The 44,392-nt window shown below is 73.5% G+C and carries 37 protein-coding genes, 1 pseudogene and 3 riboswitches; of the genes and pseudogenes, 17 read left to right on the plus strand and 21 right to left on the minus strand.

Features of this window, described 5'->3' with window-relative positions; all coding sequences use genetic code 11:
- Nucleotides 1–230: pseudogene (locus G6039_RS18230) on the minus strand (hypothetical protein); the annotation flags it as partial.
- Nucleotides 231–310: 80 nt separating this feature from the next.
- Between G6039_RS18230 and G6039_RS18235 the strand changes: the two are divergent.
- From G6039_RS18235 to G6039_RS18245, 3 genes are all read left to right on the plus strand, one after another.
- Nucleotides 311–727, plus strand: coding sequence for a DUF3151 domain-containing protein (locus tag G6039_RS18235; RefSeq protein ID WP_029545418.1), 417 nt, complete (start codon nucleotides 311–313; stop codon nucleotides 725–727).
- Nucleotides 714–1,859, plus strand: a complete 1,146-nt coding sequence (locus tag G6039_RS18240; protein ID WP_043802373.1) for an FUSC family protein — start codon at nucleotides 714–716, stop codon at nucleotides 1,857–1,859. The genes G6039_RS18235 and G6039_RS18240 overlap by 14 nt, the downstream gene beginning before the upstream one ends.
- A 69-nt stretch (nucleotides 1,860–1,928) precedes the next feature.
- The gene (locus tag G6039_RS18245) at nucleotides 1,929–2,861 is read left to right on the plus strand and encodes a cation diffusion facilitator family transporter (RefSeq protein ID WP_029545414.1); all 933 of its coding nucleotides are present in this window, start codon (nucleotides 1,929–1,931) and stop codon (nucleotides 2,859–2,861) included.
- A gap of 6 nt (nucleotides 2,862–2,867) precedes the next feature.
- Here the strand turns inward: G6039_RS18245 and G6039_RS18250 are convergent, their stop codons facing one another.
- Nucleotides 2,868–3,407, minus strand: coding sequence for a histidine phosphatase family protein (locus tag G6039_RS18250; protein ID WP_029545412.1), 540 nt, complete (start codon nucleotides 3,405–3,407; stop codon nucleotides 2,868–2,870).
- Between the two features lie 59 nt (nucleotides 3,408–3,466).
- Nucleotides 3,467–3,580, plus strand: a riboswitch (cobalamin riboswitch).
- 59 nt (nucleotides 3,581–3,639) lie between these two features.
- On the opposite strand from G6039_RS18250, the gene G6039_RS18255 reads away from it, so the two are divergent.
- Genes G6039_RS18255 through G6039_RS18270 form a run of 4 tightly spaced genes read left to right on the plus strand, consistent with a single transcriptional unit; the run spans nucleotide 3,640 to nucleotide 6,912 of the window.
- The gene (locus G6039_RS18255) at nucleotides 3,640–3,804 is read left to right on the plus strand and encodes a CbtB domain-containing protein (RefSeq protein ID WP_373566487.1); all 165 of its coding nucleotides are present in this window, start codon (nucleotides 3,640–3,642) and stop codon (nucleotides 3,802–3,804) included.
- A gap of 38 nt (nucleotides 3,805–3,842) precedes the next feature.
- Nucleotides 3,843–4,682 carry a CbtA family protein gene (locus G6039_RS18260; protein WP_051359206.1) on the plus strand — a complete coding sequence of 280 codons (840 nt, stop codon included), beginning with the start codon at nucleotides 3,843–3,845 and terminating at the stop codon, nucleotides 4,680–4,682.
- Nucleotides 4,683–4,687: 5 nt separating this feature from the next.
- Nucleotides 4,688–6,181: a cobyric acid synthase gene (locus tag G6039_RS18265; protein ID WP_006945396.1), complete on the plus strand. Its 1,494-nt coding sequence runs from the start codon at nucleotides 4,688–4,690 to the stop codon at nucleotides 6,179–6,181.
- Nucleotides 6,178–6,912: a cobalt-precorrin-6A reductase gene (locus G6039_RS18270; RefSeq protein ID WP_029545408.1), complete on the plus strand. Its 735-nt coding sequence runs from the start codon at nucleotides 6,178–6,180 to the stop codon at nucleotides 6,910–6,912. The genes G6039_RS18265 and G6039_RS18270 overlap by 4 nt, the downstream gene beginning before the upstream one ends.
- Before the next feature lie 57 nt (nucleotides 6,913–6,969).
- On the opposite strand, the gene G6039_RS18275 is transcribed toward G6039_RS18270, so the two are convergent.
- From G6039_RS18275 to G6039_RS18295, 5 genes are read right to left on the minus strand one after another with little or no spacing between them, the layout of a single operon-like run.
- Nucleotides 6,970–7,527, minus strand: a complete 558-nt coding sequence (locus G6039_RS18275; RefSeq protein ID WP_006945398.1) for a hypothetical protein — start codon at nucleotides 7,525–7,527, stop codon at nucleotides 6,970–6,972.
- Between the two features lie 53 nt (nucleotides 7,528–7,580).
- A complete protein-coding gene (locus tag G6039_RS18280) occupies nucleotides 7,581–8,531 on the minus strand; it encodes a cobalamin biosynthesis protein (protein ID WP_037201897.1) in 951 nt (316 codons plus the stop codon).
- Nucleotides 8,513–10,882 (minus strand): bifunctional hydrogenobyrinic acid a,c-diamide synthase/histidinol phosphate aminotransferase CobBC, encoded by a 2,370-nt coding sequence (locus tag G6039_RS18285; RefSeq protein WP_029545400.1) that lies wholly within the window; start codon nucleotides 10,880–10,882, stop codon nucleotides 8,513–8,515. The genes G6039_RS18280 and G6039_RS18285 overlap by 19 nt, the downstream gene beginning before the upstream one ends.
- A gap of 28 nt (nucleotides 10,883–10,910) precedes the next feature.
- The gene (gene cobO, locus G6039_RS18290; RefSeq protein WP_006945402.1) at nucleotides 10,911–11,525 is read right to left on the minus strand and encodes a cob(I)yrinic acid a,c-diamide adenosyltransferase; all 615 of its coding nucleotides are present in this window, start codon (nucleotides 11,523–11,525) and stop codon (nucleotides 10,911–10,913) included.
- Nucleotides 11,525–13,465, minus strand: coding sequence for a magnesium chelatase subunit D family protein (locus G6039_RS18295; protein ID WP_174824770.1), 1,941 nt, complete (start codon nucleotides 13,463–13,465; stop codon nucleotides 11,525–11,527). Before G6039_RS18295 ends, cobO begins: the two co-directional genes overlap by 1 nt.
- Before the next feature lie 34 nt (nucleotides 13,466–13,499).
- A riboswitch (cobalamin riboswitch) is annotated at nucleotides 13,500–13,691 on the minus strand.
- 39 nt (nucleotides 13,692–13,730) lie between these two features.
- Between G6039_RS18295 and cbiE the strand changes: the two genes are divergently transcribed.
- Both cbiE and G6039_RS18305 read left to right on the plus strand, forming a co-directional pair.
- On the plus strand, nucleotides 13,731–14,933 hold the full coding sequence (cbiE, locus tag G6039_RS18300) for a precorrin-6y C5,15-methyltransferase (decarboxylating) subunit CbiE (protein WP_006945405.1): 1,203 nt from the start codon (nucleotides 13,731–13,733) through the stop codon (nucleotides 14,931–14,933).
- Complete coding sequence (locus G6039_RS18305; RefSeq protein WP_006945407.1) at nucleotides 14,930–15,694, plus strand: cobalt-precorrin-4/precorrin-4 C(11)-methyltransferase; 765 nt, start codon at nucleotides 14,930–14,932, stop codon at nucleotides 15,692–15,694. Before cbiE ends, G6039_RS18305 begins: the two co-directional genes overlap by 4 nt.
- Before the next feature lie 54 nt (nucleotides 15,695–15,748).
- Here G6039_RS18305 and G6039_RS18310 read toward each other — a convergent pair whose 3' ends face one another.
- From G6039_RS18310 to G6039_RS18320, 3 genes are read right to left on the minus strand one after another with little or no spacing between them, the layout of a single operon-like run.
- Nucleotides 15,749–17,278 (minus strand): precorrin-2 C(20)-methyltransferase, encoded by a 1,530-nt coding sequence (locus tag G6039_RS18310; protein WP_043802366.1) that lies wholly within the window; start codon nucleotides 17,276–17,278, stop codon nucleotides 15,749–15,751.
- Nucleotides 17,275–17,925, minus strand: a complete 651-nt coding sequence (locus G6039_RS18315) for a precorrin-8X methylmutase (protein ID WP_006945411.1) — start codon at nucleotides 17,923–17,925, stop codon at nucleotides 17,275–17,277. The genes G6039_RS18310 and G6039_RS18315 overlap by 4 nt, the downstream gene beginning before the upstream one ends.
- Nucleotides 17,922–18,980 (minus strand): cobalamin biosynthesis protein CobG, encoded by a 1,059-nt coding sequence (locus G6039_RS18320; RefSeq protein ID WP_043802364.1) that lies wholly within the window; start codon nucleotides 18,978–18,980, stop codon nucleotides 17,922–17,924. Before G6039_RS18320 ends, G6039_RS18315 begins: the two co-directional genes overlap by 4 nt.
- Before the next feature lie 37 nt (nucleotides 18,981–19,017).
- Nucleotides 19,018–19,211: riboswitch (cobalamin riboswitch) on the plus strand.
- A 73-nt stretch (nucleotides 19,212–19,284) separates the two neighbouring features.
- Between G6039_RS18320 and cobN the strand changes: the two genes are divergently transcribed.
- Together cobN and cobF are read left to right on the plus strand one after the other, a co-directional pair.
- On the plus strand, nucleotides 19,285–22,893 hold the full coding sequence (cobN, locus tag G6039_RS18325) for a cobaltochelatase subunit CobN (protein WP_043802360.1): 3,609 nt from the start codon (nucleotides 19,285–19,287) through the stop codon (nucleotides 22,891–22,893).
- On the plus strand, nucleotides 22,890–23,663 hold the full coding sequence (cobF, locus tag G6039_RS18330; RefSeq protein WP_006945429.1) for a precorrin-6A synthase (deacetylating): 774 nt from the start codon (nucleotides 22,890–22,892) through the stop codon (nucleotides 23,661–23,663). Before cobN ends, cobF begins: the two co-directional genes overlap by 4 nt.
- Nucleotides 23,664–23,795: 132 nt before the next feature.
- Here cobF and G6039_RS18335 read toward each other — a convergent pair whose 3' ends face one another.
- The 4 genes from G6039_RS18335 to G6039_RS18350 all read right to left on the minus strand — a co-directional run bounded on the left by G6039_RS18335 (nucleotide 23,796) and on the right by G6039_RS18350 (nucleotide 26,850).
- Complete coding sequence (locus G6039_RS18335) at nucleotides 23,796–24,308, minus strand: Rv2732c family membrane protein (RefSeq protein ID WP_006945430.1); 513 nt, start codon at nucleotides 24,306–24,308, stop codon at nucleotides 23,796–23,798.
- A 34-nt stretch (nucleotides 24,309–24,342) separates the two neighbouring features.
- On the minus strand, nucleotides 24,343–25,785 hold the full coding sequence (locus G6039_RS18340) for a PepSY-associated TM helix domain-containing protein (RefSeq protein ID WP_043802357.1): 1,443 nt from the start codon (nucleotides 25,783–25,785) through the stop codon (nucleotides 24,343–24,345).
- 131 nt (nucleotides 25,786–25,916) lie between these two features.
- A complete protein-coding gene (locus G6039_RS18345; RefSeq protein WP_029545392.1) occupies nucleotides 25,917–26,441 on the minus strand; it encodes a hypothetical protein in 525 nt (174 codons plus the stop codon).
- An 88-nt stretch (nucleotides 26,442–26,529) separates the two neighbouring features.
- The gene (locus G6039_RS18350; RefSeq protein ID WP_029545390.1) at nucleotides 26,530–26,850 is read right to left on the minus strand and encodes a hypothetical protein; all 321 of its coding nucleotides are present in this window, start codon (nucleotides 26,848–26,850) and stop codon (nucleotides 26,530–26,532) included.
- A 225-nt stretch (nucleotides 26,851–27,075) separates the two neighbouring features.
- Here G6039_RS18350 and G6039_RS18355 point away from each other — a divergent pair, with 225 nt between their 5' ends.
- The gene (locus G6039_RS18355) at nucleotides 27,076–27,972 is read left to right on the plus strand and encodes a glucose 1-dehydrogenase (RefSeq protein WP_029545388.1); all 897 of its coding nucleotides are present in this window, start codon (nucleotides 27,076–27,078) and stop codon (nucleotides 27,970–27,972) included.
- A gap of 89 nt (nucleotides 27,973–28,061) precedes the next feature.
- Here the strand turns inward: G6039_RS18355 and G6039_RS18360 are convergent, their stop codons facing one another.
- Nucleotides 28,062–30,206 carry a catalase gene (locus tag G6039_RS18360; RefSeq protein ID WP_043802354.1) on the minus strand — a complete coding sequence of 715 codons (2,145 nt, stop codon included), beginning with the start codon at nucleotides 30,204–30,206 and terminating at the stop codon, nucleotides 28,062–28,064.
- Between the two features lie 423 nt (nucleotides 30,207–30,629).
- Nucleotides 30,630–31,097, minus strand: coding sequence for a pyridoxamine 5'-phosphate oxidase family protein (locus G6039_RS18365; protein ID WP_006945450.1), 468 nt, complete (start codon nucleotides 31,095–31,097; stop codon nucleotides 30,630–30,632).
- Nucleotides 31,098–31,160: 63 nt separating this feature from the next.
- Here G6039_RS18365 and G6039_RS18370 point away from each other — a divergent pair, with 63 nt between their 5' ends.
- Nucleotides 31,161–32,111, plus strand: a complete 951-nt coding sequence (locus G6039_RS18370; RefSeq protein ID WP_043802351.1) for a helix-turn-helix transcriptional regulator — start codon at nucleotides 31,161–31,163, stop codon at nucleotides 32,109–32,111.
- A 68-nt stretch (nucleotides 32,112–32,179) separates the two neighbouring features.
- On the opposite strand, the gene G6039_RS18375 is transcribed toward G6039_RS18370, so the two are convergent.
- Nucleotides 32,180–32,830 (minus strand): hypothetical protein, encoded by a 651-nt coding sequence (locus G6039_RS18375; protein ID WP_029545383.1) that lies wholly within the window; start codon nucleotides 32,828–32,830, stop codon nucleotides 32,180–32,182.
- Nucleotides 32,831–33,094: 264 nt separating this feature from the next.
- Between G6039_RS18375 and G6039_RS18380 the strand changes: the two genes are divergently transcribed.
- A complete protein-coding gene (locus G6039_RS18380; protein WP_006945457.1) occupies nucleotides 33,095–34,384 on the plus strand; it encodes an adenylosuccinate synthase in 1,290 nt (429 codons plus the stop codon).
- A gap of 19 nt (nucleotides 34,385–34,403) precedes the next feature.
- Here the strand turns inward: G6039_RS18380 and G6039_RS18385 are convergent, their stop codons facing one another.
- On the minus strand, nucleotides 34,404–34,943 hold the full coding sequence (locus tag G6039_RS18385; RefSeq protein ID WP_006945458.1) for a methylated-DNA--[protein]-cysteine S-methyltransferase: 540 nt from the start codon (nucleotides 34,941–34,943) through the stop codon (nucleotides 34,404–34,406).
- Between the two features lie 66 nt (nucleotides 34,944–35,009).
- Here G6039_RS18385 and yczR point away from each other — a divergent pair, with 66 nt between their 5' ends.
- Both yczR and G6039_RS18395 read left to right on the plus strand, forming a co-directional pair.
- Nucleotides 35,010–36,473: a MocR-like transcription factor YczR gene (gene yczR / locus G6039_RS18390; protein ID WP_006945460.1), complete on the plus strand. Its 1,464-nt coding sequence runs from the start codon at nucleotides 35,010–35,012 to the stop codon at nucleotides 36,471–36,473.
- A gap of 124 nt (nucleotides 36,474–36,597) precedes the next feature.
- Nucleotides 36,598–40,077: a serine/threonine-protein kinase gene (locus G6039_RS18395; RefSeq protein WP_029545381.1), complete on the plus strand. Its 3,480-nt coding sequence runs from the start codon at nucleotides 36,598–36,600 to the stop codon at nucleotides 40,075–40,077.
- A 70-nt stretch (nucleotides 40,078–40,147) separates the two neighbouring features.
- On the opposite strand, the gene G6039_RS18400 is transcribed toward G6039_RS18395, so the two are convergent.
- Together G6039_RS18400 and G6039_RS18405 are read right to left on the minus strand one after the other, a co-directional pair.
- Complete coding sequence (locus tag G6039_RS18400; RefSeq protein ID WP_043802346.1) at nucleotides 40,148–41,245, minus strand: CaiB/BaiF CoA transferase family protein; 1,098 nt, start codon at nucleotides 41,243–41,245, stop codon at nucleotides 40,148–40,150.
- A gap of 92 nt (nucleotides 41,246–41,337) precedes the next feature.
- Complete coding sequence (locus G6039_RS18405; protein ID WP_006945477.1) at nucleotides 41,338–41,718, minus strand: nuclear transport factor 2 family protein; 381 nt, start codon at nucleotides 41,716–41,718, stop codon at nucleotides 41,338–41,340.
- 86 nt (nucleotides 41,719–41,804) lie between these two features.
- On the opposite strand from G6039_RS18405, the gene G6039_RS18410 reads away from it, so the two are divergent.
- Nucleotides 41,805–42,185 carry a VOC family protein gene (locus G6039_RS18410; protein WP_029545379.1) on the plus strand — a complete coding sequence of 127 codons (381 nt, stop codon included), beginning with the start codon at nucleotides 41,805–41,807 and terminating at the stop codon, nucleotides 42,183–42,185.
- Between the two features lie 88 nt (nucleotides 42,186–42,273).
- Here G6039_RS18410 and G6039_RS18415 read toward each other — a convergent pair.
- On the minus strand, nucleotides 42,274–44,392 hold a 2,119-nt coding region (locus G6039_RS18415), incomplete at its 5' end, for a vitamin B12-dependent ribonucleotide reductase (RefSeq protein WP_164528094.1).

The following is a 44,392-nucleotide window of genomic DNA, read 5'->3' on the forward strand; positions in this document are numbered from 1 at the left end:
GTCTCCGCCTCGCTCGCCGCGGCCGGCCCGGGCTGTGCGGCCGGCGTGTCCGGGGCGGCGGCGGGATCCGCGGCACCGGCCGGGGCCGGCGCGTCGTCGCCGGGGGTGTCGCGCTCCGAGCCCGCGCGCGGCGCCGGGTCCTCGGCGTCGTCGTGCTCCGCGGAGGACCCGGGGGTGTCCGTCGCCGGACGGGGAGACGTGGTGGTGTCTTCGTTCTTCGGATCCGGCACGCGATCCCCCTTGCTGGACGGACGGCTGTTCTCCCGGGCAGCCTATCGACCGTCTTCGGGCGGTGGGCACAATGGTGGCCATGACGTCTTTCGGTGACCTTCTCGGACCCCAACCCACCCTGCTGCCCGGCGACGACGAGGCGGAGTCGGCGCTGCTGAACCACGAGGACCCGGCGAAGGTGGCCGCCGATCACCCGACCGCGTCGATCGCCTGGGCATACCTGGCCGAAGCCGCCCTCGGGCGCGGCGAGACGATCGCGGCCTACGCCTACGCCCGCACCGGCTACCACCGCGGTCTCGACCAGTTGCGCCGCAACGGCTGGAAGGGCTTCGGTCCCGTGCCGTTCGACCACGAACCGAACCGGGGCTTCCTGCGGTGCGTCGCGACGCTGGCCCGCGCGGCGAAGGAGATCGGCGAGGCCGACGAGCATGCCCGCTGCCTCGACCTGCTCGAGGACTGCGACCCGCGCGCCGCCGAAGCACTTGGCGTCGATTAGTCCCCGGTTACCCACCAGGGTGGGCACGCGCCGGCGGCTGCGCACGTCGGGGCTCCGCCTGCGTTCCTCGGCGCTGCCGATCCTGCAGTGCGCGCTGGCAGCGGGCATCGCCTGGTGGGTCGCCACGGGGCCGGTCGGGCACGAGCAGCCGTTCTTCGCGCCCATCGCGGCGGTGGTGTCGCTCGGGCTGTCACTGGGTGCGCGGATGCGACGGTCGGTCGAACTCGTCTGCGGTGTCACCGTGGGCATCGGTGTCGGCGACCTGATCATCTCGTTCATCGGCAGCGGCCCGTGGCAGATCGCGCTCGTCGTCGCGATGGCGATGGGCACGGCGGTCGCGCTCAACAGCGGCCCGATCTTCTCCATGCAGGCCGGGAACTCGGCGGTGCTGGTGGCGACCCTGATCCCGCCCGGCGGGTCCGGGGGTATCGACCGAATGGTCGACGCCCTCATCGGCGGGCTGGTCGGCATCGCCGTCGTCGCCGTCATCCCCACCCACCCGGTGCGCCGGGCGCGGCGGGAGGCGGCGAACGTGCTGTCCACCACGGCGGACGTGCTGCGCAAGGTCGAGGCCGGCCTGGTCGAGAACAACCCGAAACCCATCGAGGCGGCCCTCAGGGAGGCCCGGGCCACGCAGTCGGCGATCGACGCGATGCGCGCCAACATCTCCGGCGGCAAGGAGGTGAGCCGCATCTCGCCGCTGTACTGGAACAGCCGGCCCCGGCTCGAGCGCCTCATGGCCGCGGCGGACCCGATCGACAACGCCATGCGCAACACGCGGGTGCTGGCGCGCCGGTCGCTCTCGCTCGTGCGCGACGACGAGATCCTCGACCCGCGGCTGGTGCGGCGCATCGAGGAGCTGGCCGGGGCGGTGGACGTGCTGCGGCTGATGGTCCTCGCCGAGCCGGGGGAGCAGCCCGATCAGGCGGAGGCGGCCCGGGTGCTGCGCAGCGTGGCCCGGGAGATGAAGCCGGACCTCGTGGCGGGGGCGGGCCTGTCCTCGACGGTGGTGTTCGCGCAGATTCGTTCGCTGATCGTGGACCTGCTGCAGGTGGCCGGCCTCGAGCGGGTCTCGGCGATCGCCACGCTGCCCCCGACGGTGGAGCATCCGGCGTATCCCCCCGAGTCCTGAGCGGCTCCCCTCTCCGTTGAACATATGCGTATGTCTGCATATGATTGCCGAAACTTCGGAGGGAGGACCATGGGCGTCGGACACGGCCACTCGCACGGCCATTCCGGGACGAGCACTCCCGGCGGGGCCGGCCCGTCGAAGGGACGCCTGTGGCGGATGGCGATCGCCCTCGTCGTCCTGGTCGCGTTCCTGATCCTCGAGACGGGCGTCGCCCTGTGGATCGACTCGCTGGCCCTGCTCGCCGACGCCGGCCACATGCTCACCGACGTGGTGGGCATGTCCATGGGCATGGTCGCGTTGATCCTGGCCCGGCGGGGCAGCACGGCGGCCGCGCGCACCTTCGGGTGGCACCGCGCCGAGGTACTCGCCGCCATGGCGAACGCCGCGCTGCTGCTCGCGGTGGCGGTGTGGGTGTTCTACGAGGCGATCCGCCGCATCGGTGACGCCCCGGAGATCCCCGGGACGGCGCTGGTGGTCACCGCGGCGGCCGGCCTGGCCGCCAACCTCGTCGTCATGCTGCTCCTGCGGGCCGACGCCAAGGACAGCCTCGCCGTGCGCGGCGCCTACCTCGAGGTGCTCGCCGACGCGGTCGGCAGCGTCGGGGTGCTCGTCGCCGGTGCCCTCGTGCTGCTGTTCGACTGGAGCCTCGCCGACGTCGTCGTCGGCGTCCTCATCTCCCTGTGGGTGGTGCCGCGGGCGGTGCGCCTGGCCGCGGCGTCGCTGCGCATCCTCACCCAGGCTTCGCCGGCCCACCTCGACGTCGACGGGGTGCGCGCCGACCTGTCCGCCCTGCCCGGCGTCACCGGCGTCCACGACCTGCACGTGTGGACCCTGACCACCGGCATGGACGTCGCCACCGTGCACCTGATCAGCGACCACGACGGGCAGTGGGTGCTCGAGTCGGCCCGCGCCGTCCTCACCTCCCACGGGCTCGAGCACGCCACCGTCCAGGTGGAGACGACCGTCAACGGGCGGCGCTGCGAGGAGAACGTCACCTGGTAGGGCGGCTCAACCCAGCCGCAGCGACCACCGGCCCCCGCGTCCGTGCAGCCGGACCTGTGCGAGCGGGCGCACGTCGATCCGCCAGAATCCTGCCGGGGGCGCGCCGAGGGCGTACACCGTCGCGGCGCGGATCACGGCCGGGTGGGCCACCGCGACGATCCGGCCCGGCGCCAGCCCGTCGAGCCACCGCGCCACCCGTTCGGTCAGCTCCGCGATCGACTCGCCGCCGTGCGGCGCCGCGTGCGGGTCGGTGAGCCACTGCTGCAGGCTCTCGGCCGGCACCTCGTCCATCGCCCGCCCCGCCCAGTTGCCGTAGTCCAGGTCCCGCAGCGCCCGATCGACCGCGGCCGTCGTGCCCAGCGCGGCCGCAGTCTCGACGGCCCGTCGCTCCGGCGCCGCGACGACGCGGTCGGCCACCGGCGCGACCGCCCGCTCCAGTTCTCGTCGGCCGCGTTGCGACAGCGGCTCGTCGGCGGGGAACCGGACGGCGCGCTGCGCCTCCGTCGAGGCATGGGCCAGAAGGACGAGGCGAACCACGGCGGTCATCGAATCACAACCGCCGGGGGTGTCGCCTTGACAGGGGCGGGCTCACGGTGCGACTGTTCCTGCGTCACACGTGCCGAGGTGCAGGCAATCCGGTGCAAGTCCGGAGCGGTCGCGCCACTGTGACCGGGCGACCCGCCCGGGAGTCAGAAAACTGTCTCGGCGCATGGATTTTCGACGGGACGCGTTATCCCAGGAGGATGCCATGGCTACTGTCCACACCCCCGAGTCCACGATGGGCTCCGCGGCGCTGGCCGCCGCGATCACCGCCGTCGTGCTGCTCGCCTTCGTCACCCTCTACCTGGTCGGCTTCGATCAGGGCGCGATCTCGCGCACCGGCATGTTCATGCATGAGCTGATGCACGACGGCCGGCACCTGCTCGGCCTGCCGTGCCACTGAGGCCGGGGGCCGGCGTGTCACCGAGGCCGGGGGCCGGCATGTCACCGAGGCCGGGGGCCGGCGTCTCGTCGCACCCGGACGCTGCCGTGTCGGCAGGCGTCCCGCTGACCGGCCCCTACACCCGGATCCTGCTGCGCGGCCTGCTGGCCGGCCTGATTGCCGGCCTGCTCGCCGGCGCCGTCGCCTTCGTGGTCGGCGAGCCGCACATCGAGGCCGCGATCGCGCTGGAGGAGGCCGCCGCGACGCACGCGGCCACCGAGGCGCACTCCCACACGCACGAGGCCGCGTCCGCCGGTCACACCCACGGCGAGGACGCCCTCGTCAGCCGCACCGGGCAGAAGGTGGGCCTGATCCTCGCCACCACCCTCGCCGGTCTGGCGCTCGGCGCGCTGTTCGCGTCGGTGCTGCACTTCGCCCGGCGCCACACCACGCTTTCGGGTCCCGCTCTCGGACTGCTCGGCGCCGGAGCGGGATGGCTCGCGATCGAAGCGGTGCCGTTCCTGAAGTACCCGGCCAACCCGCCGGCGGTGGGGGACCCGGACACCATCGACCAGCGCACCCTCCTGTGGGTCGCGGCGGTCGTGCTCGGCCTCGTCGCGCTCGCGGTGGCGGTGGCCGCCGCGAAGGCGCTCGCCCGTCAGGAGCTGCGTACCGTCCGGCTCGCCGGACCGGTCCTGGCGTTCCTCGTCGTGGTCGGTCTCGGGTATGCGGTGCTGCCGACGATCGACGAGGTCGGCACGGGCTTTCCGGCCACGCTGCTGTGGGACTTCCGCGTTGCGTCGGTGATCGTTCAGACCACCCTGTGGTTCGCCCTGGGCGTGGCGTTCGCGTTCCTCACCGAACGCGCCGATCGTCGCGTGCCCGTCCGCGTGGCGTAGCCGTCGTGGGACAGGGCCTGCTCGTCGCCGGAACCACCTCGGACGCCGGGAAATCCGTGGTGACCACCGGGATCTGCCGGGCCCTGGCCCGCCGTGGGTTGTCGGTCGCGCCGTTCAAGGCGCAGAACATGTCCAACAACTCCATGGTGGCCGTCGACCCGGTCACCGGCGACGGCGTGGAAATCGGCCGCGCGCAGTGGATCCAGGCGGTGGCGGCGCGCGCCGTACCCGAGGCCGCGATGAATCCGGTGCTGCTCAAACCCGGCAGCGACCGCCGCAGTCACGTCGTCGTGCTCGGCCGGCCCGCCGGTCACCTCGAGGCCGGCGAGTTCGCCGGCGGCCGAAAGCACCTCGCCGAGGCCGCCTTCGGTGCGCTCGACGACCTGCGGGACCGGTTCGACGTGGTGGTCTGCGAGGGTGCCGGCAGCGCCGCCGAGATCAACCTGCGGGCCCACGACTACGTGAACATGGGCCTGGCCCGGCACGGCGACCTGCCGACCGTGCTCGTCGGCGACATCGATCGCGGCGGGGTGTTCGCCGCCATGTACGGCACGCTCGCCCTGCTGGATGCGTCCGATCAGGCCCTCGTCCGCGGCTTCGTGATCAACAAGTTCCGTGGAGACCTCGGGCTGTTGCGTCCCGGTCTCGAGTCGCTCGAAAAGCTCACGGGCCGGCCCGTGCTCGGCGTCCTGCCCTGGCAGCGCGGCCTGTGGCTCGACTCGGAGGACTCGCTCGCCCTGTCGTCGCGCCCGGCCCACGACGGCGCCGGGTCGCTCACCGTCGCGGTGGTGATGCTGCCGCGGATCAGCAACTTCACCGACGTCGACGCGCTGTGCCTCGAACCGGACGTGCGGCTGCGGTTCGTCGACGATCCGCGCGCCCTCGCCGGCGCCGACGTGGTGATCCTGCCCGGCACCCGCGCCACCCTCGCGGACCTCGCGTGGCTGCGCGGCCGCGGCCTCGACACCGCCGTCGCCGACCACGCCCGTCGCGGGGGCGTGGTGCTCGGGATCTGCGGCGGCTTCCAGATGCTCGGCCGGCGGATCTCCGATCCGCACGGCGTCGAGGGCACCCCCGGGGCGTGCGTGGACGGGCTCGGACTGCTGGACGTGCACACCCGTTTCGAACCGGAGAAGGTGCTGCGGCTGCCGGCCGGGTCGGCGCTCGGGGTGCCGGCCTCCGGGTACGAGATCCACCACGGCCGCATCTCCCGCGGCGGCGACGAGGAGTTCCTCGGCGGCGCCCGGGCGGGAACGGTGTTCGGCACCATGTGGCACGGCAGCCTCGAGGGCGACGCCCTGCGCACGGCGTGGCTCCGCGAGGCGGCCGCCCTCACCGGGCGCGACCTCGCCACCGGCACCGTCGGCTTCCACGCCGCCCGCGAGGCGCGCCTCGAGGTGCTCGCGGACATGGTCGAGGAGCACCTCGACGTCGGCGCCCTGCTCGGGATGCTCGGGGCTCGGCCGGTGCTGCCCACACTGACGGGCGGCCTGGCGTGACCGTCCTCATCCTCGGCGGCACCGGCGAGGCGCGGGCGCTCGCCGCCGGCCTGGACACCGCGGGGGTGGCGTACGTGTCGTCGCTTGCGGGACGGGTGCGCAACCCGCGCCTGCCGGTCGGCGACGTGCGGATCGGCGGTTTCGGCGGCATCGACGGACTGCGGGAGTATCTGCGCGGCAACGGTATCCGCAGGGTGGTCGACGCCACCCACCCGTTCGCCGCGCGGATCAGCGGTAACGCCGCGGCCGCCTGCGCGGCGGCCGGGATGCCGCTGCTGCGCCTGGCGCGGCCGGGCTGGACCGGCACCGGCGACTGGACGTGGGTCGACGACCACGATGCGGCCGCCGCGGTGGCCGCCCGGGGGGCGAGCGTGTTCCTGAGCACTGGCCGCCAGACCCTCGATCGCTTCCTCGGGCCGCTCGCGCGGCACCGCGTCCTGGTGCGGGTGGTCGAGCCGCTGGACCTCGACGTGCCGGACTCCTGGACGGTGCTGCTGGCCCGCGGCCCCTACACCGTCGACGGCGAGCGTGCGCTGCTCGCCGGCCACGGGGTGGACGTGCTCGTCACCAAGGACTCCGGCGGGGACCTCACGCGCGCCAAGCTCGACGCGGCGGCCGAACTCGGGGTGCGGGTGGTCGTCGTGCGCCGCCCGCCCTCGCCGGCGGGCGTGCCGACGGTGGCGACGGTCGCGGACGCCGTCGCGTGGGCGACGGATTCCTGCGCGGATTAGTCGTCCGTGCACGCAATGTCGTGTGCAGACGACCGGGAACCGCGCGGGTCCGCGATCTCAGACCTGCGGGCCCTCGGTGCGCAGGTCGTCGACCTTGCGCATCGCCTCGCGGAGCTCGGCGAGCCACTGCTCGCTGTGCTGCCCCACGAGCTGGACGCACCAGGCGAGCGCGTCGGAGCGCGAGCGGGCGACGCCGGCGTCGACGAGGGTGTCGAGGACCTTGCGCTCGGGCTGGCGCAACCGGGTCATCACCGGAACGGCCAAGTGGGTGAACAGCACTCGACGCTCGCCGAGCGTGACACCCCACGCGACCTTCCGGCCGTAGCGGGCCTCGGCCTCGTCGGCGATGCGCATGCGGTCCGGCCGGGTGGTCTCCCGGAACCGCGCGATGCGCCCGTCGACGGACGCCGGGCCGGTGTCCTCGGGCGGGGGCAGTTCCCCGACGACCACGATCTCCTCGCGGTCGACCTCGATGTCGGCGGGGCCGGTGAACCAGTCGTCGGGCAGGCGTCCGGCGAACCACTCGGCGGCGTCGCTCGCATCGGGGACGTCGGCCTGTTGCCAGCCGCCCGGGCGTCCGAAGCGGGGTCCGTGCATGTGCGGATGGTGTCGCATGTCGTCCTCCTCGGGACGAAGTGCCAATATCACTGATTACAGTGTTACACCGCTTACGTGATTCGCGCCACAACGGTGCTCGCGGACGCGACGACCGCGGACACCGCGAGCGCGCCCGCGCCGACCCGGGCCGCGAGCCGCACGCCCCGCGCGATGTCCCCGGGTTCCGGGGCCGGGCCGTCGCCGAGGGTGCCGCGGTCCTCCACCACGCCGTGGTAGACGTTCACCCCGCCCAGAGTGACCCCGAGCGCGCCCGCGAAAGCCGCCTCGACCGGCCCGGCGTTCGGGCTCGGATGCCGGTGGGCGTCGCGGCGCCAGGCCGTCAGGGCCGCGCCGGGCCGCTCGCCCAGGCCCGCCGCGAGCAGCGCGGACAGCCGCGCCGGCGCCAGGTTGAGCAGGTCGTCGAACCGGGCGGACGCCCAGCCGAACTGCTCGTGCCGCGGCGTGCGGTGGCCGACGCGGGCGTCGAGGGTGTTCGCGGCCCGGTAGCCGAGCAGGCCCGCCGGCCCCGCCACCGCACCCCACAGCAGTGGGGCGACGACGGCGTCGGAGGTGTTCTCCGCGAGGGACTCGAGGGTGGCGCGGGCGACGCCGGCGGCGTCGAGGCGCGACGGGTCGCGCCCGACGAGGTGGGTGACCTGACGGCGCGCGGCGGGCAGATCCGCGCGGCGCAGCTGGCAGTCGATCGTCGTCGCCTCCCGCGCCAGCGACCGGCCGCCGAGCACGGTCCACGTCGCGGCCGCGGTCACCGCCGTGCGCACCAGCGGACGACGCCGGGTGAGCCGGTCCACGCCGTAGCCGAGGCCGGCCGCGCCGCCGACCAGCACCGCGGTGAACAGCGTCCCGGCCGCCCGGTGGTCCGCGTACAGCGCGCGCTCGGTGGTCCGGGCGATCCGGCCGAAGCCGCTCACCGGGTGGCCGCGACGGGGATCGCCGAACGCCTGATCGGCGAGGTAGCCGAGGACGAGGCCGGCGGCGCGCGGGTTCACGTCAGGTCCCGCCATGCCCCGAGCAAAGCCTCGGTGGTCTGCGCATCGCGCACCGCGATGCGCACCCAGTCGGCGCCGAGGCCGGGGAAGCTGTCCCCACGACGCACCGCGAAGCCCTTGCCCCGCAGTCGCTCCCGCGTCCCCACGGGGACGTGCGCCAGCACGAACGGTGCCGCCGACGGGCCGGTCACCTCGATGCCGAGCGCGGTCAGGCCGTCGACGAGGACGGCGCGGTCGGCCGCGACCTGCACGGCGATGCGCTCCGCCTCGACCGTGGCCGCCGGCGACGCGCACGCGATCATCGCCGCCGCCGCGGGTGTGGACACCGACCACGGTGGCTGGTGCGCGGCGAGCTCGGCGACGATCGACTCGTCGCCGAGCACGTACCCGGCGCGGATACCGGGTATCGCCCACGTCTTGGTGAGAGAGCGGACCACCACGACACCCGGAAGCGACACGCCGGCAAGCGATTCCGTTTCCCCCGGTACCGCATCCATGAACGCCTCGTCCACCACCAGCACCCGGCCGGGCCGCGCCAGGGCCCGCAGCGCGGCACCCGGGTGCAGCACGCCGGTCGGGTTCGTGGGGTTGCCGACGATCACGAGGTCGGCGTCGTCGGGCACCAGCGCCGGGTCGAGGACGAAGCCGTCCTCGCGGCGCAGCAGCACCCGGGTCACCTCGTGCCCGGCGGCGCGCAGCGCCGCCTCCGGCTCGGTGAACTGCGGGTGCACCACCGCCGGTCGCGCCCAGCGACGGGCACGGGCGACGAGGGTGAACGCCTCCGCGCCGCCGGCGGTGGGCAGCACCTCGAGCGGGTCGCGGCCGTGCCGGGCGGCCAGGGCGGCCCGCGCCGCGCGCGGGTCCGGATACCGATCCAGCTCGGCCAGCGACCCGGCCAGCGCGGCGTCGAGCCACTCCGGGCGCGGCCGGCGCGAGACGTTGACGGCCAGATCCACCAGTCCCGGCGTGGCCTCCCGGTCGCCGTGGTGCTGCAGGTCCGGTGCGGCGGCCCGGGTCGTGCGCGGCGGCGGGGGGACCGGCGTCGCGGCCCGCACCGCGTCGGCGAACCGCTGCGCCAGCGCCGGATGCCCGGCCCAGTGGGTGTGCAGGTAGGAGGCGTGCACGGTGGCGGACGCGAAGCCGTCGGGCCGCCCGCCCAGCAGCCACGCCGGCTCGTCGGTGGAATCAACCGTGGTGCGGTGGAATTCGTGTCCGGTCACCCGCGTGCCCGCCGGCGCGAGCAGGGTCTCGCGCGGCGCGACGGCCGTGCGGTAGCCGAGGGTCAGGCGCGGCGTCATCCGGGCGGCCGCGTCGATCGCGCCGATCATCGGCGCCCCGTCCACCTCGCGGCACAGGTACAACAGTCCGGCGCACTCGGCGACGGTGGGTGTGCCGGCCGTGATCGCGGCCCGGAGATGTTCGCGCAGAGCGGTGTTCGCGGCCAGATCTGCCGCGTGCACCTCGGGGAAGCCGCCGCCGAGATAGATCCCGGCCGTGCCGTCGGGCAGTCGTTCGTCGCGCAGCGGATCGAACACCACGGTGCGGCACCCGGCGGCGCGCAGCATCTCCTCGGTCTCGGCGTAACGGAACGTGAAGGCGCGGCCGCCGGCGATCGCGACGACCGGGCCGTCGTCGGCCGGTGCCCCCGGATCCCACGGGCTCGCAGGAAGATCCGGTGCGGCGCACGCGATCCGCATCACCTCGGCGAGATCGACCCGCGCGGCGATCTGTGCGGCCAGGCGATCGAGCTGGGCGGCGGCCTCGGCCCGCTCCTGTGCCGGCACCAGCCCGAGATGCCGCGACGGCGCCGAGATCCCGTCGTCGCGCTGCAGGACGCCGAGCACCGGGACGCCCGTCGCGGCCAGGGCCTCGGCCACCTCGTCGGAATGCCGCACCGAGCCGGCCTTGTTCAGGATCACCCCGGCGATGCGGACGCTGCGGTCGAACGTGGCCATCCCGTGCACCACGGCCGCGACGGAGCGGGAGGCGTGGGAGACGTCCACGACGAGGATCACCGGGGCACCGAGGACGGCGGCCGTGTGGGCGGTGGAGGCGAACCCGTCGGTGCCGAGCATCCCGTCGTACAGGCCCATCACGCCCTCGACGATCGCGACGTCGGCACCGCGGGCGCCGTGCGCGAGCAGCGGTGCGAGCAGGTCGGTGCCGACGAGATGGGCGTCCAGGTTGCGGCCGGGCCGGCCCGTCGCGAGGGCGTGGTAGCCCGGGTCGATGTAGTCCGGGCCGACCTTGTGTCCCGACACGGTGTGCCCGGCCGCCCGCAGGGCCGCCATGAGGCCCGTCGCGACCGTGGTCTTCCCGTGTCCGGAAGCCGGCGCGGCCACCACCAGCCGGGGCAGCGGTGTCATGCGGTCACCACGCCGTCACCCGCGAGTGTCACCACTCGATGCCCCTCTGGCCCTTCTGGCCCGCATCCATCGGGTGCTTGATCTTCGTCATCTCGGTGACGAGATCCGCGGCCTCGATCAGCGCCGGATGTGCCCGGCGGCCGGTGATCACGACGTGCTGGTGGCCGGGGCGCGTCCGCAGGGTCTGCACCACCTCGTCGGCGTCGATCCATCCCCAGCCGATGGGGTAGGTGAACTCGTCGAGCACGTACAGCCCGTGCTGCTCGGCGGCGAGCCGGCGCTGGATCTCCCGCCACCCGGCGAGCGCCGCGGCGGCATGGTCCTCCTCGGTGCCGTCCTTGCGCGACCACGACCACCCGGAGCCCATCTTGTGCCACTCGATCGGGCCCCCGGTGCCGCGTTCGGTGTGCAGGTCGCCGAGGGTCTCGAAGGCGGTCTGCTCGCCGAGGCGCCACTTGGCGGACTTGACGAATTGGAACACCGCGACGGACCAGCCCTGGTTCCAGCCGCGCAGTGCGAGACCGAACGCGGCGGTCGACTTGCCCTTGCCGTCGCCGGTGTGGACCATCAGCAGCGGCCGGTTGCGGCGCTGGCGGGTGGTGAGGCCGTCGTCCGGCACGGCGGTCGGTTGTCCCTTCGGCATCAGGCGGCCCTTCCTCGCACGACGGTGGTGAGCGCGTCGGCGTGGACCTCACCGACGGGGACGTGTTCGGCGCCGAGCCGCTCGGCGAGCCGGGCCGCGAGGCCCATGCGGAACCGGCCGGTCTCGGAGTCCACGACGACCGCGTCGATCCCGGCGGCGGCGAGCCGGTCGGCGGCCGCGAGGGACCGGGCCACCGCGTCCGGCCCGGCGGTGGCGCGGCCGTCGGTGACGACGACGAGCAGGGCCCGCCGGTCGGGTTCGCGCAGCCGGTGCCGCCGGATCGTCTCGGCCGCCTCGAGCAGTCCCTCGGCGAGCGGGGTGCGCCCGCCCGCCGGCAGCTCCCGCAGCCGCGTCGCGGCCACGTCCACCGAGTTGGTCGGCGGCAGCACGAGCGTGGCGCGATCCCCGCGGAAGGTCACCAGGCCCACCGTGTCGCGACGCCGGTAGGCGTCGAGCAGCAGCGACAGGATCGCCGTCTTCACCTGCGTCATCCGCTGCCGCGCCGCCATCGAGCCGGACGCGTCGACGCACAGCAGCACCAGGTTGGCCTCCCGGCCCTCGACGACCTTCCGCCGCACCTGCCACCCGTGCGTGGTTTCGGTAGTCCCCGCTACCGGAACCACGCACGGGTGGGTGGCGGTGGCGCGGATGGTGGCGGGCAGATGGATCGGGCCGGTGTCGCCGCGACGCTCGCCGACGGTCCGGCCGACCGTGGTGCGGGCGCGGGAGCGGCGGCCCGCGGCACCGCGGCCGGTGCGGTCGGCCGTGAACAGGCGGGTCCGGTAGGGCTCGGCGGGGGCCGCGACGGACGTCGCCGCACCGGAGCCCTGCCCCCGGTCGTCCCGGCCCGGCGTCGCCTCGCCGGCGCCGGGGCCGTCCGGACCGGAATCATCGGGACCGGAATCGTCGGGGCCGTCCGGATCGGGCTCGGGCGGCTGCTCGCCGAGCAGCTCGTCGAGCAGCGACTCGTCCATGCCGGGCTCGTCGAACGGGTTGCGGCGACGACGGTGCGGCAACGCCAGCCGCGCCGCCACCGCGATGTCCGCCCGCGTCACCTCGTCGCGGCCCACCCACGCCGCATGCGCGACGGCGGTCTTTGCGGTGACCAGGTCGGCGCGCATCCCGTCGACGTCGAACGCCGCGCACACCTCCGCGATCGCGACGAGCGCGTCGTCGCCGAGCCGCACCTGCGGCAGCCGGTCGCGGGCCTGCGCCAACCGCCGCGTCAGCGCCGCCTCGGCGTCGGCCCACCGCGCGACGAACGCGTCCGGGTCGGCGTCGAACGCCAGGCGCCGCCGCACGATCTCCGCCCGCACCTGCGGATCGCGGGGCGCGGCCACCTCGACGGTGAGGCCGAAGCGGTCGAGCAGCTGCGGCCGCAGCTCACCCTCCTCCGGGTTCATCGTGCCGACCAGCACGAACCGGGCAGCGTGCGAGACCGACACCCCGTCGCGCTCGACGGAGCAGCGGCCCATCGCGGCGGCGTCGAGCAACAGGTCCACCAGGTGGTCGTGCAGCAGATTGACCTCGTCGACGTAGAGCACCCCGCGGTGCGCCCGGGCGAGCAGGCCGGGCTCGTACTCGGCGGTGCCCGCCGACAGCGCCTTCTGCAGGTGCAGGGAGCCGGTGACGCGGTCCTCGGTGGCACCGACCGGCAGTTCCACCAGCCGCGCCGGACGGGTCTGCGCCGCCGCACCGCCCGGGTGCGGCCCGTCGGGGCACGCCGGGTCGGGGGCGGCGGGATCGCACGCGAAGCGGCAGCCGGTGACCTCGGTGACCTGCGGCAACAGCGCGGCCTGGGCGCGTACGGTGGTCGACTTGGCGGTGCCCTTCTCGCCGCGCACGAGCACCCCGCCGATCGACGGCGAGACCGCGCACAGGGACAGGGCCAGCGCCAGGTCGTCGGAGCCGACGACGGCACTGAACGGATACACGTGCACTCGAACCTCCACAGGCTCCCGCTGGGATGTCTTCTCGGCAGCTGAAATCGAGGCCGGTATTCGGACTTCCCGGTCGAACGCCGTGCGATCGCCTTCCCGGACCGGCCGGTCCAGTGGCTGCGCGTGTTGCGCGTGATCGACGGCTCCCGGGTCACCGCAGCGGGCCTGTGCCGGATTCGCACCGGCTTCCCGATTATCCCCGTGAGGGGCACCTCGATTGTCTTGCCGCCGCCGAGTCTAACCGCACCGGCTAGGGTTCGACGCCATGGGTTCACAGATCACCGTCGTCGGCATGGGCGCCGACGGCTGGGACGGCCTGCCGCCGCCCGCCCGCGACGCGGTGCTCGGCGCGCAGGTCCTGCTGGGCGGGCGCCGTCACCTGGCGCTGCTGCCCGAGACCGGCGCCGTCCGGGAGCCGTGGCCCTCCCCGCTGCGCGACGGGCTCGCCGCGCTGCTCGAGCGCCATCGCGACCGGCGGATCGTCGCGGTCGCCTCGGGCGACCCCCTCGTCTCCGGCATCGGCTCCACGCTCATCGCCCACCTCGGCGCCGCCGCGGTGACGGTGCTGCCCGCGGTGTCGTCGGTGGCCCTGGCCCGCGCGCGGATGGGGTGGAGCGCCGAGTCGGTGGACGTGGTGACGCTGGTGGGCCGCGACGTGCACGCCGTCCGCCGCGCATTCGGGCGGGGCCGGCGGCTGATCGTGCTCTCCTCCGACGGCGGCACGCCCGCGCAGGTCGCGGACCTGCTGCGCCGCGACGGCTTCGGGGCGAGTGTGCTGACGGTGCTCTCCGACCTCGGAGCCCCCGCCGAGGCCCGCCGCAGCGCCACCGCCGACGAGTGGTCCGGCGACGCCCCCGCCCTCAACGTGGTCTGCGTCGAATGCCGGGGCGCGGAGGGCTATTCCACCGCGCCGGGCCTGCCCGACGACGCGTTCGAGCACGACGGGCAGATCTCCAAGCGCCCGATCCGGCTCGCCGCGGTGTGCGCGCTCGCGCCCCGGCCGGGGCAGTTGCTGTGGGACGTCGGCGCCGGCGCCGGTTCGGTGGGGATCGAATGGGCCCGTACCGATCCGCGCTGCCGCGCCGTCGCGATCGAGCGCGACGAGGGGCGTGCGGAGCGGATCGTGCGCAACGCCGCGCGGCTCGGCGTCCCGTCGGTCGCGGTGGTGCGCGGCCCCGCCCCGGCGGCGCTCGACGGCCTCGACACCCCCGACGCCGTCTTCGTCGGCGGCGGCGGATCGATTCCCGGTGTGCTCGAAAAGTGCTGGGAGGAACTGCGTCCGGGAGGACGGCTGGTCGCGCACGCGGTGACGCTCGAGACCGAGGCGACGCTGGTGCAGTGGTGGAAGACCCACGGCGGGGAGCTGACCCGGCTGACCGTGGAGCAGGCCGCACCCCTCGGCGGGTTCAGCGGCTGGCAGGCGCTGCGCCCGGTGGTGCAGTGGCAGGTGACGAAAGGCGAGAAATGACAGTGCACTTCGTGGGATCCGGGCCGGGTGCGGCCGACCTGCTGACGCTGCGGGCGGCGCGGCTGCTGAGCGAGGCACCGGTGGTGCTCTACGCCGGCACCTACCTCGACGCCGAGGTGCTCGCGCACTGCCGGCCCGACACGGAACTCGTCGACACCCAGCACCTGGACCTCGACGAGATCACCGCGCACCTGGTGGACGCGCACCGGCGCGGCCTCGACGTCGTCCGGTTGTGTTCCGGTGACCCGTCGCTGTATTCGGCCCTGACCGAGCAGACGCGCCGGCTCGACGCGGCCGGGGTGCCCTGGGACGTGACCCCTGGCGTGCCGGCCTACGCGGCCGCCGCCGCGACCCTCGGCGCGGAGCTGACCGTGCCCGAACTGGTGCAGACCGTGGTCCTCACCCGTACCCGGGCGCGATCCACGGCGATGCCCGACACCGAGTCCCTGGCGCGCGTCGCGGGACTGCGCGCCAGCCTGGTGCTGCACCTGGCGATCACCCGCATCCGCGCCCTCGCCGAGGAACTGAGCGGCGAGTACGGCGCCGACTGCCCGGCCGCGGTGGTGGCGTTCGCGTCCCGCCCGAACGAGCTGGTGCTGCGCGGCACCCTCGCCGACATCGCCGACCGGGCCGAGGCGGCGGGACTGAAGCACACCGCGGTGATCGTCGTCGGCCGGGCCCTGGGCGTGCGGGCGCAGCCGGACGTCGCGTGCTCGCATCTCTACGACCCGGCGCGGGATCGCACGGAATTCACGCGCTGACCCGGAATCCGCGCCCGCCGCGGTGGGCGCGGATTCCGGTGTACCGCACGGATGTCAGGAGTCGGAGCGCACCGACCGCGCCGTCCACACCGCGCCGGCGTCGGTGACCGTGGTCCCGGACGATCCCACGATGAGCAGGCACTTCATGTCGATCGTGGCCGGGTCGAGCTTCTCGAGCGTGGTCACCTCGAGCGACTCGCCGGGGCGGCCGGCGTCGCGGCCGACCACGACGACGGTGTCGGCCGGCCGGTGCCGCAGCAGCACGGCCTGGGCCTGCGCGACCTGCGTGGTCCGCGACCGCGACGCCGGGTTGTACAGACCCAGCACCAGGTCCGCCTGCGCGACGGCCGCGAGCCGCCGCTCGATCACCTCCCACGGCTTGAGCCGGTCGGACAGGCTCATCACGGCGAAGTCCCCGCCGATCGGGGCGCCCGCCCGCGCGGCCACCGCCTGGATCGCCGACACCCCGGGTAGCACGCGCACCGGCAGCTCGGCGAACCGCGGATCCTGCGCGGCCTCGAACACGGCCGACGCCATCCCGAACACCCCGGCGTCGCCGCCCGAGACGACGGCCACCCGTTCTCCGGACAGCGCCAGCTCGAGCGCGAACCGGGCCCGGTCCACCTCGACGGTGTTCCCGCTCGCGTGCCGCCGCTGGCCCGGGCGGACCGGCACGCGGTCGACGTAGGGCCCGTAGCCGACGATGTGGTCGGCGGACGCCAGCGCGGCGGCGGCCTCGGGGGTGAGCCACTTCTCGTCCGCGGGGCCGAGACCGACGACGAGGAGCTCCCGGGCAGCGACCGCCTCGGGAGCGTCGGCGACGACGGGCCGGGACCGGTCGGTGATGTCCCGGTTGCGCGGCGCCCGGTCGCCGGGGGTGAGGATCACCGAGAAGTACGGCACCGCGTCGGCGTCGACCTCGGCGACGGGGACGATGCGCTGCCCGCCCATCGACGCGCGCTCGACGTACACCGCGTCGTCGAGCCGGCCCGCCTGGGCGAGCGCGCTGCGGACCGCGGGGAAGGTACGGCCCAGCTTCATGATCGCGGCGCCGTCCGTGTCGGCGAGACGGCGCGCCAGCTCCGGCTCGGGCAGCGTGCCGGGCAGCACCGTGAGCACGTCGGTGCGCCGCACCAGCGGTTCCGCCGCGGCCGCGGCGGCCGCGGACACCGACGTCACGCCCGGAACCACCTCGGTCGCATAGCGATCCGCGAGCCGGTCGTGCAGATACATGTAGGAGCCGTAGAACAGCGGATCGCCCTCGCACAGCACGACGACGGTGCGGCCGGCGTCGAGGTGGGCGGCCAGGCGCGCCGCGCACTCGTCGTAGAAGTCGGCGATGGCGCCGTCGTAGCCGCCGGGATGGTCGGTGGTGCCGGTGGTGACCGGGTAGATCAACGCCTCCTCGATCACCCCCTCCCGGATCAGCTCGGCCGCAATGCCCCTCGCGATGGAGCGGCCGTGGGTGCCCGAGTGGTAGGCGATCACGTCGGCCTGCTCGATCAGCCGAGCCGCCTTGCGGGTGATCAGCTCGGGATCGCCGGGGCCGAGCCCCACGCCGTAGAACCGTCCGGTGTCGTTCACTCCGCCTCCTGGGCCAGGGCATTGATCGCGGACGACGCCATCGCCGAACCCCCGCGGCGCCCCCGCACCACCAGGTAGGGGAGTTGCAGCGGATGCGCGGCGAGCGCCTCCTTGGACTCGGCGGCGCCGATGAACCCGACCGGCACCCCGACGATCGCGGCGGGCCGGGGGCCGCCGGCGTCGATCAGCTCGAGCAGGTGGAACAGCGCGGTGGGGGCGTTGCCGATCGCGACGACCGCGCCGTCGAGCCGGTCCTCCCACAGCGAGACCGCCGCGGCCGAGCGGGTGGTGCCCCACGCCGCCGCGAGGTCCGGCACGCGCGGATCGCGCAGAAGGCACAGCACCTCGTTGTCCGCGGGTAGCCGCGTGCGCGTCACCCCGGACGCGACCATGTGGGCGTCGGTGAGGATCGGCGCGCCCGCCCGCAGCGCCCCGCGCGCCGCCGACACCAGGTCCGGATGGATCGCGAGGTCGCGGGTCAGGTCGGTCTGGCCGCACGCGTGCACCATCCGCACCGCCACCTTCTCGGCGTCGGCGGGGATCGCGGACAGGTCCGTCTCGGCACGGATCGTCGCGAACGACCGGACGTAGATGTCGGCGCCGTCGGTGACGTAGTCGTAGCGCCGGGGTGGGGGAGTGGGCGTCATGGGCGGGTCCTCGCGAACAGGAGGGTATGTGGGAAATTCGGGGCGCCACAGGATCGTTCGCATCCCACGACGTGGAGGTGCCCGGCCGGGGGCGCGCCGGCGACGGCACGCCGGGCCGCGGAACGGGTGTCGCCCTCGGCGAGGCTACACCCCGGCGCGCCGGCGCACGCGGTGGTGCGGGTCCACGGCGACGCACCGTCGAGCACGAACCCGGCGTCGCGCAGCGGCTGCGGATCGGGTTCGCCGGCGAGGACGAGGCCGCGCCACGGCGTGACGATCACCTCCGACTCGGGCAGCGCCGCCACCATCGCCGGCGAGAGGATGCCCAGCGGGACCAGCGCCGAGACCGCTCCCGGCAGGGGGCCGTACGGCATCGTGTACCGGGCGGCCGGCGGCAGCGGCGCGCCGCCCCCGAGCTCGGCCCCCGCCTCGGGCAGCTGGTGCACGTGCCAGCGGGTGCCGCGCACCGCCGCGAACCGCCGCGCCAGGTCGATCAGCGTGTCGACGACCCGGTCGGCCGGGACCACCGGACCGCAGAGCCGGCCGATCGCGATCTCGAACAGCCCCGAGTCGGCGGCCACCGCGGCGAGGTCGCAGCGCAGGGCCGCGACGTCGCCGCGACCGTCGTCGAGGCCGAACAGGAACCGGCCCGGCAGCTGCGCGAGCACGGGTTCGGCGCACAGGGCGGCGTCGAGCGCGCCGATGAGCGGACGGAGGTCGGCGCGTCCTCCGACGATCCCGGACAGCGGCGAGGCGACGACGTTGCGGACCCGTTCGTGCGACGGTGCCGGCAGGAACCCGGCCGCCGACACCGCGTCGACGAGGCCGGCAGGCACACCGCCGCACTCGTCCACCGTGACGCCCCTGAGCTGCAGGTTTCCGCGCGAGGTGAGGTGGACGTCGCCGTCCGCGAAGGCGGTCGACGCCGCCGACAGCGCCCGCAGTCCGCCGTCCGGGAGCCTGCCGCCGGGCGCGCGCAGCCGCACCAGCGCGCCGTCGGCGGCGAGGTGGGGGCGCAGCAGACCGGGGCACCGGTCCGGGGGAAGGTCGGCCATGGGGGCACATGGTTGCACACGACGAGGAAGCGGTGCGTTACGCTCCACCTGCCGTGGTGCTCGGGAAGCCGGTGTGAGACCGGCGCGGCCCTCGCCACTGTGAGCGGGTAGGTGCTCGCCCTCGTCCGGACCGGTCCGCCGGTCCGGAGACCACTGGACGGAAGTCCGGGAAGGTCGGCGCGGCAGCGATGATCCGTCAGCCAGGAGACCGGCCACGGCGCGGGAAGTCCACGAGGGTTTGGAGACTGAACATGGCTGATTTCGTGCTGCGCAGGGGCGATCGGGAACTGCGCGGGGCCCGGTCGTGACGCGGCTCGCGCTGCTGTCCACGTCGGACACCGACCTGCTGTCGGCGCTGAGCTCGGACGCCGAGTACGCGCTGGGCAACCCGTCGCGCCTCGACGTCGAGACCGAGCTTCCCCGCCTCCTCGACGGCGCCGACCTGGTGATCGTCCGCATCCTGGGCTCCGTCCGGTCCTGGCAGAACGGTATCGACGCGGTCCTGGCGCACGGCGCACCCGTCGTCGTGCTCGGCGGCGAGCAGCTGCCCGACGCCGAGCTGATGAGCCACTCGACCGTCCCCGTCGGTATCGCCACCGAGGCGCACGCCTACCTCGCGCAGGGCGGGCCCGCGAACCTCGCCCAGCTGCATGCCTTCCTGTCCGACACCGTCCTGCTCACCGGCGAGGGCTTCGAGCCGCCGGCCGCGCTGCCCGCGTGGGGCAGCCACGCGCCCGCCGCGACCGATCCCGGCCTGCCGCGGGTGGGCATCCTCTACTACCGCGCCCACGAGACCAGCGGAAACACCCGTTTCGTCCGCGATCTCGCGCAGGCGGTCGACGCCACCGGCCGCGCGGTGGCCGTGCCGATCTTCTGCTCCACGCTGCGCGGTGCCCCCGCGGGCCTGCTGGCCGAGCTCGGCACCCTCGACGCCCTGATCGTCACGGTCCTCGCCGCCGGCGGCACCCGCCCCGCCACCGTCTCCGCCGGCGGCGACGACGATGCCTGGGACGTCGAAGCGCTCGCCGCCCTGGATGTCCCGATCCTGCAGGCGCTGTGCCTGACCTGGGGACGCGACGCGTGGGCCGACTCCGACGAGGGTGTCTCCCCGCTCGATTCCGCGACGCAGATCGCCGTCCCCGAGTTCGACGGCCGCATCATCACCGTGCCGTTCTCGTTCAAGGAATTCGGCGCCGACGGCCTGCCCCGCTACGTCACCGACCCCGAACGCTGCCGCCGCGTCGCCGGCATCGCCGTCGCGCACGCCCGCCTGCGGCGCATCCCGCCCGCACGGCGGCGCCTGGCGATCATGCTCTCGGCGTATCCGACGAAGCACTCCCGGGTCGGCAACGCCGTCGGCCTGGACACCCCGGTGTCCGCGATCCGGCTGCTGCGCGCGCTGCGGGAGCGCGGCTACGACCTCGGTGACGGCTTCCCGGGCCTCGACACCGCGGACGACGCCGAGGCGGGCAACGCGCTGATCCATGCCCTGATCGCCGCGGGCGGGCAGGACGAGGAATGGCTCAGCGCCGAGCAGATGGCGGGCAACCCGGTCCGGGTGAGCGCGGCGCAGTACCGCGAGTGGACGGCGGACCTGCCCGCGGAACTGACCGACGCGATGACCGAGGCGTGGGGCGCGGCCCCCGGCGAGCTGTTCGTGGACCGGCAGTCCGCTCCCGAGGGCGAGATCGTCCTGGCCACCCTGCAGGCCGGCAACGTGGTGCTGATGATCCAGCCGCCCCGGGGGTTCGGGGAGAACCCCGTGGCGATCTACCACGATCCGGACATGGCGCCGTCGCACCACTACCTCGCCGCGTACCGGTGGGTGGAGAACGGCTTCGGCGCCGACGCCGTCGTCCACCTCGGCAAGCACGGCTCGATGGAGTGGCTGCCCGGCAAGAACGCCGGCCTGTCCGCGGCCTGCGCGACCGACGCCGCCATCGGCAACCTCCCGCTGATCTACCCGTTCCTGGTCAACGACCCGGGCGAGGGGGCCCAGGCGAAGCGCCGCGCCCACGCCACCATCGTCGACCACCTCATCCCGCCGATGGCGCGCGCCGAGTCGTACGGCGACATCGCCCGTCTCGAGCAGTTGCTCGACGAGTACTCGAACATCGCGGCGATGGACCCGGCCAAGCTGCCGGCGATCCGCGCCCAGATCTGGACGCTGATCCAGGCCGCCAAGCTCGACCACGACCTCGGGCTCGAGGACCGCCCGCACGACGCCGAGTTCGACGACTTCCTGCTGCACGTCGACGGCTGGCTGTGCGAGGTGAAGGACGCGCAGATCCGCGACGGCCTGCACGTGCTCGGCACGGCACCCGTCGGCGAGGCCCGCGTGAACCTGGTGCTGTCGGTGCTGCGGGCCGCCCAGGTGTGGGGCGGGCGGGCCCACGCCGTGCCCGGTCTGCGCACCGCCCTCGGCCTGAAGCCGGACGCGCCGCTCACCGAGACCGACGCGGTCGAGGCGCTGGCCCGGGCACTGGTGCAGGGCATGGAGGACGCCGGCTGGCAGGCCGGCAGCGCCGCCACGGTCGTGCAGTCCGTGCTGGGCGGGGCGGACCCGGAGGTCGAGCGGGTGCTTGCCTTCGCCGCCGAGCAGGTCGTGCCGCGCCTGGCACGCACCACCGACGAGCTCGACGCGGTGCTGCACGCCCTCGACGGCGGCTACGTGCCCGCCGGCCCGTCCGGATCGCCGCTGCGCGGCCTGGTCAACGTGCTGCCCACCGGCCGCAACTTCTACACCGTCGACCCGAAGGCGGTGCCGAGCCGGCTCGCCTACGACACGGGCGTGGCGCTCGCGAACAACCTGCTCGACCGGTACCGCGCCGACACCGGCGGCTATCCGCCCTCGGTCGGCCTGTCGGTGTGGGGGACCTCCGCGATGCGCACCTCCGGCGACGACATCGCCGAGGTCCTCGCCCTGATCGGCATGCGCCCGGAATGGGACGCCGAGTCCCGGCGGGTGCGCGAGCTGACTGTGATCCCGCTCGACGAGCTCGGCCGGCCGCGCATCGACGTCACCGTCCGCATCTCCGGGTTCTTCCGCGACGCCTTCCCGCACGTCGTCGCGATGCTCGACGACGCGATCCGCACCGTCGCGGCCCTCGACGAACCCGACGAGCTGAACTACGTGCGCGCGCACGCCCGCCGCGACGAGGCCGAGCACGGCGACCCCGAGCGCGCGGTGCGCCGCATCTTCGGGTCCAGGCCCGGCTCCTACGGCGCCGGCATCCTGCCGCTCATCGACTCCGGAAACTGGCGCAGCGACGCCGATCTCGCCGAGGTGTACACCGCGTGGGGCGGTTTCGCGTACGGGCGGCACCTGCACGGCGTCCCGGCCGCGGACGACATGCGCGCCAACTACCGGAGGATCGCGGTGGCGGCGAAGAACACCGACACCCGCGAGCACGACATCGCCGACTCGGACGACTACTTCCAGTACCACGGCGGCATGGTCGCCACCGTCCGGGCGCTCACCGGTGCCGACCCGAAGGCCTACATCGGCGACTCGACCACCCCCGACCAGGTCCGCACCCGCTCGCTGGCGGAGGAGACCGCCCGTGTGTTCCGGGCCCGGGTCGTCAACCCGCGCTGGCTCGCGGCGATGCGCCGGCACGGCTACAAGGGCGCGTTCGAGCTCGCCGCCACCGTCGACTACCTGTTCGGCTACGACGCCACCGCCGGGGTCGTCGCCGACTGGATGTACGAAACCCTCGCCCGCACCTACGCCCTCGACTCCGAGAACCAGCGGTTCCTGCGCGAGGCCAACCCGTGGGCGCTGCGCGGCATCGTCGAACGGCTCACCGAGGCCGCCGACCGCGGCCTGTGGGCCGAACCGGATCCGGCGACGCTCGCGGAACTGCAGCAGGCCTACCTCGATGTGGAGGGCGACCTCGAGGACCGCGCGTGAGGAGGCGGCTGCGGCTGATCGGGATCGGGCCGGGCGGGCCCGACGACCTCACCGTGGCCGCGGTCCGGGCGCTGAACGACGTCGACGTCTTCCTCGTCGCCGACAAGCAGCGCGGCGTCGACGACCTCGTCGCCGTGCGGGAGGAGATCTGCCGTCGCCACATCGCCGGCGACTACCGGACGATCCCGGTGCCGGACCCGCCGCGGGACCGCGCCCCGTCCGCCTACGGCACCGAGGTGCGGGACTGGCACGCCGCCCGGGCCGCCGCGTACGAGACGGTGCTGCGCGAGCAGGTCGCCGAGCACGAAACCGCCGGATTCCTCGTGTGGGGCGATCCGAGCTTGTACGACAGCACGATTCGCGTCGTCGAGCGCATCCGTGACCGGGGCGTGCTCGACGTCGACTACGACGTGATCCCCGGGGTGAGCAGCGTGTCGCTGCTCGCGGCGCGGCACCGGCTGGTGCTCAACCGGATCGGCGGCCCGATCGTCGTCACCACGGGCCGCCGGCTCGCGCAGGAGGTGGCGGCCGGCGGTGACAACCTCGTCGTCATGCTCGACGGTGCGCTGGAATGCGCCCGGCTCGAAGGTGATTGGCGCATCTGGTGGGGCGCCGACCTCGGCACGTCCGACGAGGAACTCGTCGCCGGCCCGCTGCGGGAGGTGCTGCCGGACATCGAGCGGGCCCGCGCCCGCGCGAAGGCCGCGCGCGGCTGGGTGATGGACACCTACCTGCTACGTCGCGCGGACGGCGACGGCGTCGTCTCCTGACCGCACGCCGAGGAATGCGCCGACCCGGTGCGGCCGATTCGGCGGGGAAATGTACGCCGCGTCCCCCCGGCGCGCAGGGGATCCGTGCACACGGGACATCCGCGCGCCGAGGAACGGCGCGCGGATGCCCCGTCAGAGCACGGGCGTGGTCACCGGATGCGGGTGCCGGTCTGTGGGGGAGCGGCTGAGCACGACGGGCAGCCACTGCGAGGTCAGCGCCACCATGCCGAGCCAGGACAGCACCATCCCGGCGCCGGGGGCGTGCGGGGTCTCGACCGGCATGCCGTTCTGCGACCAGTAGCCGAGCAGCCCGAACAGGGACGCCAGTCCGGAGCCGAGCATCGACGCCGACGCGAGCCGCCAGCGGTGCGTGCACAGCGCCGCGGTGGACGACACCACGCCGAACACCAGGGCGAGGCTCACGAAGATCCGCATCGGCACCGTCGTCGTGGCGTCGTGCCCGAACCACGTGCCGAGCACCGTCCACGACCATTCCGTATCCGACTGCGGCAGAAGCAGACCCAGCACCACCGCGACGATGCAGGCGACGAGGACACGGTGCCGCCGGCCGGCGTCGAACTCGCCGGCGACCTTTCGTTCGATGCGGGCGAACTCCTTACGGTACGCGGACAGATCGTCGCTCACCGGCACTCCTCGTCGATCGGCACACGAGGGACCATTATGCGCGCCCCCGCATGCGCCACCCGACGGCGGTGTCGACGACGAGGAACGCCAGCAGGCTCAGCCCGAGCACCGGGGCGAACCAGCCCACGACCGCGGCCGCGACGCCGATCGCGACCGCCGGACCTGCGCCGATGCGGCGCAGCGCGCCGCGTGCCGGGGCCCGGCCGACGGCCCACGCCGACCCTCGCGTGGGCCGTCGCCGCCACCACATCACGTAGCCGCGCAGCACGACCGTGATCAACGCCACCGCCAGCAGCGCCAGGGCGACCTGCGTGACGAGCCCGAACATGATGCCCATGTGGAGAGTGATCGACCACCACGTCAGCTGCGCGGCGAGCGGCCAGTCCGCGAACCGCGACACGTCGACGACCTCGCCGGTCGCGCCGTCGACGGCGACCGAGTCGATGCCGTACACCCAGGGCTGGCGGGTTTCGGCGACGGTGAACGCGGTGCCGGGGCGCGCCGGGATCGAGGCCTCGACGACCCCGGTCAGTCCCGCGGCGGCGGCCGTGTCCAGCACCGGGTCGATCCGGGCGATGTTCGCGTCGAGCAGTCCCGGGTCGGCGGCGTGCCCGGCGTGGCCGCCGTGCCCCTCGTGGCCCGTCGCGGCCGCGGCGCCGCCCCCGGTCAGGGTCGCGTCGACGGTCGGCGTCTTCCAGTGCAGCGCGGCCCGCAGCTCGGCGATGTTGTCGCCGGCGAACCGGGACCAGGTCAGGCCGGTCGCGGACAGGAACACCAGGCCCACCGCGATCCACACGCCCACCACGCCGTGCCAGCCGAGGGTGCGGGACCGGCCGGTGGCGGTGCGGTCGACGGTGAGCAGGCGTGCCTGGGCGTGGCGGGCACGCACCGTGCGGTAGCGGCGCACCCACAGGTACACGCCGCCGAGCGCGATCACCCACATCCAGGACGCGGCCAGCTCGCTGTAGAGGCGGCCGGGCTCGCCGAGATGCAGGTGCCGGTGCAGCTGCGAGATCCAGGTCCGGACCGGCAGCGCGCTGCTGCTGCCGTAGACGGCCAGCTCACCGAGCGGCCGCGCGGTGACCGGGTCGACGAAGACGGCGAGCCGCTGCGACTCGCCGAGGCTCGGGTCGGCGAACAGGACCCGGGTGGTCTCGCCGGGGGCCGCGGCCGGCCGCACCGCGGTGACGGTGAGATCGGGGCGCTGCCCGGCGGCCACCCGGATCTGCTCCGCCACCGGCACGGCCGGACCGGTGGCGTCGGTGTGCAGCTGGTCGCGGTAGACGAGCTGCTCGATCGTCGGGGCCAGGGCGTAGAGGCCGCCGCTGACCGCGGCGATCAGGATGAACGGGGCGACGAGGATGCCGGCGTAGAAGTGCAGCCGCAGCATCAGCGGGCGCAGCGCGGGCGCCGCGGAACGGTCCGGGCCGGAACGGGGTGGGACGGGACGATCCGTCCCGAGGTCGGTCGTGGACATGCGAATGCTCGTTTCGATCGTCGGTGGCGACGGCAGCGCGCAGCGCCGTATCGAGGGCGGCGCACCGCGCCGGGCGTCGGCACACGGGGAAGGCCGCCGCGGCGTACGGGCCACGGCGGAACGGGATCGGGTCAGGCGGTGCGGGGCGGACCCCGGGTGCCGGCCTGCGCGGAAACGAGCACCCGCAGCACGAGACGTGCCCGGTGCGACGGCGTGGCCACCCACAGCGGCGCGTGCGCCGGGGGCGGGGTGAGCACCGCGGCGACGATGCGCCGCAACACGCCGAGCGCCGCGGCACAGCCCTGCTCGGCCGCCCGGATCAGGGCGGCGGAGACGACGAGGGCCGCGGCGTGGGCGCCGAGCATCGCGGGCGAGAGCCCGGGGCCGTGGGCGTGCTCGGCGGTGAGGGTGAGGACGGTATGACCGACGATCTGTCCCGCCCCCAGGGTGAGCACCAGGGCGGGCAGCAGCCGGGACGGCCGGATGGCGGACACCGCGGCGCCGAACGCGGCGCAGGCGGCGATCAGCAGCACCACCGACGACTGGGACGGAATTTCGCCGCCCGCCAGGCCGTGGGCCGCGACGGAGACCGCGGCGGAGGTCGAACCCACGAACGCGCCACGCATCGGCGCGGACGTCTGCGGGCGTGGATTCACGGTTGGGCACACTACCCGTCGTGACGACGGACCGGGCCGGCCCGGGGTGCGCAGCCGCAGCACCCCGGGCCGGGCGGGCCGGTGGGCGTCAGTGACCGCGCGGCTCGCGCAGGCTCGTTCCCTCGACGTCGCGGACCCGCTTGCGCTCCAGCATGACCAGCACGGCGCCCACCGCGAAGGACACGATGCATGCCGGGCCGGCGATCCACGCCCAGCCCTCGAATCCGTACCCGGCGGCCACCAGCGTCAGCCCGAGCAGGAGCAGCCCGAGGCCCAGGAAGAAGTAGCCGGGCCAGCCCTTGGAGTCGGTCAGGGCCTCGCCGGCGTGGCTGCGCATCGTGCGGGCGTCGTCGGCCGGGAAGTCGCTGTCGGTCGTCAGATCCCTGTTGTACGTCTGCCTGCCGTGCACCGGATCGGCACCCGCCCGGGTCTCGTCGCTTCTCCGAAACTCGTTCTCGTGTTCCGTCACAGCCGCATCCTTTCCAGAAGTCGGGCCGGGAGAGCGCTGCGGCGCTCGGATTCGCCGACCGTGTCCCCCGTGTACCCGCTCCCGGGTCCGGGTATGCACCGGCCGGACCCGGCGGTCCCCGTCCGGGGCCGTCGGCACTCGCCCGCAGACCTCGAGGGAGGAACCATGACCGACCAGCACCGGCCCCGCAATCCGGTCGAGCAGTACCCGGCACCGGATCGCGAGCGGCAACCCGAGCTCGAATATCCGGGCCTCACGTCCGACATGGTGTCGGCACCCGACCACGGCGAGCAGACCTATCGCGGCAGCGGCAGGCTCGAGGGACGGCGGGCGCTGATCACCGGTGCCGACTCCGGGATCGGCCGGGCCGTCGCGATCGCCTTCGCCCGCGAGGGCGCCGACGTCGTCCTCAGCTATCTCGAGTCCGAGGAGGACGACGCCCGCGACACCGTGCGGTGGATCGAGGACGCGGGCCGGCGCGCCGTCGCGGTGCCGGGTGACATCCGCGCCGAGGAACACTGCCGGCACCTGGTCGACACGGCGGTGCGCGAACTCGGCGGCCTGGACATCCTGGTGAACAACGCGGCGTTCCAGATGGTGCAGATGAACGGGATCGCCGACATCACGACCGAGCAGTTCGATCGCGTGCTGAAGACGAACCTGTACGCGTTGTTCTGGTTGTGCAAGTTCGGGGTCGGGGTGATGGAGCCGGGCTCGACGATCATCAACACGTCGTCGATCCAGGGGACGAGCCCGTCGCCGGAACTGCTCGACTATGCCACGACCAAGGCCGGCATCGTCGACTTCACCAAGGGGCTGGCGGCGGACGTCGCGAAGCGGGGAATCCGGGTCAATGCCGTTGCCCCGGGCCCGATCTGGACGCCGCTGATCCCGGCCACCATGCCGCGGGAGAAGTTCGAGTCCTTCGGTGACGACGTCCCGCTCGGCCGCCCCGGGCAACCGGCCGAACTGGCGCCGGCGTACGTCTTCCTCGCCTCGCAGGAGTCGAGCTACATCACCGGCGAGGTCATCGCCGTCACCGGCGGCAAGCCCTTCTCCTGACACACCCGTGGTGGCCGAATGTCACACGCGTTCAATCTAATCGAATCGGTGTGACATTCGGCCACCATCCCAGGGGGGACGCGCGGGGGTCAGGCCTGGGCCCGCTCCCACACGCGGTGGGCGCCGAGCAGGTCGACGATCCCGGTGACCACCGCTTCCGGATCGTCGGCGGTGACCACACCCGGGGCCTCGGGGTGGACGGCCGCGTGCTCGAGCGCCTCGGTGCCGGCGCCCCACGTGCCGATCGCCTTGCAGTGCCGGAACGTCTCGTCGACCAGGACGCGCACGCGCGGATCGGCCGGGGCGCTCGCGAGCAGCAGCGCGTCGTACTCGACGGACCGGGCCGTGGCGAAGGTCCGCGAGATCGGCACCTCCTTGCGGCCGCCGTCGAGCTTGCCGCCGTGCGGGCCGATCACCAGCGGCACGGCCTTCGCGGCGGCCACCGCGGCGACGGCCTTGGCGACCTCGGCGACGTCGGCGCTGTCGTCCGCGACGATGCCGACCATCCGGCCCTCGATCGGCCAGGTCGCACCGACCTGGGACAGCGCCTCGCTGCGCAGCGGCTCACCGGCGAGGGCCACCGTCGGCTCCGGTGCCGGCAGCCCCAGGCCGGCCGCGACGGTGGCGCACAGTCCGGCATCGATGTTCGCGAGCACGCGCAGGGCCCGCTCCTTGATCGCCTGCTCGAAGCACTTGCCGAGTTCGAAGCTGTAGGCGTCGGCCACGTGCTGCTTCTCGACCTCGGACAGGCTGGTGTAGAACAGTCGCGCCTGCGAGAAGTGGTCGTCGTACGAACTCGGCTGTGCGCGTTCCTTGACCCCGGCGGCGATGGGTGCCGGCACGTCGATGAACGCGGCCTCCTCGGCGCCGGCCAGGAACGGGCAGCCGGCCCCGAGCGAGTTGGGCCGGTACGGGGCCGCCCCGGGATGAATACCGGTCTGGTGCATGCCGTCGCGCAGCATGTCGTTGACGGGCGCATGCGGCCGGTTGATGGGCAGCTGACCGAAGTTGGGCCCGCCGAGCCGGCTGATCTGGGTGTCGAGGTAGGAGAACAGCCGGCCCTGCAGCAGCGGGTCGTCGGTGACGTCGATACCCGGCACGAGGTGCCCGGGGTGGAAGGCCACCTGTTCGGTCTCGGCGAAGAAGTTGGTCGGGTTGGCGTTGAGCTGCATCGTCCCGATCAGCTGGACCGGCGCGAGCTCCTCGGGGACGATCTTGGTGGGATCGAGCAGGTCGATGCCCTCGAACGTCTGCTCCGGGGTGTCGGGGAAGACCTGCACGCCCAGATCCCACTCCGGGTAGGCCCCGGCCTCGATCGCGTCGGCGAGGTCGCGGCGGTGGAAGTCCGGGTCGATGCCGCCGAGCAGCTGCGCCTCCTCCCACACCAGCGAGTGCACCCCCAGGCGCGGCTTCCAGTGGAACTTCACCAGCGACGTCTCACCGTCGGCGTTGACCATGCGGAAGGTGTGGACGCCGAAGCCCTCCATCATCCGGTAGGAGCGGGGGATGCCGCGGTCGGACATGTTCCACAGGGTGTGGGCGGTGGCCTCGGTGTGGAGCGAGACGAAGTCCCAGAACGTGTCGTGTGCGCTCTGCGCCTGCGGGATCTCCCGGTCCGGGTGCGGCTTGGCCGCGTGGACGACGTCGGGGAACTTGATCGCGTCCTGGATGAAGAACACCGGGATGTTGTTCCCGACCAGGTCGAACGTGCCCTCCTCGGTGTAGAACTTCGTCGCGAAGCCGCGTGTGTCGCGGACGGTGTCGGCGGAGCCGCGCGAGCCGAGCACGGTCGAGAAGCGGACGAACACGGGCGTCTCGGCGCCCTTCTGCAGGAACCCGGCACGGGTGATCTTCGAGGCGGCGCCGTTGGCCCGGAAGACGCCGTGGGCCGCGGCGCCGCGGGCGTGCACCGCCCGCTCGGGGATGCGCTCGTGGTCGAAGTGGGTGATCTTCTCGCGGAAGTGGTGGTCCTGCAGCAGGGTGGGGCCGCGCCGACCGGCCTTGAGGGAGTGGTCGGTGTCCGTCAGCCGCGCGCCCTGCGCGGTGGTGAGGTACCGGCCCTGGGGCCCGCGCGCGCCGTCGGGGAGGTCTTCGGGGGTGCCGGTGGCAGTGACCGGGATGGGTTCACGCTGGTCGGGCTTGGCCGGTGGCGGGTCCGTCGGGGTGGTGGGTTCCTCGACCGGGACCTCGAAACCGGCGGGTGAGCCGGGAACCGGCGGATTCTTCTCGAACACTGCGATGCTCCGTTCGGTCGAGACGGGTGACGTTCACGTCTCGGCCGAGTTGCCCCGCACGCCCGTTTCCAAACATCGGCCGGGGCGCGTCGGGTCTCGGCGTGCGCCGGGGTGGCGACCCACCCCGCCCGTGACAACGTCTGTGGCCGGCCACGCGCGGTGGCCGGCCACCACGGGCGGGTACCCCTTCGGCGGGGTTCCCCCACTTCGCCCGACGGGGCGACGAGAACGGATGCCCGGCGGGCGGACGTATTCGGGGCCGGAGGTTTCGACCGCGCGTCAGCGGGCACAACGGTTCAGGGCCGTCTCGTAGTCCGGATGCGGGCCGGCCAAGGTGCCCCGGGTTGAACTCGACAGCCCGGGGCGCCGAACTCCCTCGGCGTGCCGGGCCGACCGGCGGGTCGAAACGGCAGCTCCGGCCGGTCAGCGGGTGAAGCGTTCGACCGCGGCACCGGGCCGCCACAGGTCCACGTACAGGTGCTCCCCGTCCACCGACGTGAGCACCGCCTCGGCCAGGCCGAGTTCGAACACGTGCATCGGTCCCGGCGGCACCTCCTCCGGGTAGGCGGCGAGCACGGCTGCCTTCTCCTCGTCGTGCAGCTCCCGGGCCCGGCCGGCGACCTTCGCGTCGCCCCCTGTCATCGAGTGGTGCCCGGGATTCGAATGCAGGGCGTAGCGCGGATCGCGCTGCAGATCGCGCGCTTTCCGCGCGCCGGGCATCGAGCCGAGCACCAGCCGGCCGCCGACGATCTCGACCTCCGTCCCGCTGACGCGGGGCGACCCGTCCCGTCGCACCGTCGCCAGGACGTGATGCTTGTGCGCCTGCAGTCGTGCGGCGATCGCCTTCGCCAGATCCGGTGCCTGCTCGGAGAACTCGTCCCATGTGGTCATGGACCCAGCATGCCCCCGTATCACTGACATCCGGTGTCAGTGTTTTCCGCGTAGGCTGCGGACATGCGATCGGCACGTCTGCTCGCGATGATGCTCCGGCTCCAGGGCAGCGCGGGCCTGACCGCGCGGCAACTCGCGGACGACCTCGGCGTGTCGGTGCGCACCGTGTACCGCGACGTCGGTGCCCTGTCTGCCGCGGGGGTCCCGGTGTGGACCGAGAGCGGGCCGGGTGGCGGCATCCGCCTGCTCGACGGGTGGCAGTCCCGGCTGAGCGGGCTCACCAGCGACGAGAGCGCCGCGCTGATGCTGCTGGGGGTGCCCACCCTCGCCGCCGACCTCGGGGTGGAGCTCGAGGCGGCACGCGGCAAGCTGCTCGGGTCCATGCCGGTTACCCTGCGCAGCGCCGCCCAGGCGTGGCGCGACCGGGTACACGTCGACGTCCCAGGCTGGTTCGCCGCACCGGGCGACAACACGCACCTGCCGGCGGTCGCGTCCGCCGTGTTCGACGAGCGTCGCCTGCACATCCGCTACCGGCGCGGCGGCCGGACCGTGGCCCGCACCCTCGACCCGCTCGGGCTCGTCGCCAAGGCCGGGGTCTGGTACCTCGTCGCCGCCCACACCGGTCACGTCCGCACCTACCGCGTCGGGCGCATCGCGTCCGCCGACGTGCTCGACGCTCCCGCGCACCGCCCCGGCGGATTCGACCTGCCCGCCTACTGGGCGGCGTCCGCGGCGGAGTTCGACCGGGCCCTGCGTACGTTCGCCTGCACGGTCCGCCTCACCCCGGCCGCGTGGCGGCGCCTGCCCCGCGTGGTGGGCGCCGACGCCGCCGCCGGCGAGCCGGGCCCGCCGGACGCGGACGGGCGGGTTCGGGTGGACCTGCTGCTCGAGGCCGAGGAGGTGGCGCTCGACCAGCTCCTCGCCCTCGGCGGCGGGGTCGAGGTCGTGGCCCCGCGGTCGTTGCGGGCCGCCCTCCGCGGCGCCGGCGAGACGCTGGCCCGGTGCAACTCGTGACGTCGGATCGAAAGCGACAGGCGTTCTGCGCGAACGGCTCTCGTGGTGCAGCGGTGTGAGCGGACGGCTCAGCGCACCAGCTTCCACTTGTGCTCGTGCCGGTAGAACGTGGACCGCTTCACCGCCCGGGGATTGGCCACCCCGTCGCGGGTGAGCAGGGCGCCGGGCGAGCCGAGCTGGACGGCGCGTCCGGTCACCCAGCGGTAGCCGCCGAACCAGCGCGGCCGGTCGATCGCGGCCCGCAGTCCCGGCATGTCGGGGATCGGCTCGATCCGCACGCCCGGGGCGACCCCGCTGAACAGGCGGGTGTCGTCCACGTACGCCTCGCCGACGAGCTCGCCGACCTCACCCTCGACGAGGGCACGCCCGACGAGGGCGATGCCGGCGTCGTCGCGGATGAGCGGCACCGGCCGGGCCACGCCCTGCAGGGCGACGGTCGCGGCCTTGGACCCGAACCGCAGCCCGTAGGCCTCGGCGGCCGGGGTGCGCCGCTCGGGCACGTAGGCCAGTTCGATGCCGAGCCGCTCCGTGCGCATCATCCGGGTCAGCGCCGCGGCGAAGGCGGCATCCCCGCCCACCACCACGAGCCGGGGATCCTCGACCGACTCGAGATGCGCGAACACGTCCTCGAAGTCGTCCTTGCCGGGAAGCACGGGGGCGGTCAACGTGGTCAGGGACGTCAATGTCAACGGCAGCGGGGCGTCACCGCACTTGAGCACAACGGGGGTCAAGAGCACTCCTCTCGCGGCCGACGATGCTCCGTTCACTCTAGTCACGACGGGCCCCGCCGCCGGGCGCCCGAACGTGGCACGGTGAGTCGGGCGGATTCTCGGTCCCCGTCACAGGCGGGGCGGCGACCGGCGGACGCCGGAGGCAGCGCCGCGCGCGTGGTCCGCTAGACTGTCCCCCCGGCTTCTGTTCTGTGACGGCAGAACCCTGCAGGCGGAGGGCGCCCGCACGTCGACACCCTAGGAGACAGCGAAATGCCGGCAATCGTCCTGATCGGCGCCCAGTGGGGCGACGAGGGCAAGGGCAAGGCCACCGATCTGCTCGGTGGCCGGGTGCAGTGGGTGGTGCGCTACCAGGGGGGCAACAACGCCGGCCATACCGTCGTCCTCCCCAACGGGGAGAATTTCGCGCTGCACCTGATCCCTTCCGGCATCCTCACTCCCGGCGTCACCAACGTGATCGGCAACGGCGTGGTCGTGGACCCGGGCGTGCTGCTCGACGAGCTGGCCGGTCTCGAGAACCGCGGGGTCGACACCACGAACCTGCTGCTCAGCGCCGACGCGCACCTGATCATGCCGTACCACGTGGCCATCGACAAGGTCACCGAACGCTTCCTCGGCGCCAAGAAGATCGGCACCACCGGCCGCGGCATCGGCCCGTGCTACCAGGACAAGATCGCCCGCGTGGGCGTCCGCGTCGCCGACGTCCTCGACGAGAAGATCCTCACCCACAAGGTCGAGGCCGCCCTGGAGTTCAAGAACCAGGTGCTGTCGAAGATCTACAACCGCAAGGCCCTCGACCCGCAGCAGGTCGTCGACGAGGTGCTCGGCCAGGCGGAGGGCTTCAAGCATCGCATCGCCGACACCCGGCTGCGCCTGAACCTGGCCCTCGAGGCCGGCGAGACGGTGCTGCTCGAGGGCTCGCAGGGCACGCTGCTCGACGTCGACCACGGCACCTACCCGTACGTGACGTCGTCGAACCCCACGGCCGGCGGCGCGGCGGTCGGGTCGGGCATCGGCCCCAACCGGATCGGTACGGTGCTCGGCATTCTCAAGGCCTACACCACCCGCGTCGGTTCGGGCCCGTTCCCGACCGAACTGTTCGACGAGCACGGCGCCTACCTGGCCAAGACCGGCGGCGAGGTCGGCGTCACCACCGGCCGGGCCCGGCGCTGCGGCTGGTTCGACGCCGTGATCGCCCGCTACGCGACCCGTGTCAACGGCATCACCGACTTCTTCCTCACCAAGCTCGACGTGCTGTCGAGCCTCGAGACCGTGCCGATCTGCGTCGGCTACGAGGTGGACGGGGTCCGCGTCGACGAAATGCCGATGACGCAGACCGACATCCACCACGCCACGCCGATCTACGAGGAGATGCCCGGCTGGTGGGAGGACATCTCCGACGCCCGCACCTTCGAGGACCTGCCGAAGAACGCACAGAACTACGTGCTGCGGCTCGAGGAGCTTTCGGGCGCGCGCATGTCGTGCATCGGCGTCGGCCCGGGCCGCGACCAGACGATCGTGCGGCGCGACATCCTGGGCTGAAACCCGCTGCGGCTGCCCGTCAGAACAGGGTCGGATCGTCGAAGCCGGGGGCGTGCTCGAGCGCGAGCAGCTCCCGCTTCGTGACGGTGCTTCCGGGTGCGGAGAAGCCGCCGATGCCGCCGCCCGCGGCGAGGATCCGGTGGCACGGCACGACGAGCGGAACGGGGTTGCGTCCCAAGGCCTGTCCGACGGCCTGCGCTCCGGCCGGCCGGCCGATCCGGGTGGCGACCTCGCCGTAGGTCGCCACCGTCCCGGGGCCGATCGTGCGCGCGAACTCGTAGACCGCGGTGTCGAATTCGGACACGTTCTGGTAGTCGACCGGAACCCAGCGCAGGTCGTCCGGGGCGCCGGCGAGATGCGCGGTGACGGCCTCGATCACGGGCTGCACCGCGGCCGGGGCCGGGCGCTCGACCGCGTCCGGGAACCGCTCGAGCAGTTCGTCGCGCGTCGGCTCGGGTGCGGTCTCGGGCAGTTGCAGGCCGACGATGCCGGCTGCAGACCACACGAGCCCGCACGTGCCGACGGCGGTGTCGAAGAGGGTGTAGCCGAGGGTGGTCACGTCGTCAGTATGGACTGGACCGGGGACAGGCGACCACTTCACCGACTGGACTGCGATACTGGATCGGTGATCACGCGTGCGATCGGCGCCGGCTCCCTGGCCCGCGACCTCGGCAACTGGCAGGACACCGCCGATCGGCGGCCCGCGTACCGGGCCCTCGCGGACGGAATCCGCCTGCTGGTGCACGACGGCCGCGTCCCCCTGGGCGTGGCGCTGCCCAGCGAACGCGAGCTCGCCGCCGCGCTGGCCCTGAGCCGCACCACCATCACCTCCGCGTACACGGCGCTGCGCGAGGCCGGCTACCTGCGCAGCCGGCAGGGCGCGCGCAGCACCGTCGCGCTGCCGTCGGGCCGGACCGCCGCCCCGGCGCGGGCGGGGGGTCCCGGTCCCGCCCGGGCGCCCGAGACCGTGGATCTGAGCTACGCGTCCATGCCCGCGCCCGCCGCCGAGATCGAGTCCGCCTACGCGGCCGCGTTGCGCTCGGTGCCGGCCTACCTCGACTCGCACGGCATGGAGCCGATCGGCGTGGCCCCGCTGCGCGAGGTCATCGCGCGGCGCTACCGGGAGCGGGGGCTGCCCACGGACGCCGACCAGATCATGGTCACCTCCGGCGCGCAGCACGCGCTGCGCCTGCTGCTCGGCGTGCTCACCGACGCCGGCGACCGCGTGATCGTCGACCATCCCACGTATCCCAATGCGCTCGAGGCGATCCGGCGGCACGGGGCGCGGCCGGTCGTGGTGCCGGTGCGGCCCGAGGGCGGCGCCGACGCCGGCTGGGACCTCGAGGGCCTGCGCAGCGCCGCGCGGCAGACGGCGGCGCGAATGGCGTTCCTGATCCCGGACTTCCACAGCCCCACCGGGCTGTGCATGGGCGCACAGGGCCGGGCCGAACTCGTCCGGATCGCCCAGGAGACCCGCATGACGCTCGTCGTGGACGAGACGATGGTGGACCTGTGGCTGGACACCCCACCACCCCCCGCGGTCGCCTCGTACGGCGCGGACCGGTCCGTCGTGACGGTGGGATCCACCGGGAAGTCCCTGTGGGGCGGGCTCCGGGTGGGCTGGATCCGTGCCGACCGGTCCCTGATCACGCGGCTCGTGGGGGCACGCTCCGCCGTCGACCTCGGCACGCCGGTGATGGAGCAGCTCGCCGCGGCGCACCTGCTCGGCGACGTCGAAGACCTGCTCGAGCGGCGGCGCGGACAGCTGCGCCGCCGCCGGGCGGCGATGCTCGGCGCGCTCGGCGAGCACCTGCCCGACTGGAAGTACACGGTGGGGCCGGGCGGGATGTCGCTGTGGGTGCGGATGCCCACGCCGGTGTCGACGGCCCTCGCGGCGACCGCCCCGAATCACGGTGTGGTCCTCGCCGCCGGACCGCGGTTCGGCGTGGAAGGCGCGTTCGAGCGCTTCCTCCGGCTGCCGTACGCGCGGGAGGTCGACGAGGTGCGCCGGGCGGTGGCGTCCGTGGCGTCGGCGTACGACGCGCTCGCCCGCGGCCGGGACCTCGCGGAACCACACCTCGTGGTCTGATTCGGAGGTGGCCGGACGGGGCCCGGGAACCGGTCCGCGGCGTTATGCTCGAGGGGTACGCACGGGCGGTCACGCCGTTGTGGCCGTCCGCGAGCCGCCACTTCGGACGGATGCGAGAACGACTGTGGCCGAAAAGGATCCGTACGCGACGCAGCGCGACATCGGGTTCGACCTCGCTGCCGAACTCGCCGCCGCCGGGTTCGACGACGCGCGGGAGATCGGGCGCGGCGGATTCGGTGTCGTCTACCGCTGCTACGAGACCGCACTCGATCGCCCGGTCGCGGTGAAGGTCCTCACCTCCCACATGGACACAGACAACCTCGAGCGTTTCCTGCGTGAGCAGCGCGCCATGGGACGGCTGTCCGGGCATCCCAACATCGTCAACGTCCTGCAGGTCGGCACCACCGAATCCGGGCGCCCGTACCTCGTGATGCAGTACCACCCGCGCGACTCGCTCGACGCGCAACTGCGCCGCTCCGGGCCCATCCCGTGGGCCGAGGTGGTGCGGATCGGCATCAAGCTGGCCGGCGCCCTCGAGACCGGCCACCGCGTCGGCATCCTGCACCGCGACGTCAAGCCGGCCAACATCCTGCTCACCGAGTTCGGCGAGCCGCAGCTCACGGACTTCGGGATCGCCCGCATCAGCGGGGGCTTCGAGACGGTGGCGGGTGAGGTGACCGGGTCGCCGGCGTTCACGGCCCCGGAGGTGCTCAGCGGCCGCGTGCCCACCCCCGCATCGGACGTCTACAGCCTCGGCGCCACGCTGTTCTGCGCGCTGACCGGGCACGCGGCATTCGAACGGCGCAGCGGCGAGCGGGTCGTGGCGCAGTTCGTGCGGGTGACCACCCAGCCCGTTCCGGACCTGCGCGAGCAGGGCGTCCCGGACGGATTGTCCTCGGCGATCGAGCGTTCCATGTCGGTGGACCCGCAGGCCCGGCCCGCGACCGCCGCCGAGTTCGGGGAGCTGCTGCGCGAGGTGCAGGCCGACGAGGGTCTGCCGGTGGACGAGCTGCCGGTAGCCGGGGAACTCGAGCCGGGCTCGGAGCCCGGTCACCCTCCGTCGCCGTCCGTGTCGGAGCGGCGGAGCACCTACCGGTCCGGCGTGCGCGCCACCACCCCGCCGGTGCCGGCGACCCGGTTCCGTCCGCCGTCGACCACACGCCGGCTCGTGCCGCGACGGCGCCTGCTCGCCGTCCTCGACACGGAGCAGCGCCGGAAACTGACCGTCATCCACTCCCCGCCGGGATTCGGCAAGACCATGCTGGCCCTGCAGTGGCGCTACGTGCTCACCGAGAGGAACGTGCCCGTCGCGTGGCTCAACGTCGACCACGACGACAACAACGTGGTGTGGTTCCTGGCCCACCTCGTCGAGTCGATCCGGCAGGTGCGGCCCTCGCTGGCCCGCGAGCTCGGCCAGGTGCTCGACGAACACGGCGACGAGGCCGAACGTTACGTGCTCACCTCACTCATCGACGAGATCCACAGGGCCGGTGAACGACTCGTCGTCATCATCGACGACTGGCATCGGGTCGACGACCCCGCGACGATCGCCGCGATGGCCTTCCTGCTCGACAACGGCTGCCACCACATGCAGCTCGTGGTGGTCGGCCGGACCCGCGCGGGACTGCCGACGAGCCGGATGCGGGTGCGCGACGAACTCGTCGAAATAGACTACGAGGCATTGCGATTCGACGAGTCCGAGGCGCGGACCTTCCTCGTCGACCTCGCCGGGCTGGACCTCGACGACGACGAGGTCGCCGACCTGACCGCCGCCACCGACGGGTGGGCGGCCGCGTTGCAGCTCGCGGCGGTGTCGCTGCGCGGACGCGAGGACCCCGGGGAACTGATCTCCCACCTGTCCGGCCGGCACCGGGCGATCGGCGACTTCCTCGCCGAGAACGTGCTCGAGTCGCTGCCCCCGGACGACGTCGAGTTCCTGCTCACCACCGCGGTGACCGAACGCATCTGCGGCAGCCTCGCCACCGCGCTCACCGGGCACGAACGTGGTCAGGCCCTGCTCGAGGACCTCGAGGACCGGGACCTGTTCCTGCACCGGATCGACGAGGACGGCCGCTGGTTCGGATATCAGCCGTTGTTCGCCGAGTTCCTCCGGCAGCGGCTCGAACGCGAGCACCCGGAGCGCGTCCCGGCCCTGCACCGGACCGCGTCCGAGTGGTACGAGGGCCATGCGATGGTCGGCGAGGCGGTCGACCACGCCCTCGCCGCGGGCGACGAGGACCGCGCCGTCGACCTCGTCGAGAAGAACGGGCGCCGGATGATCGAGCACGGGCACGCCACCACGCTGCTCGGGCTCGTCGCCAAGCTGCCGCGCCGCGCCGTGGCGGGCCGGATCCGCCTGCAGCTGTCGATCGCCTGGGGGAACATCCTGCTGCACCGCTCGGCGCCGGCGCTGCACGCGCTGGACGTGGTCGAGGCGGCGGTCGCGGCCGACGGTGTGAACGCCGAGGAGGCGGCCGACATCGCCGTCGAGGTGGAGGTCGTGCGCAGCATCGTCGCCCTGCGCTGCGACCGCCTGGAACGCGCCGACGATCTCGTCGAGCACTGCCTGGCCCGCGCCGCCACCCTGCCGCCGCTGGTGATCTCGTCCGGGCTCAACGTCGCCACGTTCGCCGCGGTCTACCGGGCCGACTACGACGAGGTGGTTCGGCTGCAGCAGGTGGCGCAGCCGTACCACGAACTCAACGAGGGCCCCTACAACACCATGCACGCCCGCGCCCTGCTGGGGCTGGCCGCGGTCGAACAGCTCGACGTCGCCGGGGCCGAGGAGCATTTCCGCGCGGGACTGCGCGCGGCGCGGCGCGGCAGCGGCCGGCACTCGTCGGCCGCGGTGCTGGCCGGGTCGATCCTCGGTGAGCTGCTCTACGAGCGGGGCGAGCTCGACGAGGCCGAGCGGCTGCTCGACGACGGCTTCGCCCTCGGCTCGGAGGGCGGGGTCGTGGATTTCAAGATCTCGCGGTACGTCGTCGGTGCCCGGCTCAAGGCCGTGCGCGGCGACCGCGAGGCGGTGGTGTCGCGACTGGCGGACGGCGCCCGTGCGGCCGCCGCCATGAACCTGGAGCGGCTCGCGGCGGCCGTCGAGAACGAACGCGTCCGGCTCGGTCTCGGGCCGCTGCCGTCGGCGCCGCGGCAGCAGCCGGTCGCCTACGGGACGCGGCCGCGCCCCGACCACGGCACGGCGGCGTGGACCGCGCAGCTCGAGGAGGCCACGGCCATCCGGGGGCTGCTCGCCGATCCCACGCCGGAGAACACCGAGCTGGCGTGCCGGTGGGCCGGCGAGTGGGTGCAACTGCTGCGCGGCAGCCGCCGGGCGCGCAGGCTGCTGCGCGCGGAGCGGCTCGAGGTGGCCTGCCTGGCCGCGGCCGGGCACGACGAGGAAGCGGCGACCCTGCTGGCCTCCGTCGCCGCGCGGTGCGAACAGGCAGGTCTGCTCCGGTTCCTGCCCGACGGCGGCCCGCTCGTGCTCGACGTCGCGCGCCGGCTCGCGGACGAGCTCACCGCGGGCAGGGGCCGCGCCGGTCGCCCGGACGTGTCCCCGGCGTTCCTGCTGGACGCGGTCGATACGGGCGCCGTGCACCTCCTGTAGGCGCCTGCGGCGCCGGTGTGTCCTTCGGGTCGCCAGGGCAGCCCAAAGGACACACCGGCAGCTCCGCTGCCTAGCGCCAGACGGAGTCGACGTCGGTGGCCTCGCCGGCCGGCGGGGCCGGCGGGCCCGCCGGGGTACGGGAGAACCGGGGCGCGGGGGCGTGCTGGGTGACGCCGTCGAGCTCGATCAGCGAGCCGCGGGCCGCGATGTGCGGGTTGGCCGGGGCCTCGCCGAACGTGAGCACGGGGGAGACGCACGCGTCGGTGCCGTCGAAGATCGCGGCCCATTCGTCGCGGGTCTTGGACAGGAACTTCTCGGTGAACAGCTTCTTCATCTGCGGCCACGCCGAGGTGTCGAGCTGCTGCGGCAGATCGGCCGGATCGAGCTCGAGGCCCTGCAGCAGCAGCGCGTAGAACTGCGGCTCGATGGAACCGACGGCCATGTACCTGCCGTCGGCGGTCTCGTACACGTCGTAGAACGGCGCGCCGGTGTCGAGGAGGTTCACACCGCGCTCGTCCGACCACACGCCGCGGCCGCGGAACGCCCACATCATGTGCGAGAGCGCCAGCGCGCCGTCGACCATCGCGGCGTCGACGACCTGCCCCTTGCCGGAACTCTGACGCTCGACGAGGGCGGAGAGGATGCCGAAGATCAGGAACATCGAGCCGCCGCCGAAGTCGCCGACCATGTTCAGCGGCGGCACCGGCCGCTCACCCTTGCGCCCGATGGCGTGCAGCACGCCCGTCAGGGAGATGTAGTTGATGTCGTGGCCGGCGGCGTGGGCGAGCGGGCCCTCCTGGCCCCAGCCGGTCATCCGCCCGTAGACCAGGCGCGGGTTGCGGGCCAGCGCGACGTCCGGGCCGAGCCCCATGCGCTCGGTCACGCCCGGGCGGAAGCCCTCGATGAGGACGTCGGCGCGCTCGATCAGCCCGAGGACCTTCTCGACCTGCTCGGGATCCTTCAGGTTGGCCTCGACGACGCGGCGGCCGCGCTGGATCTGGTCGCGGTGACCGGCGGGCGGGATCAGGCCCGGCCGCTGCACGCACACGACGTCGGCGCCGAGATCGGCGAGCAGGGTGGCGGCGTGCGGGCCGGGGCCGAGTCCCGCGAACTCGACGACGCGGATACCCGCGAGCGGACCCTTCTTCTCAACAGCTTCAGCGGACACTCGTCGAACCTCACTCGGGGTGCGTTGGGACCATTCCACGAGGAGGCTACCTTAGCGATCGCTAGAATGTGCCGGGGGTCACGGCACGTCGCCTATCCCTCGTAGAGATCCCCCTCGTTCAGCCGGGTGGCCTCGAACGCCTCCTCGAGGGTGTCGTGCCGGTACACCGAGACGACATGGTCGCCCACCACCCGGAATGCGATCGCCTCACTGCGCGGGTGCTCCGGATCGGCCGCCCACGTGGCGGTCTCCTCGACCACGACGATCCCCTCGTGCACGAACATCCGGCCGGGCCGGAACGTCACGCCCGCCGTCGTCGCCCACTCCCGCAGCTCGTCGAGGCCCTGATCCTCGTCGTCGTCCCCGGTGGGGAGCACGATGTCGTCGCTCGACAACGCCAGCAGGGTCTCGATGTCGTTGGAATTGACAGCGTCGTGCCAGGCCAGGACGGTCGCGATCTCGGAGGTGCTCATACGAGCAGATGCTAGTACCCCGGACCCGCCACGCACGGGTTGCCGCAACCTTGCCTGGCCGCGGGGTGAGGCGCACAGTGGTTCCCATGACGATCCGCGGTCAGCTCGTGAGCTTCCTGCCCAGTACCGATCTCGACATCTCGGAGATGTTCTACGTCGACACCCTCGGCTTCGAGAAGCTGTCCCGGGATCACTTCACGCTGATTCTGGACGCGGGCGGCGGCTCGCCCGTGCGGGTGACGCTGGTGCAGTCCCGCGCCGATACCGGTTACACCGCCCTGGGGTGGCGGGTACCGAACCTGAACGAGACCGTCGAAGCGCTGCGCGCCAAGGGCGTCGAATTCGTCCGGTACAACGGCATGGCCCAGGACGAACACGACGCGTGGACGTCGCCCGAGGGCATGCGGGTCGCGTGGTTCCGCGACCCCCACGGAAACGTGCTGTCGCTGATGGAGGCCACCGGCTAGGGTCGACGTGGCCGCGAGGGGGCGGTTCTCGTCGACGCCACTCGCGTGATGCCGCGACAACGTTCCCCTCGGCGCAACCGCGACCGCGTCAGCTGCACCCGCTGGTGCTGCCGCACGACGGACAGGCGTGGCAGGAACCCGAGCGCTGCATCTGCACCCCGCACTGCATGCAGTACGGCGCGTCGCTTCGGCGCGCACGACCCTGCCGGGTGTCGGCCACCGCGTCGTCGAAGACGGGCGCGCTGCGCTCGGCACCGGTGCGGATGCCGAGTTCGGCCCGCTCGTCCGCGTCGAGGTACTCCACTGCCAGGCGCCGGAAGATGTAGTCCAGGATCGACGTCGCGATCCGGAGGTCCGGATCGTCGGTGATGCCCGCCGGCTCGAACCGCGTGCTGGTGAACGCGTTGACGAACGTGCGCAACGGAACCCCGTACTGCAGGCCGTAACTGACCGCCATCGAGAACGCGTCCATGATTCCGGCCAGGGTCGAGCCCTGCTTGGCCACCCGCAGGAACATCTCGCCCGGACGGCCGTCGTCGTACTGGCCGACGGTGACGAAGCCCTTGCAGTCCGCGACGCGGAACTCGAAGGTGCGCGACCGGCGCAGCCGGGGCAGCCGTTCCCGCCGCGGCGCCGGGGCCGTCGCGGCCGGGGCCGCCGTGGCCGACAACGGTTGGCCCAGTTTGCAGTTGTCGCGGTACACCGCGATCGCCTTGAGCCCGAGCCGCCACGCGTCGAGAAACAGTTCCTCGATGTCGGCCGCCGTCGCCGACTCCGGCAGGTTGACCGTCTTCGAGATCGCGCCGGACAGGAACGGCTGCACCGCGGCCATCATCAGGACGTGGCCGCGCGGCTCGATCACGTTGTCTCCCATCGACGTCGCGAACACCGGCAGATGCTCGGGCCGCAACTGCGGCGCGCCGACGACGGTGCGGTGCGTGTCGATGTGGGTGATCAGCTCGGCCACCTTGTCCGGGGGATAACCGAGCCGCGACAATGCCCGGGGCACCGTGCGATTGACGATGGACAGCGTCCCGCCGCCCACCAGCTTCTTCGTCTTCACCAGGGCCAGATCGGGTTCGATGCCGGTGGTGTCGCAATCCATGGCCAGGCCGATCGTGCCGGTCGGCGCGAGGACCGTCACCTGGCTGTTGCGTACCCCGTGTTCGGCGGCGAGGGCGCACGCGGTGTCCCAGTCCTCCCGCGCCGCGGCGAGAACGTCGGCGGGCGCGACCTGTTCGTCGATGTCGTCGACGGCACCGCGATGACGGGCCAGCACCGCGAGGGTGTGCTCCCGGTTCTCGGCGAATCCGTCGAACGGCCCGAGCCGGCGCGCGAGCCGTGCCGACACCGCGTACGCGTGCCCGGTCATGAGCGCGGTGAGCGCCGCGGCGTACGCCCGTCCGGCGTCGCTGTCGTACGGCAGCCCCAGGGCCATCAGCAACGCCCCGAGATTGGCGTAGCCGAGGCCGAGTTGCCGGAACCGGCGCGAGGTCCGCGCGATGCGGTCGGTGGGATAGTCGGCGCGGCCGACGAGGATCTCCTGGCCGGTGAGCACGACCGCGACGGCGTGCCGGAACCCGGCGATGTCGAACGTGCCGTCGTCGCGCAGGAACGTCAGCAGGTTCAGGCTCGCCAGGTTGCACGCCGAGTCGTCCAGATGCATGTACTCCGAGCACGGATTCGAGCCGTTGATCCGGCCCGTCGCGGCCGCGGTGTGCCAGCGGTTGATGGTGGTGTCGAACTGCAGGCCCGGATCGGCGCACTCCCACGCTGCGGCCGCGATGCGGTGCAGCAGTTCGCGGGCCGGCACCGTGCACACCGTCGCCCCGGTGGTCACCGCGCGCAGCGGCCACTCGGCGCCGTCGGCGACGGCCTGCATGAACTCGTCGGTCACCCGCACCGAGTTGTTGGCGTTCTGGTACTGCACCGAATGGATGTCGCGACCGTCGAGTCCCATGTCGAAGCCGGCCGCGGCCAGCACCCGCGCCTTGCGTTCCTCGATCGCCTTGCAGTCGACGAACTCCTCGATATCGGGATGGTCGACGTCGAGGATCACCATCTTCGCGGCCCGGCGCGTCTTGCCGCCGGACTTGATGGTGCCCGCCGACGCGTCCGCGCCGCGCATGAAACTCACCGGACCCGACGCGGTACCCCCGCCCGCCAGCGGTTCGGCCGACGACCGGATGCGCGACAGGTTCCCGCCC

Origin of the sequence: Rhodococcus aetherivorans, assembly GCF_011058165.1 — a bacterium.
In the GTDB taxonomy this organism is placed as follows: domain Bacteria; phylum Actinomycetota; class Actinomycetes; order Mycobacteriales; family Mycobacteriaceae; genus Rhodococcus; species Rhodococcus aetherivorans.

Coding starts and splice junctions, on each gene's coding strand:
- G6039_RS18275 (WP_006945398.1), bottom strand. CDS start 7,527: ATGCGACACCATCCGCACATGCACGGACCCCGCTTCGGACGCCCGGGC.
- G6039_RS18305 (WP_006945407.1), top strand. CDS start 14,930: ATGACAGTGCACTTCGTGGGATCCGGGCCGGGTGCGGCCGACCTGCTG.
- G6039_RS18235 (WP_029545418.1), top strand. CDS start 311: ATGACGTCTTTCGGTGACCTTCTCGGACCCCAACCCACCCTGCTGCCC.
- G6039_RS18410 (WP_029545379.1), top strand. CDS start 41,805: ATGACGATCCGCGGTCAGCTCGTGAGCTTCCTGCCCAGTACCGATCTC.
- G6039_RS18245 (WP_029545414.1), top strand. CDS start 1,929: ATGGGCGTCGGACACGGCCACTCGCACGGCCATTCCGGGACGAGCACT.
- G6039_RS18355 (WP_029545388.1), top strand. CDS start 27,076: ATGACCGACCAGCACCGGCCCCGCAATCCGGTCGAGCAGTACCCGGCA.
- G6039_RS18320 (WP_043802364.1), bottom strand. CDS start 18,980: ATGGCCGACCTTCCCCCGGACCGGTGCCCCGGTCTGCTGCGCCCCCAC.
- G6039_RS18340 (WP_043802357.1), bottom strand. CDS start 25,785: ATGTCCACGACCGACCTCGGGACGGATCGTCCCGTCCCACCCCGTTCC.
- G6039_RS18255 (WP_373566487.1), top strand. CDS start 3,640: ATGGGCTCCGCGGCGCTGGCCGCCGCGATCACCGCCGTCGTGCTGCTC.
- G6039_RS18285 (WP_029545400.1), bottom strand. CDS start 10,882: ATGACACCGCTGCCCCGGCTGGTGGTGGCCGCGCCGGCTTCCGGACAC.
- G6039_RS18280 (WP_037201897.1), bottom strand. CDS start 8,531: ATGGCGGGACCTGACGTGAACCCGCGCGCCGCCGGCCTCGTCCTCGGC.
- G6039_RS18250 (WP_029545412.1), bottom strand. CDS start 3,407: ATGACCGCCGTGGTTCGCCTCGTCCTTCTGGCCCATGCCTCGACGGAG.
- G6039_RS18405 (WP_006945477.1), bottom strand. CDS start 41,718: ATGAGCACCTCCGAGATCGCGACCGTCCTGGCCTGGCACGACGCTGTC.
- cobO (WP_006945402.1), bottom strand. CDS start 11,525: ATGCCGAAGGGACAACCGACCGCCGTGCCGGACGACGGCCTCACCACC.
- G6039_RS18365 (WP_006945450.1), bottom strand. CDS start 31,097: ATGACCACATGGGACGAGTTCTCCGAGCAGGCACCGGATCTGGCGAAG.
- G6039_RS18380 (WP_006945457.1), top strand. CDS start 33,095: ATGCCGGCAATCGTCCTGATCGGCGCCCAGTGGGGCGACGAGGGCAAG.
- G6039_RS18315 (WP_006945411.1), bottom strand. CDS start 17,925: ATGACGCCCACTCCCCCACCCCGGCGCTACGACTACGTCACCGACGGC.
- G6039_RS18370 (WP_043802351.1), top strand. CDS start 31,161: ATGCGATCGGCACGTCTGCTCGCGATGATGCTCCGGCTCCAGGGCAGC.
- cbiE (WP_006945405.1), top strand. CDS start 13,731: ATGGGTTCACAGATCACCGTCGTCGGCATGGGCGCCGACGGCTGGGAC.
- G6039_RS18260 (WP_051359206.1), top strand. CDS start 3,843: ATGTCACCGAGGCCGGGGGCCGGCGTCTCGTCGCACCCGGACGCTGCC.